This is a genomic window from Sporolactobacillus vineae DSM 21990 = SL153 (assembly GCF_000377985.1).
Lineage (GTDB): Bacteria > Bacillota > Bacilli > Bacillales > Sporolactobacillaceae > Sporolactobacillus > Sporolactobacillus vineae.
Window position 1 is genome coordinate 1 of record NZ_KB899055.1, and the last position, 51,101, is coordinate 51,101.

General features: G+C 41.6%; 46 protein-coding genes. 14 read left to right on the forward strand and 32 right to left on the reverse strand.

All coding sequences use genetic code 11. From position 1 onward, the window contains the following. Nucleotides 1-268 precede the first annotated feature (268 nt). From D889_RS0112210 to D889_RS0112225, 4 genes are all read right to left on the reverse strand, one after another. Nucleotides 269-850: a PTS system mannose/fructose/sorbose family transporter subunit IID gene (locus D889_RS0112210; protein ID WP_010632436.1), complete on the reverse strand. Its 582-nt coding sequence runs from the start codon at nt 848-850 to the stop codon at nt 269-271. After that, nucleotides 831-1,628 carry a PTS mannose/fructose/sorbose/N-acetylgalactosamine transporter subunit IIC gene (locus tag D889_RS0112215; RefSeq protein WP_010632437.1) on the reverse strand — a complete coding sequence of 266 codons (798 nt, stop codon included), beginning with the start codon at nt 1,626-1,628 and terminating at the stop codon, nt 831-833. The genes D889_RS0112210 and D889_RS0112215 overlap by 20 nt, the downstream gene beginning before the upstream one ends. Before the next feature lie 68 nt (nt 1,629-1,696). After that, nucleotides 1,697-2,197 carry a PTS sugar transporter subunit IIB gene (locus D889_RS0112220; protein ID WP_010632438.1) on the reverse strand — a complete coding sequence of 167 codons (501 nt, stop codon included), beginning with the start codon at nt 2,195-2,197 and terminating at the stop codon, nt 1,697-1,699. A gap of 15 nt (nt 2,198-2,212) precedes the next feature. Beyond that, on the reverse strand, nt 2,213-2,623 hold the full coding sequence (locus D889_RS0112225) for a PTS sugar transporter subunit IIA (RefSeq protein WP_010632439.1): 411 nt from the start codon (nt 2,621-2,623) through the stop codon (nt 2,213-2,215). 375 nt (nt 2,624-2,998) lie between these two features. Here D889_RS0112225 and D889_RS0112230 point away from each other — a divergent pair, with 375 nt between their 5' ends. Then, nucleotides 2,999-3,916 carry a carbon-nitrogen hydrolase family protein gene (locus D889_RS0112230; protein ID WP_010632440.1) on the forward strand — a complete coding sequence of 306 codons (918 nt, stop codon included), beginning with the start codon at nt 2,999-3,001 and terminating at the stop codon, nt 3,914-3,916. A gap of 147 nt (nt 3,917-4,063) precedes the next feature. Here D889_RS0112230 and D889_RS0112235 read toward each other — a convergent pair whose 3' ends face one another. From D889_RS0112235 to D889_RS0112290, 12 genes are all read right to left on the reverse strand, one after another. Then, the gene (locus D889_RS0112235) at nt 4,064-4,666 is read right to left on the reverse strand and encodes a pyroglutamyl-peptidase I (RefSeq protein WP_010632441.1); all 603 of its coding nucleotides are present in this window, start codon (nt 4,664-4,666) and stop codon (nt 4,064-4,066) included. Between the two features lie 44 nt (nt 4,667-4,710). Continuing rightward, nucleotides 4,711-7,755, reverse strand: a complete 3,045-nt coding sequence (locus D889_RS0112240) for a M14 family metallopeptidase (RefSeq protein ID WP_010632442.1) — start codon at nt 7,753-7,755, stop codon at nt 4,711-4,713. A 23-nt stretch (nt 7,756-7,778) separates the two neighbouring features. Further along, a complete protein-coding gene (locus D889_RS0112245) occupies nt 7,779-8,687 on the reverse strand; it encodes an ABC transporter permease (RefSeq protein ID WP_010632443.1) in 909 nt (302 codons plus the stop codon). After that, nucleotides 8,684-9,616: a nickel ABC transporter permease gene (gene nikB, locus D889_RS0112250; protein ID WP_010632444.1), complete on the reverse strand. Its 933-nt coding sequence runs from the start codon at nt 9,614-9,616 to the stop codon at nt 8,684-8,686. The genes D889_RS0112245 and nikB overlap by 4 nt, the downstream gene beginning before the upstream one ends. 98 nt (nt 9,617-9,714) lie before the next feature. Beyond that, on the reverse strand, nt 9,715-11,289 hold the full coding sequence (locus tag D889_RS0112255) for an ABC transporter substrate-binding protein (RefSeq protein WP_010632445.1): 1,575 nt from the start codon (nt 11,287-11,289) through the stop codon (nt 9,715-9,717). Nucleotides 11,290-11,346: 57 nt separating this feature from the next. Beyond that, nucleotides 11,347-12,327: an ABC transporter ATP-binding protein gene (locus tag D889_RS0112260; RefSeq protein ID WP_010632446.1), complete on the reverse strand. Its 981-nt coding sequence runs from the start codon at nt 12,325-12,327 to the stop codon at nt 11,347-11,349. A 6-nt stretch (nt 12,328-12,333) separates the two neighbouring features. After that, nucleotides 12,334-13,314: an ABC transporter ATP-binding protein gene (locus tag D889_RS0112265; RefSeq protein ID WP_010632447.1), complete on the reverse strand. Its 981-nt coding sequence runs from the start codon at nt 13,312-13,314 to the stop codon at nt 12,334-12,336. Between the two features lie 138 nt (nt 13,315-13,452). Next, a complete protein-coding gene (locus D889_RS0112270; RefSeq protein WP_010632448.1) occupies nt 13,453-14,889 on the reverse strand; it encodes an NCS1 family nucleobase:cation symporter-1 in 1,437 nt (478 codons plus the stop codon). A 408-nt stretch (nt 14,890-15,297) separates the two neighbouring features. Next, the gene (locus D889_RS0112275; protein ID WP_010632449.1) at nt 15,298-16,026 is read right to left on the reverse strand and encodes a FadR/GntR family transcriptional regulator; all 729 of its coding nucleotides are present in this window, start codon (nt 16,024-16,026) and stop codon (nt 15,298-15,300) included. Nucleotides 16,027-16,062: 36 nt separating this feature from the next. Then, a complete protein-coding gene (locus D889_RS0112280) occupies nt 16,063-17,250 on the reverse strand; it encodes an amidase (protein WP_010632450.1) in 1,188 nt (395 codons plus the stop codon). Between the two features lie 55 nt (nt 17,251-17,305). After that, nucleotides 17,306-18,046: an SDR family NAD(P)-dependent oxidoreductase gene (locus tag D889_RS0112285; RefSeq protein ID WP_010632451.1), complete on the reverse strand. Its 741-nt coding sequence runs from the start codon at nt 18,044-18,046 to the stop codon at nt 17,306-17,308. A gap of 17 nt (nt 18,047-18,063) precedes the next feature. After that, entirely contained in the window at nt 18,064-19,266 is a 1,203-nt protein-coding gene (locus D889_RS0112290) for an amidohydrolase family protein (RefSeq protein WP_010632452.1), read from the reverse strand. Nucleotides 19,267-19,960: 694 nt separating this feature from the next. Between D889_RS0112290 and msrA the strand changes: the two genes are divergently transcribed. The 4 genes from msrA to D889_RS0112320 all read left to right on the forward strand — a co-directional run bounded on the left by msrA (nt 19,961) and on the right by D889_RS0112320 (nt 24,225). Next, entirely contained in the window at nt 19,961-20,908 is a 948-nt protein-coding gene (msrA, locus tag D889_RS0112305; RefSeq protein WP_010632453.1) for a peptide-methionine (S)-S-oxide reductase MsrA, read from the forward strand. A gap of 303 nt (nt 20,909-21,211) precedes the next feature. Continuing rightward, nucleotides 21,212-21,856, forward strand: coding sequence for a WxL domain-containing protein (locus D889_RS0112310; protein WP_010632454.1), 645 nt, complete (start codon nt 21,212-21,214; stop codon nt 21,854-21,856). Nucleotides 21,857-21,902: 46 nt separating this feature from the next. After that, nucleotides 21,903-22,898, forward strand: a complete 996-nt coding sequence (locus D889_RS0112315; protein WP_010632455.1) for a WxLIP family cell surface protein — start codon at nt 21,903-21,905, stop codon at nt 22,896-22,898. Nucleotides 22,899-22,926: 28 nt separating this feature from the next. Beyond that, a complete protein-coding gene (locus D889_RS0112320; protein WP_010632456.1) occupies nt 22,927-24,225 on the forward strand; it encodes a WxL domain-containing protein in 1,299 nt (432 codons plus the stop codon). Nucleotides 24,226-24,742: 517 nt separating this feature from the next. Here D889_RS0112320 and D889_RS0112325 read toward each other — a convergent pair. From D889_RS0112325 to D889_RS0112340, 4 genes are all read right to left on the reverse strand, one after another. Next, a complete protein-coding gene (locus D889_RS0112325; RefSeq protein ID WP_010632457.1) occupies nt 24,743-25,018 on the reverse strand; it encodes a helix-turn-helix domain-containing protein in 276 nt (91 codons plus the stop codon). Nucleotides 25,019-25,023: 5 nt separating this feature from the next. Beyond that, the gene (locus tag D889_RS0112330) at nt 25,024-25,521 is read right to left on the reverse strand and encodes a hypothetical protein (protein ID WP_010632458.1); all 498 of its coding nucleotides are present in this window, start codon (nt 25,519-25,521) and stop codon (nt 25,024-25,026) included. Nucleotides 25,522-26,387: 866 nt separating this feature from the next. Beyond that, complete coding sequence (locus D889_RS0112335) at nt 26,388-26,585, reverse strand: hypothetical protein (protein WP_010632460.1); 198 nt, start codon at nt 26,583-26,585, stop codon at nt 26,388-26,390. 120 nt (nt 26,586-26,705) lie between these two features. Then, nucleotides 26,706-27,482 (reverse strand): 3-hydroxybutyrate dehydrogenase, encoded by a 777-nt coding sequence (locus D889_RS0112340; protein WP_010632461.1) that lies wholly within the window; start codon nt 27,480-27,482, stop codon nt 26,706-26,708. 369 nt (nt 27,483-27,851) lie between these two features. On the opposite strand from D889_RS0112340, the gene D889_RS15000 reads away from it, so the two are divergent. Together D889_RS15000 and D889_RS0112350 are read left to right on the forward strand one after the other, a co-directional pair. After that, nucleotides 27,852-29,729 carry a beta-glucoside-specific PTS transporter subunit IIABC gene (locus D889_RS15000; protein ID WP_010632462.1) on the forward strand — a complete coding sequence of 626 codons (1,878 nt, stop codon included), beginning with the start codon at nt 27,852-27,854 and terminating at the stop codon, nt 29,727-29,729. 13 nt (nt 29,730-29,742) lie between these two features. Continuing rightward, entirely contained in the window at nt 29,743-30,810 is a 1,068-nt protein-coding gene (locus D889_RS0112350) for an alpha/beta hydrolase (RefSeq protein ID WP_010632463.1), read from the forward strand. 210 nt (nt 30,811-31,020) lie between these two features. Here D889_RS0112350 and D889_RS0112355 read toward each other — a convergent pair whose 3' ends face one another. Then, nucleotides 31,021-31,539 carry a hypothetical protein gene (locus D889_RS0112355; RefSeq protein ID WP_010632464.1) on the reverse strand — a complete coding sequence of 173 codons (519 nt, stop codon included), beginning with the start codon at nt 31,537-31,539 and terminating at the stop codon, nt 31,021-31,023. Nucleotides 31,540-31,919: 380 nt separating this feature from the next. On the opposite strand from D889_RS0112355, the gene D889_RS0112360 reads away from it, so the two are divergent. Next, nucleotides 31,920-33,104 (forward strand): hypothetical protein, encoded by a 1,185-nt coding sequence (locus D889_RS0112360; protein ID WP_010632465.1) that lies wholly within the window; start codon nt 31,920-31,922, stop codon nt 33,102-33,104. A 374-nt stretch (nt 33,105-33,478) separates the two neighbouring features. Here D889_RS0112360 and D889_RS0112365 read toward each other — a convergent pair whose 3' ends face one another. The 5 genes from D889_RS0112365 to D889_RS0112390 all read right to left on the reverse strand — a co-directional run bounded on the left by D889_RS0112365 (nt 33,479) and on the right by D889_RS0112390 (nt 40,952). Then, complete coding sequence (locus D889_RS0112365) at nt 33,479-33,847, reverse strand: NAD(P)-dependent oxidoreductase (protein ID WP_141629380.1); 369 nt, start codon at nt 33,845-33,847, stop codon at nt 33,479-33,481. Continuing rightward, the gene (locus tag D889_RS0112370; protein ID WP_010632467.1) at nt 33,784-34,200 is read right to left on the reverse strand and encodes an aminotransferase class III-fold pyridoxal phosphate-dependent enzyme; all 417 of its coding nucleotides are present in this window, start codon (nt 34,198-34,200) and stop codon (nt 33,784-33,786) included. Before D889_RS0112370 ends, D889_RS0112365 begins: the two co-directional genes overlap by 64 nt. A gap of 134 nt (nt 34,201-34,334) precedes the next feature. After that, entirely contained in the window at nt 34,335-36,245 is a 1,911-nt protein-coding gene (locus D889_RS0112375) for an RNA-binding domain-containing protein (protein ID WP_010632468.1), read from the reverse strand. A 192-nt stretch (nt 36,246-36,437) separates the two neighbouring features. Beyond that, a complete protein-coding gene (locus D889_RS0112385; RefSeq protein ID WP_010632469.1) occupies nt 36,438-39,764 on the reverse strand; it encodes a DEAD/DEAH box helicase in 3,327 nt (1,108 codons plus the stop codon). A 6-nt stretch (nt 39,765-39,770) separates the two neighbouring features. Then, the gene (locus D889_RS0112390) at nt 39,771-40,952 is read right to left on the reverse strand and encodes a sigma-70 family RNA polymerase sigma factor (protein WP_010632470.1); all 1,182 of its coding nucleotides are present in this window, start codon (nt 40,950-40,952) and stop codon (nt 39,771-39,773) included. A gap of 249 nt (nt 40,953-41,201) precedes the next feature. Here D889_RS0112390 and D889_RS0112395 point away from each other — a divergent pair, with 249 nt between their 5' ends. The 3 genes from D889_RS0112395 to D889_RS0112405 are packed head-to-tail and all read left to right on the forward strand — an operon-like array spanning nt 41,202 to nt 42,786. Continuing rightward, nucleotides 41,202-41,621, forward strand: a complete 420-nt coding sequence (locus D889_RS0112395; RefSeq protein WP_010632471.1) for a hypothetical protein — start codon at nt 41,202-41,204, stop codon at nt 41,619-41,621. After that, nucleotides 41,527-41,877, forward strand: a complete 351-nt coding sequence (locus tag D889_RS15985; protein WP_081498661.1) for a UvrD-helicase domain-containing protein — start codon at nt 41,527-41,529, stop codon at nt 41,875-41,877. Before D889_RS0112395 ends, D889_RS15985 begins: the two co-directional genes overlap by 95 nt. A gap of 51 nt (nt 41,878-41,928) precedes the next feature. After that, complete coding sequence (locus D889_RS0112405; protein ID WP_026039118.1) at nt 41,929-42,786, forward strand: 3'-5' exonuclease; 858 nt, start codon at nt 41,929-41,931, stop codon at nt 42,784-42,786. A gap of 494 nt (nt 42,787-43,280) precedes the next feature. Here D889_RS0112405 and D889_RS0112410 read toward each other — a convergent pair whose 3' ends face one another. The 4 genes from D889_RS0112410 to D889_RS0112425 form a co-directional block, all read right to left on the reverse strand. Further along, nucleotides 43,281-43,592: a transposase gene (locus D889_RS0112410; protein ID WP_010632472.1), complete on the reverse strand. Its 312-nt coding sequence runs from the start codon at nt 43,590-43,592 to the stop codon at nt 43,281-43,283. A 50-nt stretch (nt 43,593-43,642) separates the two neighbouring features. Beyond that, the gene (locus D889_RS0112415; protein WP_010632473.1) at nt 43,643-44,920 is read right to left on the reverse strand and encodes a TRAP transporter large permease; all 1,278 of its coding nucleotides are present in this window, start codon (nt 44,918-44,920) and stop codon (nt 43,643-43,645) included. Continuing rightward, a complete protein-coding gene (locus D889_RS0112420) occupies nt 44,917-45,402 on the reverse strand; it encodes a TRAP transporter small permease (RefSeq protein ID WP_018962374.1) in 486 nt (161 codons plus the stop codon). The genes D889_RS0112415 and D889_RS0112420 overlap by 4 nt, the downstream gene beginning before the upstream one ends. A 99-nt stretch (nt 45,403-45,501) precedes the next feature. Further along, nucleotides 45,502-46,521, reverse strand: coding sequence for a TRAP transporter substrate-binding protein (locus tag D889_RS0112425; protein ID WP_010632917.1), 1,020 nt, complete (start codon nt 46,519-46,521; stop codon nt 45,502-45,504). Between the two features lie 629 nt (nt 46,522-47,150). Here D889_RS0112425 and D889_RS0112430 point away from each other — a divergent pair. The 3 genes from D889_RS0112430 to D889_RS15990 all read left to right on the forward strand — a co-directional run bounded on the left by D889_RS0112430 (nt 47,151) and on the right by D889_RS15990 (nt 48,956). Further along, nucleotides 47,151-47,939, forward strand: a complete 789-nt coding sequence (locus D889_RS0112430; protein ID WP_010632918.1) for a carbon-nitrogen family hydrolase — start codon at nt 47,151-47,153, stop codon at nt 47,937-47,939. Nucleotides 47,940-47,945: 6 nt separating this feature from the next. Then, entirely contained in the window at nt 47,946-48,623 is a 678-nt protein-coding gene (locus D889_RS0112435; protein WP_010632919.1) for a DUF2848 family protein, read from the forward strand. A gap of 63 nt (nt 48,624-48,686) precedes the next feature. After that, complete coding sequence (locus D889_RS15990) at nt 48,687-48,956, forward strand: aldo/keto reductase (RefSeq protein WP_369369355.1); 270 nt, start codon at nt 48,687-48,689, stop codon at nt 48,954-48,956. A 627-nt stretch (nt 48,957-49,583) separates the two neighbouring features. Here the strand turns inward: D889_RS15990 and D889_RS15005 are convergent. Together D889_RS15005 and tnpC are read right to left on the reverse strand one after the other, a co-directional pair. Then, nucleotides 49,584-50,405, reverse strand: a complete 822-nt coding sequence (locus tag D889_RS15005) for a four-carbon acid sugar kinase family protein (protein WP_018962375.1) — start codon at nt 50,403-50,405, stop codon at nt 49,584-49,586. Nucleotides 50,406-50,465: 60 nt separating this feature from the next. Next, on the reverse strand, nt 50,466-51,101 hold a 636-nt coding region (tnpC, locus tag D889_RS0112450), incomplete at its 5' end, for an IS66 family transposase (RefSeq protein ID WP_018962376.1).

Sequence of the window (51,101 nt, forward strand, 5' to 3'; positions counted from 1 at the left end):
CCGATAGAGCAGCAGTCCTGAGTCGGAGGAAAGAGCCCCACCTGAAAAATCGATCTTGATTTTTTTATTGAACTGAAGCGACGTTTCTTTTACACTGATCATATGAGGAGTCCCCTTACCTTGTATGTTTGGTTCTCACAAATTAATCATACCAAGGAGGGGCTCCTTTTTCATTCACTTTTTTCACTTAATGGGTGAAAATAAGAAATCCAGGTTAATCTTGTTTTCTCAACGTTTATCACCTCTAAGGTTTAGTGCTATGAATAATTCAGGTTAATTGTTTGATCATCCCTGATTTCAAAATCTGGGTTGCAGAACTTGCACCAGTCTTATAGCCCAGCCGATCCAGCGAAAGTCCTTCGAAAATCGTAATCAGCGCGAAGATCAGGAATGGAGCTACACCGGCAATCCAGCTCCCGCTTTTGGCCAGAGGAATGAACAGCCCGATCATAATAGGCAACCATGTTGCCCAGTCAATCGTATCGCCAATACCTGCGAAGGGTCCCATCAATCCGGTCTTAATACTTGTTACTGTCTCTCCAGGAAGCTTTGCGCCCTTAGCTTTTTGTTCCTCAAGGGCAATCGTAATTCCGTGAACGATACTTCCCCAAATGGCATTTGTATTGTAAAACTGTAAGTGTCTTTTTAATGCTTCCTGAAAGTCCTCTTTTTTCTTATACAATTTTTTGAGAATTGGAATCATCGAAATACAGAAGGACAGACCCATCAATCGTTCAAAAGAATCATTTACTTCTGCAAAGAGCCACCACAGCCACCAGGATTTCCGCAAGTCTTTTTTAGTGAGCAAGCTTTCATTTTCTTCAGTATGCTTAACTGTTGGTGCTGACATTTGAGGATCCCCCTTCCCCGTTCTTATTCTTCGTAAACAGAACATGCAGGTAAGCAATTATCGCCCCGAATATGGCTAATGGAAGAATAGCAATGTTGCTATACGCGACAAGGAAAAAGCCCAGCGCAAAGTACGGCAGCAGATATTTCCGGCCAATTACAGAAACAACAATCGCAAAGCCCAGTGCAGGAAGCATCTGTCCGACAACGGTAAGTCCATTCATTAATGGTGCTGGAATAGCTTTAACAATTCCTGCAAGATATCCAGTTCCGAAGTACAGGGCGGTTGCTACAGGAATAATATAGAAAGGTATTTTAAACAATATTGGATAAAGGATGCCTGCTCGATAAATTCCTCCTGTATTTCCCTTTTCTGCATATTTATCTGCCATATGAACCCACAGTGAATTGATAATTCGTTCCAGATTCAACAATTGGGCACCTAGTAATCCCACAGGTACGGCCAGTGCAATCGCAGCACCTGACGGTATATGCAGGACTACCGCCGCGGTACACGAAATCAGAGCAGCAAGGCCAGAATCCTGCGGCAGATTTCCGCCAGGAGCAATAATTCCTAAATACATTAATTGCAAGGCTGCGCCAACTGACATCGCTACTGGAATATTCCCCAGAACAATGCCTACCCATAAGGCAGCAGGGAGTGGCGTAAAAATTGTCGTTACCCCTACCGTGTAGCCAACACGGCATCCTTTGAACCAATAATAGGCGCCAATTAAAATCGCTTGTATCAGTGTAATTTGAGCTACTTGGCTTGCCAAGATAATCACCATCCTTTATCTAATAGGGCTTCAACTAAAATATTTGAAAGATAACAAATTCACATGGATTAAGATAGCTTTTTGTAATGCTTGTTCATCACTGATTGAAGTTCAAGTTTTCTATCCTCCGGGAGTGATTGAAAATACACTTTAACTCCCTGATTGCCTATCGATATCAATAAGTCAGCGTCATTTTTTGACAGACTGACAGTTTTATAGACTAATTTTTTCCCGGGAGATGAGCCCATATTCCCGACTTGAAGCTCATCCATTTTAAATCCGGCTTTTATGGCATCGCTTACATTTTCCGGATCCTTAAACAAAACTAAAACATTTCCCTCGCCAAATTGATCTTTTTTCCATTCACTGCCTGCCTGTTCCGTAGATTTTATCTGCACGTTAATGCCTGGAGGGGCAGCCATCAGAAATACGTCTCTTAAAAAGTCATCACTTACTAATTTATTGTCAATAATAATCACGCGGCTGCTGTCGGACTCCTGGATCCATTTTGTAACAACCTGTCCGTGTAATAGTCTTCCATCAATTCTTACCAATCCAATTGAAGCCATAATAATCCCCCCTTACTATTTGCTTTTCAATAAAATCTGATTAATATCTTTAATCCCGTCAACACCTGATTTCATCACCTTACTCGAGAGTTGATCCAGATCGTCTGTCCCATTTCTAAGAATTAATGCTTCCAGGAGCATCGGCAAGTTCACTCCGGACAGACATTTAAAACCCATACTTTTCAAGTTAGCCGCAGTAACATTTGACGGACTGCCCCCAAATAAATCGGTTAATACGAGCAGCTTGTTACGATGTGAGAGAAGCGATGCTATTTTTTGACGAACCACATCACCAAACTCTTGGATACTGTCTTCCTTGTTAAGTGAAATGGTCTCAACATCCTCCTGCTGGCCAGCAATGAGTTCAGCACTCTTTAATAATTCAGCGCCAAAATGACCGTGAGTCACTAGTAAAATAGCAATCAATAGAATCAATCCTCCTTCATGATGTAATGATCATGTTGATGATCTCGTCAGTATCTTCTCTTTTTATCCTGACACAATTAATCAAGCAATTCCCATGCCAATTATTTTGACACTAAAAATAATGAGACTTCCAGCAGAAACTAGCGGGCAGCCTTTTCTTACTGTCAAAACCATTGATATTTTTGACACTATTTCCTTTCATCTTTTCGAAATCTAATCATCGGCACCAGAAGCCAGAGAAGGGAAGACTCGGCAGTCTCTAGCGATAAAGAAGGTACTTACATATGTCAGATTATATAACACATGATTTGACATTTCTGAATTTAGTGATATTTTGAACTTATATCGAAAATCCATACAGAAAGAAGAGGTCAAATGTTCAAAGATGTCATGAACTTGTCCGTCGTCACGTTTAATGCGGTCTGGGGTGACAAAGAAAAGAATCTGAATCGTATTAAAGGGTACATTGAAAGTGCAGCCAAAAAGGGCAGTGACTTTATTGTATTTCCTGAGATGTCGCTTACCGGGTACGATGACGAAGCTGAAAAACCTCTTGAAGAAAAAATGCAGTTTAAGCTTTCTGAAACGATACCAGGTGAAGCAACTGACGAAGTCGCTGAGCTTACCAAAAAATTCGGCATGTATGCCGTGTTCGGCATGCCCGAAAAAGATCCGGATGATGCCTCCAAATTATATAATTCATTGGCCGTCTTTTCTCCAGAAGGTCTTGTTGGTTCCTATCGGAAAATGCATCTGCCTGCACCGGAACCAAACTGGGCCGTCCGCGGCGACAAACCTTTTATTCTAGACACTCCATGGGGTCCTGTTGGATGTGCCATCTGTTATGACACCTATTGTTTCCCAGAGTTGATGCGCTACTATGCAGCCAAGGGATGCCGGCTATATATTAACAGCACTGCACTTGCAAAATGCCATGGGAAAGGGCTTGGCACAACGACACTGGAAGCCGGTGTTATTCGGGAAGGTATTTATATTGCTTCAGCCAACCTTGGCGGTGTGGATCTGTATAATGATTTCTGGGGCGGCAGCAGCATTATCGGCCCGAGCAGAAAGACGTGGGAGCCCTATTACTTTGCCGGACACAAATTTACTGATGACGTTGCCGGCGAATCGGAAATGTTCTCAGCAACCATTGACCTGTCGCTCGCCTCACGGTTCCTGTTTAAATATAACAAATCCGTTGAAGGCACTGACTGGAGACCGGACAAATATATTAAGATGTACGAGGATGCCCTTGAAGATATGAAAAGCAAGACATTAGTGAAAAAATAAATATCTTTCAAATCGAATAGGCAGATCCTGCTGTCCAGCCCGATGGTAAATTCGAATAAACCATCCCCCGTATTATCGAATCGATCATCCCGGCAATTTGTTCCACTTTGAGGTCCATATTGGGCCTCATTTCTTCTATTCTTATCATCACAACACGCTGATTAATTTTCTGATTCCGCGAACCAGATCTTCAGTCGACCAGCTCGGAACGTTCTCATCAAGAAGTACAGAAAGTTCATGTGATGCCGGCACATGTACAAATCCCGCCGGAATACCCTGCTTTGTTTTATAGAGATAATTAAGCATACTGTACATAACGTTATTACAGAGATAGGTTCCCGCCGTATTTGATATTGATGAAGGCAGATTTTCTTCATGAAGTGCCTCAACAAAATGATGTATCGGCAGTTTAGAAAAATAGCCATCTAATCCGGATGGATCAATTTTCTGATCCCCCGTCACCATACCTGTATTATCTTTTGGCCCTCCGTTGCAGTTGATGGCAATGCGTTCGGGAGTGATATATGATCTCCCTTTTGCCAGTCCAAGCATCAGCACCGCATCAGGATTAAGTTCCTCAAATTTAGAGATAAGAACCTTCGAACTTCTACTGTAGTCTACCGGTAAAACATGACTATAGACTCGATAATTTCCGATTGTTTCTGAATTCAACTTTTGAGCAATCGTTTGTGTCGGATTAATCGGGTTATTTAAAAACGGCTCAAAGCCGGTCAATAATAGATGCTTCATAGAAGTTCACCTTTCCTTTTTGTAACCATGGTCTGTTTCGTTTTTCACAGTTTTAAGGGTCGATCCCGATAATACGAAATATAACCATCATTATTTTTAAATTTCCTGCTTGTGTGAGTATTACATACAGTCTCTATGACTCCCATGTCGAAAAGCCGATGCGCCCTTTTACATAGTTCAAGTGCTTCAGAATCTACCGTTTCATCTGCAGTTTCTGAAATCAGTTCAGCACTGCACCACTTCGGAAATCGGGCAATTACCTGATGCGAATGATCACTTACATCGGTATTCCAATGATAAAAGATCATATCCTCCGTTTCCTGTAATGGAAAAACTTCAGATAACCAATTAGATCCATACCTTTTGTAAGTCTCCTTAATTGAAGAATTAAGGCGATCAATTTCATGATCAAGTTTCATTTTCTTCGCAATTTGATTGACTACAGCTCGTTCAAATTGGTGATGCAGTACGTATTCTTTTCCTGCTGGATCTTTGGTGATTCCATAGATTAAAGAAATAGGGATCCAGTAAGAAACAGGAAAACTAGGAGGGCTATTATATCCCGCAAAGGGTTGTACCCATTCGTGTGACGGAATACCATGGTCGTCAACGCTAACATCCGGAAGCCATCTTTTAAAAACCCGGGGGACAACATTTGCTTCATCGAAAAAGGTTTCCTTAAACCGTTGATAATAGTATTCCAGGCCAACAGCGTTAAATCTCGCGGCATGTAATTTCCAGTTCTTATTCTCAGAAGACATTCTGCGATGAAGTGCTCTTCCATCAGGATTGGCACAATAAATAACAGAAAGATTTACCTTTTTTAAAAATGACCGATCCATTCCGTTGATCAGTTCGATAACCGCAGGCATGCTTGAAACTTCGTTTGGATGATGTCCGGTCTCGATCATAATGGTTGGTTTATAAAGTGATAATTTATGCGTTGAAGTATACTTTGCTTGTCCAGGTAAGAATACGTCAATAGCAAGAATATCTCTTCCTTCAAATGATTCTCCAGCCTTCCACACCTTAGCAAATTTGCCTGACAACCCTGGTATCTCCCTTGCCACACGGTTACCTTCACAGATTTCTACACAGTCCATTTCCTGACCATGAACAATTGAGGCCCTAACTGGGATAAAATGACTGGTATCAAACGACAAAGAACGAGTAATATATTTTTCGTTATTCGCAGAATTCCACCCTAAAACCTTTATTTCAGCTCTTGGATCAGCTCCGGTCTCAACATGAACAAAGGGTCTTACACCCCCAGGACATGTAATAGGTGTGTCAGAAATTTGTTTACCGACGTTTGAAAAGAAGTTTAATGTATCAAAATAAATATCTTCATGTAAGGATTCCAGTGGCGAAATCCGTTCCTCGCCAATTCCCAGTTTACGCTCTTCCTCACTCATCGTTACATCAACTGTCAAATAGCTGAACAAGGGGATCTCACGTCCACGATTGTGATCATCGACGGGTAACAGCGGCGGTAGTTTATTCAGTATTTCTTTCATGAAAAAGTTCCAGAATTTTTCTCGGTCTGTTGCTATATGTTCTGATTCAAGGATCTTGCCATTTGAACTAATGAGCAGCTGCCCTGTCGTTGGATATACTTTCTTCTCACTGTTTATGTAGTTCATTTCTGTTACCGGAACAGTCAACGTATCCTTGAAAATAACCCTTCCATTTTTAGATAATGCCAAAAACTTGTACGTTTCATCCTGCTTGTCTTCAAGTTCAAAGTGAATATTTTTCAACGGAGTATGCATTTTATCATTTAAATAGCGATCAATCGGATAGATTTCCTGAATCCAGCGAATCGGTAATTCAATACCCTCTGCATGATTCTCCTTCTTGCACTTGATGACAATCTTTTCAATACTTTTGCCGAAATTAGCGATCTCTGGCAGAATGATCTCTTCGATCCAATGATACGCCGGCTTATAGGAAGAAAAAACGTGTACTGAAAGATCATGAACATAACTAAATCTCTCTTCTATGATTTCCTTTAAATGAGATCTGATGCTGAGTGGTTCGGAGATAAAGGCTTTGATGTCGAGCGTGTGTTCTTTAGTAAATGAGCCGGAAAATTTATCAATTCTATGCAGGAGATCATCCTTTTCACTTTGTGCAGTCCATTTTTTCTCCATCAGAACCGGCAAATTATCTTTATTAAGCTTTGCCGATTTCCCTTCCCAACTGCCAAAACTCCCCCCTTCTTCAAAGGGCTGAGCCCGTGCCAGATAACCCAAGGCATTCGCGGAAGCAATATCGTTCCCCTCGATTTTAATCACTATGGCGCCCTTTTCTTTGATGCCCCATGACACAGTCGACTTCTTTGATTTCTTGCCATCAATAATAAAATCGATCTCAGAATACTGATTTCTTCCAGTCAAAGGGTATTTAATTCCTGTTGAATAAAGGCCGATTTTCGCAGCAAGCAAACATGTCTGTTGGAATAGCCTAATTACAGGACGGCTTCTGAAACTAAAGGTGACATCAGTCTGTTCATTTAAACCCACCCTGTCACTCTGATAGAAACCGCTTGTCGTCCATAAATCAGTCAAGCTTTCAAATGAAGGATGAAACATACTACATTGAGTTTGTTCTTTGGGTTCAATTGGAAACCATTGGCTTAAATTTTCGGAACAGGAACCCACTCTGACACGTGATCCATCAAAATCTACAATCTGAATATTTTCATCTGCTGATTTGAGGTACTTTGCTGGATTGCACATTGGCCAGGAATTAGAAAACCAGCGGAGAAATTCACTTACTTTTTCTTCAGTTGATGCACTTATTCTGATCACTTTATTTTCAGGGAATAACCGGCAACGTGAAAAGTGGTCCGTTCCCTTTTCCAGACTCATTACCCATCTCTCTCTAATTCCTGATAGATCCTCAAAAAAGTCTAGACTGGTTCCCGTGGTTTCCAGTCCAACTCGAGCAATAAAGTCGATCAAACCGATCGGAAGAAAATCTTCGGTCAGACCCTTAATGAAAAGTGATGTTTCATCTGGAACCGCATCATCATTTGTATCTATAAGAAGTCCACTAGTTGACCATATATCTCTTAAATCATTCAAAGAAACCGCCTCTTCGTATGTGGTTAAATCTGAATATTAGGATCAAGCTCATCCCGAAGCCAGTCTCCTAATAAGTTAAATCCCATGACTGTCAACATAATCGCAATACCGGGAAAGGTTGCGGTCCACCAGGCCGTAGAGAGATAATTTCTACTGTCAGCCAACATTCCGCCCCAACTCGGTATCGTTGGATCCGATCCGAGTCCAAGGAATGTTAGGGCTGCTTCAAGCAGAATAAATTCTGCAATATACAAAGTCGACAGTACCAATATGGATGAGAAAACATTGGGTAACACGTGCTTCATAATAATTTTAAAATTATTGCTTCCAACGACATAGGCAGCTTGTATATACTCGGTCTCTTTGAGTGACATCGTCTGTCCTCTGACAATTCTTGCGAAGCCAACCCAGTAGGTTAATCCTAAAATGATAATAATTTTCCATATCCCGCTGCCGAGGATAGACATCACAACGATGGCAAATAGTATAAAGGGGAAGGCAAGCTGAATATCAGCGATCCGCATGATCAATTCATCAAGCCAGCCTCTGAAGAACCCTGCGATCAATCCAAGAATCACGCCGAAAATCGAAGACAAGACAACCCCTGATATGCCAACCAGTAAGGATACTCGTGCCCCATAGATGATTCGGCTGAGAAGATCCCTTCCGATTGGATCCCCGCCTAACAAATAGGGCGAATTCGGATCAACCCAGGAAGGCGGAGCAAGTCTTTCGATCAGATTTATTTTCTCAGGGTTATATGGCGCTATAAATGGGGCAAACAATGCACATCCTATAGCGGTCAGAACAAGAAGAGAACCAATTAATGCGCTTGGATTTCTAATTAATTTTATAAAAAAGATCAGCACTTTATTTTTCTTGCTTTTTATCTTAGCCGGCCGATCATTTTTTTGAATTGCAGCCTCACTCATGCTTTTCTTCCCTCCACCTTAATTCTAGGATCGATAAATTGGTAGCTTAGGTCTACCAGTAAATTCACGAATACCATCAGAAGGGCCAGAATAATAACGCCGCCCTGTACTACTGGGTAATCCCGTTCAGAGATCGCATTGATAATTAATTGACCCACTCCCGGCCATGCGAAGACCTGTTCTATAATAACGGTACCGCCCAGCAGTGAACCAAACTGAATACCTAAGAAAGTAACTACGGGAATTAACGCATTTCGAAACCCATGGCGCAGTACAACAAGCCATTCAGAAGTACCTTTTGATTTTGCAACCGTAATATATTGTTTATTCAAAACTTCGAGCATTGAAGATCGCACTAATCTTGCGAGTACACCAGCAAGGATTAATCCCAGAGTAAGAGACGGAAGAATAATTGAAACTGGTCCGTCGTATCCAGATGCTGGAAGCCAGTCGAGATAAACAGCAAAGAACATGATGAGCATAATGCCAAGCCAGAAATTCGGGAATGATAATCCAAGCAAAGAAAAAATTCTACCCAAAAAATCCCATGCTGTACCCCGTTTTACTGCAGAAATGATTCCGACAGGTATGGCAATGATTAAGGCGACAATGACACCTGCGAAGGCAAGTACAACAGTTGCCCCCATTCTACTGAAAATCATACCTGAGACGGGTTGTCCTGTTCGGAACGATGTACCAAGATTCAATGTAAAAATGCCCTTTAAAAAAATTAAATATTGCATAATAAGTGGTTTATCGAGTCCAAGAGAAGCCCTCAGATGCTCGATCGCGGACTTGGTTGGTTCACCCGCACCAAACATTACTGCTACAGGATCACCAGTCAGTCGCAGTGCGATGAATACGATCAGAGAAATCGCAAGGATGACATAGATACTATGAAGTAATCTTTTGAGAACATAAAGTAGCATTATTTTCTCCCTTCCTGGGCAAGTAAATGAAAGAGATAGTATATAGAAGTGCCACTGTTTATGTGTACCTCAATATATACTATCCCCTATTAGGAATGTTACTTTTTCAATGAAGACTGTGCTAAATTGATACGATCATCATGAGGTGGTGCAAAACCAACGACTCTATTATTGACAGCATAAAGAGCGACTGTCTGAAATAGATTGACTTCAGGAACATCATTATACAGTTTTTGTGTCAATTGCATAAAAATTTTCTGTCGCTTAGTCTGATCAACAGTGGACCGCTCAGCAGCCAATAATTTTTCGACTTGCGGATCATAGAAATCTGGATTCCAGAATTGACCTTTACTGTAGAGGAGATAGGCTGTGTTATCAAAGTCAAGTGTCCAGCCTCCCCAACCCATTTGATAAAATTGTCCTGCCTTACCTGTTGGTGTCAGCTTTGATGTGAGTGTAGATCCATCCACTGTATGAATGTTAACCTTCAAGCCTACTTGCTGGAGATACGCCGAAACAGTTTGGGCTACTTCCTTAAAAGTAGCATCGCTTCCTGAAATAAACATATCAAGAGAAGTGCCGTTTTTAACACCTGCTGAGGCAAGTAATTTCTTCGCTTTGGCAGGATCATAAGGGTACGGTTTCAAATTAGGATTGTTCCCAAAAGAAAGTGTACTTTGGTATGTGCTGATTTCTTTACCGTAACCGTTTAGAACCTTGTCAATAATTGCTTTCTTATCAATGGCATAATTAATTGCTTGACGTACTTTCACATGATTAACCGGACTCTTTTTTACATTGAACCGAAGCGAATAAACCGTAGGCGTTGAGGCTTGCATCAGCGTCGCATATTTCAATTTTTTGACGGTTGCTGCCTGACTCACTTGGACGGTCTTCATAATATCAATAGCGCCCGTTTGAAAATCAGCCAATCGTGTACTTGGATCCGGAATAATTCGGAAAACGACCTTTCCGATTTTTGGTTCTCCTGACTTCCAATAATATTTATTCTTTTCCAGAACTACCTGGTTATCCTTCTTATAAGAAGTCATTTTGTAAGGTCCTGTGCCAATCGGATGATTCGCAAAATATTGAGCACCATGTTGTTTTATATATTTAGGTGGAACGATCACTGCACCATATCCTGCAAGCTTCGTAATCAATACTGGATCAGGCTGTTTCAGAATAAAGTTAACTGTATTATTGTCTATGATCTGGACATGATCAATTGAAGTATAATTTGCCTGCTGTGGTCCTTTTTTCCCTTCCGGTCCAAGTAAACGATCAAAAGTGAATTTGACTGCAGCAGCATTGAAAGGCTCACCGTCTTGGAATTTGACACCTTTTCTCAACTTGAATTGCAACGTGTTTTTGTTAATATATTTCCAAGAAGTTGCAAGAGCAGGGTGGATTTTCAAGTTATTGTCTCTGTTAACTAATCCTTCAAAGACTGAATTGGCTACATTGCTCCATGCAAGGAGAAAAGTAGCAATCGGGTCCCAACTATGGGGATCTCCATCCACACCTACCACTAATTCATTACTCCGCCCACTAACAGGGTTTTTTGAAACCCCGGAAGAAGAACTCGAACCTTTACTGCTGGAGCAGCCGGACAGAGCTGTTACGACTACCAATAAAGCGACCATCAGCAGCATGGCAAATCTTTTTTTCATCAGATAACCCTCCGTTCACTATTTAATAATATGATTTGTAAATAATTAAAGCCGAAATTATGTAGCTATGTGGCACGCAACAAAATGCTCATTGCCCTTATTAATAAACTCGGGCAGAGACTTAGAGCATATTTCCATAGCAACTGGACATCTTGTATGAAACGGACAGCCCTCCGGCGGATTTGAAGGGTCTGGCACCTCTCCTTGTAAAATAATTCTTTTCTTATCTGTATTTGGTCTAGGAATTGGAATCGCCGAGATTAATGATTGAGTATATGGATGTCGCGGATGTTTGAACAATTGTTCAGCCTCAGACAACTCAACGATTCTCCCGAGATACATAACTGCAATACGGTCACAAAAATGTTTGACAACACTAAGATCATGGGAGATAAATAAATAGGTTAAATCTAATTTCTTTTGCAGCCCTTTCATCAAATTAAGAACTTGTGATTGAACTGAAACATCTAATGCGGACACCGGTTCATCTGCAATGAGCAGTTTCGGGTGGGACGCCAAAGCTCTGGCAATACCAATTCTTTGCCTCTGCCCGCCGCTGAATTCATTGGGATATCGGTCCGCATATGCGGAGGACAGGCCTACCTCTTTCAGTAAATCTGCCACTCTCTGTTTTCTTTGCTTGCGGTTGTATAAATTGAAATTTTTCATCGGTTCTTCCAGAATTGCGCTGATTTTCATCCTTGGATCAAGTGATTCGAAGGGATCCTGAAAAACCATTTGTATGTCTTTTCGGATTTTTCTCATCTCATGTCTTGATTTCTCAAGCAAATTTTCCCCTTCAAAGTTAATTTCACCTGATGTCGGTTCCAATAGTCTGATAATCATCCGGGCCGTAGTCGACTTCCCACATCCAGATTCACCAACTATTCCTAATGTCTCGCCTCTATGTATATTGAATGAAATATCTTCGACAGAATGAATGTTTGTGCTAACCCTTCTGCCAATTTGTCCTGTTTTTATTGTGAAATATTTTTTCAGATGATGAACAGTCAATATCGGATCAGAATCAACATTCAAATAAGATCATCCTTTTCTGTTACTTTTCTCATAAAGCCAACATCTTACTTTATATTGATTATTAATAGAGATTAAATCAGGTTCTTGGTCAAAACACTGATCAAATGCAAGAGGACAGCGATCAGCAAATCTACAGCCCTTGGGCATAGAACGCGGGCTGGGTACACTGCCCTCTATATAAGGCAAAGATTCTTGTCTCTCATCAATACGAGGAATTGACTTGAGTAACGCCTGTGTATAGGGATGCTTTGGATCATTAAATATCTGTTCTACTGTTGCTTCTTCTACAATCTCACCTGCATACATCACAATGACACGCTGACAGAATTCTGCCACAATCCCCATATCATGTGTAATTAGTATTACAGATGTCTGGTTCTCATTTTTCAGGTCCCCCATCAAATCCATAATTTGTGCCTGTATTGTAACGTCCAATGCCGTTGTCGGTTCATCTGCAATTAATATCTCCGGTTTACAGGACATGGCCATTGCGATCATGATTCTCTGACTCATTCCACCGGATAGCTGAAAAGGAAACTCATTCAGAATCTCTTTGGCTCTTGGTATTCCGACTTTCTCAAGCAAATCTATGGAATAATTTTTTATCTCTGACCTTGTTAACTTAAGATGGTTTTTTATCATCTCAGCTAATTGTTCACTGATTGTATATACGGGATCCAAAGATGCCATTGGCTCCTGGAAAATCATAGCAATCTCTTTCCCCTGAATTTTGCGCATGTCACGTTTCTTTAAAGAACTTATTTCCCTATTATTCAGAATAATATCTCCGCCTGAAAGCCAGGCGTTTGAAGGCAACAATCCGATTATTGACTTTGCCGTTATTGATTTCCCGCATCCGGATTCCCCTACTATTCCGAGAGTCTCTCCTTTACCAACGTGAAAGGAAACATCTTTCACCACCTCAAACTTTTCATTCCCAACCTTGGCAGAAACACTGACATGATGTAATTGAAGGATTGAATCCATTGTTAATCTAATCATCTCAATTCGAGTTAAATTCCTTAGTAAACGGCACCGTTCGCTTTTTGCAGAAAAATTTCACTTCTTGTACTGCCCATCTTTAGTAGTAAAAGGAGCGATTCAATTTATAAAGAATCGGCAAAGTTATTGCACGGCAGCCACTTCCTGTTTGGCATTCTTAGTTGTTGTTCGTCTCATAAGCATCGCATAGATTAAGAATCCCGATCCGACGCCCAGGAACCAGGAATACGAATACAGCGGTTTGAGAATCGGCACAAACAAGCCAATAAGAGAGATAAGGGTACCAACCGCCATAGCAATCACGGCGCTGTAATTCCACCCATTGTTATATGTGTAATTACTTTTCGCCATATAGAAGCTGTCAATATCATAATGACGATGATGAACCACGTAGTAGTCAGCAAACATTATTCCGGCAACAGGGCCGAGCGCACCGCCGACAGCACCCATTACAGCAAGAATGACACTTGCATTATTGAACCAGAGCCACGGAACAAAGAACAGGGAAAGAACGATTGATATATTTCCCGCCTTGACAAAATTCAGTTTGCGTGGAAACAGATTGACCAGATCATAACCGGGAGATACAACATTTCCGGCAATATTTACAGACAGCGTAATAATAATCAGTGCAATCGCTCCAAAGAATAGGAGAAATGGATTTCCAAACTTCTGCAGTAAAGTGACAGGATTCCAAATTGCATGACCAAAAGCAATAACAGTTCCGGAAGTCGTGATGATACTCATTAGTGCAAAAGCAATTGCTGTCCCCGGAAGTCCAATGAGTTGGCCAACTGTTTGATCTTTCTGGCTGCGTGTGAACCGAGTGAAATCCGAAATATTCAGAACAAGTGTGGCCCAGACGCCCACTAAGCCCGTTACAGATACCGGGAATACGGTCCAGAATTCTGCTGGAGACAGCTTGCTTGGCTGTTCAAACAGTGGGCCCAGTCCATGGGACACACTAATCGACCAGATTACCAGAACCAGTCCCAGGACAATGACGAGAGGCCCTGCCCAAAGTTCAAATAGTTTAATTCGATGCATTCCTTTCGAGACGATCCACATATGCAACAGCCAGAAGAGAACAACAGCAATGGCACTATTCAAGCCCATGCCAAGTACATTAATTCTCGAAAGGACGTTCCATCCGGGGATCAGGGCTCCAAAGATCGCATTTACTGCAGCACTGCCGGCATAAGCCTGGACTGCGAACCAGAATATCGCAACAAACGCCCGGAGAACGACGGGAATATGCGCCGCCTTATGGCCAAAAGCCGCCCGTATAATTACCGGGAAAGGAATGCCATACTTTCCACCAACAACACTGTTCAGCCACATCGCACTAATCAGAACCAAGTTGGCAATGATTACAGCTGAAATAGCCTGACCGACGCTCATTCCGATCATAATCAGACTGCCGGCTGTTTCCCAGGCGACAATATTATGGATCATACCCATCCAGATCGTCGTAAAATTAAGCCAAGTCCATGTTCTGTGTTTCTTATTCGTCGGTGCTAAATCGTAATTATACAGGCTTGAATCATATTTTGCTTCCACCTTGGGATCACCTCTGAAATGATCTTGAGTAATTTTTATTCACAGAATCTAAGATTCAATCATCTACCGCAAACGCTGCATCCAAGAAACGAACCTTTTATTTTGAGCCATCATACATAGAATATTATAAAAATTAAATATATTTTTTCTTCAATCCTCCTCGTATATTTATATCACCATCTGGCCTCACCGGTATGACCAGTTCATGAATTTATTATATCATCATGAAATTTATTTTTTAATGATTTGTTATATTATCTCACATTGTTTTTTACTATTTATCACATTAACTGGAAAGTTATAGGCCATAGATCGATGACTAAAAGTATTTCTAAAAAATTTTTGAGTATATTAAAAGAGACGCCTTATAATTTCATAAGACGTCCCTTTTAATGCCCATTGACCGTTTTATAATGATTTGCGCTGCCGTAATTCATTGGTCTGATCGACTGCGATCTGCCGGTTAATCTCAGACAACATTTTCTTATAATGCAGCCGCACATCTTCTATATGATCGCGCATCAGCATGCTGCTCTTGCTCGCATCTCTGACCTTTATGGCTTTTAGTATTTCCGTATGAAAGTAAACAGCATTCTCCACGTCATCATTGATCGCCATCTCAATCCGAACCTTTTTGAAATACTCAATAAGCGAATCGTAGACCTGTATCATGACCCTATTTTGTGTGGAATGAGCCACCGTATTATGAAAAGTAAGATCCGGAACAATTATCGACTCACCCTTTTTCACACATTCTTTAAGGTCGACAATCGATTTCTTTAAAATATCTATTGATGGGCTTGTCATTCTCTGCGCTGCAAGATAGGCATTCTCAGTCTCAATACCTCTCCGGAATTCCAGAAAATCGAGTGATGATTCGATATTAAATGTCGGCAAAAGACGCTGGACGACTGTCGTCATTCGCCCATCGATTTTTTGTTTCAGATAATTTCCTTTGCCGGGCCGTTTCTCGATGATTCCGGAATCGCACATGGACTGCAGGGCCTCACGTACTGAGGAGCGGCCAACCTGGAGCATTTTGGCAATTTCACGCTCCGAAGGCAGCTTGTCTCCTATTTTCACACGAGTTCTTATGTAGTCCAGCAGAAACTTCTGTACCGTTTCACTGACAATCATTAAACTATTTAACCTCGTTTCCTGTGCATTGTGCTTCTAATGATCACTGAACAGATCACCAATTTCAGTGACGAAACTGAGCAACTGTCTGTCTGTATTATAGCCTGAAATGAATGAAAGTCCCAGCGGCTTTTTTGACTGCCTGAACGGGGCCGTGATCTGAGGGACACCCGACAGTCCGGCAAGGCAGGTAAGTTTCATTGTTTTTGATCTGAGCTGTTCGGCTGTCACAAAGTCACCCCCTCTTTCCGGCGCCGTTCCTGGTGTCGTCGGGATGAGTACCATTGAATCTGTGCCTAATAGCTTTCTCATTTCGGCGGTAAATTCTCTTTTCAAACTTAACATCTGAGAATAAGCTTCATCTTCCTTAATTTTGGAAGCCGATTCGAATCGTTCGGCTATATCTTTTCCAAAGTCGGGATGACAGGCCTGAATCCATTTTCCATGAGACAGCCACGCTTCCCTGCCCTGCAGGATTCGAAAACATTCTGTAAGCTCTTCAAAAGAATGGTCTTGCATTAAGTCAACAGACTGGAGTTTATATCTTTCCTTAATTAACCTTAATAATCGCGTAAAGTCAGTAAAATCATCTGGATCCTGAACCAATTCAAAGGCTTTATTAAAGATAAAAAGATGCCTGTAGGTGTGGACCGGCTGATTCGGGAGCAAACTCAGCCCGACTTTGGACAAGGTGTCCGCGCTGCCTGACATCCAGCTGACAGTATCAAAGCTGGGTGCAAGCGGAATAACTCCCTTCATAGAAATCCGTCCATGTGACGGACGCATACCAAAAATGCCGCAATAGGATGAAGGAACGCGAACGGATCCTCCAGTATCTGTGCCCATTGCAAAATCAGTCTGGTGCGAAGCAACGGCAACCGCCGAACCGCTGGACGAGCCTCCGGTATAGCAGTTCTGCGCTTTCGGATTTATAGTAGGGGGAAAGTGCTTATTATCTCCTTTAAGACTGTACATCAGCTCATCAGTGACCGTCGTACCGACAAGTGCTGCGCCTTCGGTAAGTAATCGGTCCACAGCATCGGCATTCTCAGAAGCTCTTTTCGCATGCTCCAGCCAAGTTGGATTTCCTGCCGTATTTTTATATCCTTTTACCGAAAATACATCCTTCACTGCGAAATGAAGTCCCCCGAGAGGGCCACTGTTTCCAGAGGAAATATGTAAACTGTGATCAATGAAAGCTCCGTAATCGCCAAAGTTTACCATCCTTCAGTCTCCTTTTTTTGCTGTTCGGATGAACGGCACAATATCGTTTTAAAAATCACCGACTCGTATAGCCGCCATCAACAACCAGAGCACTTCCAGTCATGAAAGAAGCGTCATCACTGCAGAGGAACAGAATGGGGCGGGCAATTTCCTCAGGTTTTCCGAGACGCCCAATCGGATGCATTCTGATCAAATCATCAATTGTCCCCTGAGGCCCTGTCTTGCCGTTTTCAAATTGTCTGTTCAGCAATGGTGTATCAACGGCACCGGGACAAACTGAATTTACACGAATACCATCTTTCGCCATCTCTATGGCCAGACTGCGCGTGAAATTCAGTATTGCAGCTTTGGATGCGGTGTAAGCTGTGAATAAGGCAGAGCCTACATAGGCAAGCTGAGAGGCTGTATTGACAATGACGCCGTGGGTCTCCTTCAGAAAAGGCAGTACTGCACGTGTAACAAGAAATACACCCTTTAAATTCGTATCCAGTACACGATCCCACGCGTCCTCCGTTGTCTGTTCCAGCGAAGCGACCAGTTCAATTCCTGCGGTATTTACAAGAATATCAATCTGTTTCTTTTTCTTAATAACCTTTGTGACTGCTTCTTCGACCTGATCCGCCTTCCGGATGTCTGCCTGATACGTATCACAGTCAAGATGTCTCAGTGCCTCACTCACTTTATAATCCAGGACAGATACGGCAGCCCCTTCGGAAATAAAAAGTTTTGCTGTAGCAAGTCCGATACCGGACCCTCCACCCGTAATAAGAACACTTTTATTAACAAAACGATTCATCGTTATCGCTCCATTTCTTAGTAGATTTTATTTCCCTTTTTATACAAAGTAAGTACCTTCGGCTGATCAAGCAGTGCATTGCGCAAACTTTTCGTATCGAGTAAAATCAGATCCGCATGACATCCTTCCTTAACGCCATACTGATTTAGTCCAAGTGCTTTCGCGGATCGGTAAGTAAGCATATCCAGAATAGTTTCAGCGTCCTGCGCTGTGCCCATCTGTGTCACTTCAGCGAACAAATAGGCCACGTCAAGAATGTTTCCTGTACCGAATGGTGTAAACGGATTCTGAATATTGTTGGTAGCGAAAATCACATTCACCCGCTGGCTCAGCAGAGTGTTTACCGGCGTTATCCCTCTTCTCACTTTTTCTTTGTCATGACGTCCGTTAATGTAAAGGTCCGTTGCAGGAAGTGCCACAACATTGATACGGGCATCGGCAATTTGTTCAGCGATATCACGAGCCATGTTATGTTCGACTGAACCTAGTGACGTCATATGCGCTACTGTGATTTTGTTTTCAAAGTGATGCTCTTTAGTCCGCTTGATGATCTCCAGTATGGAAAGGTCCTCAGGATTATCCGAATCATCAATGTGCAGATCCAGCGGCTTTCCATACTTTTCAGCCAGACGGAACACAAAATCAAGATGTTCATCCTGATCCCGGTCATTATAAGGAATACCGCCCACCACATCAGCACCCATCTTCAATGATTCTTCCATAAGTTCCTGAACATGCTTTTGGATGAAGATGCCTTCCTGCGGGAACACTACGATTTGCAGCGTAATCTGGTCTTTGTATTTCTCTTTCAATGCCATAATGGTTTCCATGGCCCTTAAATTGAGAATATCGTCAACCTCTACGTGAGCACGTATGGTGGTCACACCGCTTTGAATGCTCTTTTCAATCACCTTTGAAGCACGTCTGGCCATATCCTCTTTGGTGAACGACATTTTGAGTGCCGCAGTCATCTGGATCGCTTCCTGCAGAGAATGCGCATCTTTTTCCATCTTATTTAAAAGGTAAGCTTTTTCCAGGTGAATATGAGACTCATTGAATCCCGGAAGTACAACACGCCCATTCGCTTCAATAATCCGTTTTGCAGCAGGCATCTCACTTCCAGTATCCCGTATGTACCGAATAATGCCCTCTTCGACTCCAATGTCGATATTATTTTGAAAGTGAAGGCTCTTTGCATTATGAAACAACAGATCCAGCATTTTGATTCCTCCATTAATTATATTTATTTGTGTCTACTTAAAAAGCGAAGCATGCAGGTATTCCATTTATCATTCAGCCTCTTGGCCATGCTGCAGCTTCCCTTCACCCAGTTTGAAACTGATCCAAAAGGTCATAAGTAAATCTGGCAATACCGGTCTGACCAGTTATTGATTAATAGTTTATCATCAACTTTTTTATAATTCCATCATATGTAAGATAATCTTACACGAAAAATCAAACCGCATCGAAAAAAAAGCTGCTGAGTTCAAAATGAACGGACCCACTAAAGTTGACTTACCTTTGTCAAACTTTAGGGGGCTGTTCAAGTCGTCCATATCATAAGATTTCCTTTTTAAAAGTTATTCCTCAGCTATCTTTTATATCTCAATATCTGTCTTCCAGTGAACAATGAATAGTCCTTAGGCGGGATTGTATTACTGATATCAACGTACACAAGATTGTTTTTGAGCTGGAATTTTACTGCTCCACCTTTATTAAAAATATCTATTTTAACTTTATTATTGCTTAGCTAGATTGCAACAATAAACAGAATAACAGCAGTTATCAGTGTCAACTGTTAATATTTGATAGGAAGCGAGGGACCGGGGGTATGCTAAAGACAGGCTTTTCCAGAGGGAAGCATTCGCACACCCGGACGGGAAGGTGTACATTAAGCATACAGAGGTGATGGACATGATTGAAAAAGCGACGTTTGCAGGCGGCTGTTTCTGGTGTATGGTTCATCCGTTTGATCAGGAACCAGGGATCTTGAAAGTCATTTCAGGTTATACAGGCGGATCAACGGTCAATCCAACTTATGAAGAGGTCTGTTCAGGAACAACCGGACACCGGGAAGCAGTTGAGATCACTTTTGATTCCGATATTTATCCGTACCGGAAACTTCTGGCACTTTACTGGCAGCAGATTGATCCGACAGATCCGGGCGGACAGTTCCACGACCGCGGCTCCTCCTATCGAACAGCCATTTTCTATCATTCTGAAGCACAGCGGAAGGCAGCTGAAAGCTCAAAAAAAGAACTTGCGGAGAGCGGACGTTTCAGCAAACCGATTGTCACGGAAATCGTGCCCGCCGGCCCCTTCTATCCGGCTGAGGAAAAACATCAGGATTATTATCGGAAAAGCCCTTTTCATTACCGGCTGTACCGTCAGGGATCGGGACGCGAGGATTTTATCCGGAGCCACTGGAGCCTGAAGAAAGATGAACAGAAACTTCGTGAAAAGCTGAATGAGATCCAATATCACGTGACGCAGGAGAAAGGCACGGAGCCGCCGTTTCAAAACGCGTACTGGAATAATAAACGGCAAGGCATTTATGTAGATATCGTGTCGGGGGAACCCCTGTTCTCCAGCACCGATCAGTATGATGCGGGCTGCGGCTGGCCGAGTTTTACCCGGCCAATCAGTGACAGCCGGCTGACGTCGGAAACAGATACGCGTCACGGGATGGTACGGACAGAGGTACGGAGCCGGTATGGCAACTCCCATCTCGGTCATGTCTTTGATGACGGTCCGGCCCCTGGCGGCCAGCGCTACTGTATCAATTCTGCCGCGCTGCGCTTTATCCCGAAAGAACGTCTCGATGAGGCAGGATACGGGGAATATAAAGGACTGTTTCATTGAACTTCAGGCTTCGGGTGCTGCCCGGGCAACTGCCTGCTGCTTGCGGTAAGTGAAACACATCGCATGGCGCGTAAACAAACCGTCATAACTTTTTGTAAAAAAGGTATAATTATCAGCTGTCATATTGATAAAATAGTCTTAGGTAAAGATAACCAGTCCCTTTCATGAGACGTGTGGTCTTTTCCTAAGCGTGAACCATTAAATGAAAGCGCTCTAATATCCGCATTTCGCAACAATTTGGCCAGTGCGTATTCTTTCCGTGGAGTCATGCGGAGCAAAGGATTTCAAAAGGAGGAACTTAAGATGCGCTATATAAAAGTGATACTCACAGGATTACTATTGGCAGGCCTGTGGGTCGGGATCAGTCCTCAGGCTTTCGCGGCGGAGCCGCAGTCGTCTGCCACACAGGCGACAGTCACCTTCCAACCGGAGGATAACGGGGGTTCGGGAGTCAATACCGGAGCGTTAAGGCTGGACAAGGTGCCGGATATTTTTAACTTCGGGACACAGACCCTCTCCTCACAGCCACAGGATTATAAGCTAAACACGGAAAGCCAACCGACTTTAACCGTAACGGATAACCGGGGAACGGGCGCCGGCTGGGAAGTCACTGTGCAAGCACCTAAATTGCAGACTCCATCCGGAAAAACATTGGACGGGGGGAATATCGTCATTGATCAGTCGCAGAATCTCAACGGGAATGGAAGCGTATCGCAGCCGCCGACAGTTTCCCCGTCTGTTACAGTAGATACCGCGGATACGAGCGGCAATCCTGTTCCTGTCGTTATTGCAGGCGCTCAGGCAGATCAGCATCAGGGAATGGGAACCTGGGCGATCAACTGGGAATACAATCAGGTTCATCTGAAAATCAACCCTGGTGAAGCGTTCAGCGGGGAACCCTATACAACGACGATCACCTGGACTTTGAACAATACTCCGGTTGAGTAATACCGGGGGTATGTTTTTTCGTAAACGAGAATGAGGTGTTCATCAGATGAAAACGATTAAATGGCTGTCGGTTCTTGCCTGTTTTGCCATCTGCCTGGGTACAGGAAATATGGCCCATGCGGCTTCTACACATTTTTCAGTGACCGCCATCATTCCGAACAATCAAATAGATAAACGTCAAACTTATTTTGACTTAAGAATGGTACCGAAGCAGACTCAGACGATTCAGGTGAGAATCGACAATACATCCGACCAGAAAATGACGGTCATTCCATCGATCATCAATGCAACAACGACGCTTTACGGAGATATCAATTATACGGACAAGCACGCAAAAATGGATGAAAGCATGAAATTCCCGCTGACGTTGATCGCGAAGCAGGTGCATCCCGTCACTCTGAACGGCCGCAAGTCCAAACTGCTTCATCTTCGGTTAGTTATGCCAAAAGAAAAGCAAAATGGCGTGATACTGGGAAGCATTCATTTCATTGAAAAAAACCATTCGGCGGTAAGGGCGCAAAAGCACCCAACCGTTTTGGTTCAAAACCAATATGCTTATGTCATTGGTCTGAAACTGAATGAAGGAACGGCAGTTCAGCCCGATCTTCATTTCAAGTCGATCAAAAAGCAAATGCTGAACAATCAGGAAATTATGTCAATTAATATTCAAAACAGCAGACCTGTCATCGTTCATGACCTGTCTGTGAAGACTCAGCTCATGAAGGCAGGGTCTGAAAAGATCTTGCAGTCCAGTACCAGGAAGAATATGCGCATGGCGCCGAACTCAAATTTCGATCTGCCGATCATCCGGAATCCCGCCAGTCTCCACCCCGGAAAATATGTCGTACACCTTTCCGCTGAAGCGAACGGGAAAAGTTGGACAGCTGACAGGACTTTTGTCATTAAAGGAGATGAAACCGCGCCCACGCATCGCCTGTCACCAGATGCACCCTTCTATAAATGGCTAGGAGGCGCAGTTTTTATCGTATGTATTGCAATCATTTTTTACCTGCTTGGCAAGCGGCAGAGAAAGAAAGAGTAGAAGCAGAGAAAAAAGGACGGACGAATAAATGAAGAAATTTCTTTTGCTTTTTCTGCTGACCGTGTTCTCTTTTTTTACGCTGAATATACACAGCAGTGATGCAGCCGCCTCCCCTGTGGCCATGAATCCCCTTTCCCTGACGCACCAGCCAAATGACTTTACGGGAGGGACGGTCGTGCTGCGCTGGGATGGAACAGCCAACGTGGCCGCCATCCTTGATTTATCCAATATAAGTTATACGGTCCGTTTCACCATTCCTGAAGAATTACGCTACCTGATGAAAGATGCGGCCAGGTTCAAGAATAATCTATCTGCGTCCTATCGCTATCCCTTTATTAATCTGCTTGGAATCATAACCGGTTACGGAACGCAAACGGTAAACAGCGATGAGATACAGATCGACGAAAGTACAGGAGATGTTTCCTTTTCCGTGAGCTATGCTCATGTCAGTCTGCTGAACTTAATCGGTACAGTGAATGTTTCGCATTCACTGACCATTCATCTCGATCAAATGGGCGTGACAAAATTGCCTCCGAATCCGGCAAAAGAATTGATGTTTACAGGCACGATCCTTGATCAGACCTCCTCCGCCTCACTGCCGACATGGTATCGCAAGATTGGGATCCATTTAATCGATTCGACCGCAGATGCCAATAATGTACTGGTTCTTCCGGTCGGAAACCACGGGGAACCCTTCGAGCCTTTAAGACAGGTCAGGGTCATTGATGAAGAGACCGGGGATGTCGTTCCGGACGCAATGGTGACCGTAACGGTAGACACGGTGAACAGTGGCGATCACTTGTGGCTGGCCGGCGATTACCTAGTCACCTGCCAGGCGACGGACAGCTACGGTCTCACTGCCACCCGAACCTTTACCGTACGCATCGTTCCCGGAGGATTATCGTTTGTAAACGTCCCCTCTCAGCTTACCTTCGCAACGACTGTGATTTCATCAGAACCGCAGTGGATTGCAAGAGAAACCCCGTCCGACTGGGTCATCGAAATAGAAGATTTACGCGGCGAGTCGGAAGGTCAGTGGTCCATTTGGGTAAGTGCCATCCCGCTCATAAATGCGTCGGGTAAATCCCTGAAGCCCGGGACATTATCTGTTTATGGGAGGGCCGGCGATTCCTCTCAAATGACGGCTCAGTTAGGGGACGGTGAAAGCCATAAAGTCGCCAGCGGGACGACCCATCCGGTCGATCATGGACATAAAACAATGACCTGGAGTAATGACAGCGGGCCGCTGCTGCATGTATCCCCGGGAGACGCCTATACGGGAACCTATCATTCTCTTTTAACCTGGACGTTGATAGATGCCCCCTGATCTCAACAGGCTCTCTTTTTGGCTGTGTTAATGGTTGTTGGTTTTTCCAAAGCAGGAACGATTGTTCTATACTATAAGTGGAAACGAGTGTTCGATGTGATTCTCAATGGTATTCATTCATGAGACATTTGCCGAATTGCAGCATTATTCAGATTTCTGATAAAAAAGGTACGACAAAATGAACTGACCTCCTAAAGTTGGACAATAAAAAATCTAACTTCAGGGGGGTAGTATGATCAAGCCTTGATTTTCAAGGTTTTGGATCACCCTACTCCGCCTGTGGGCGATGAAGCTCATAATGATACACGCTTTTAGTCAGCTTCATCACCCGGCGAATATCACTCAGAGAGTAGTGCCGCCTCAGCTCAGTAACTACTTACGTTTGCTCCGTTCGTGTTGCTCGACGATCTGACGAAAAACTCGGTAGTCAAAGCCCGATTGACCATCGGATTTCGACTACCGAGCAAGCAGCTTATGTCCAACTTTAAGTGTTCAGATCAGTTTAACTAGGATACTATTATGCAAATGTCTTTATTTCTAATTGATTATTTAGTTTTTTAAAAACTTGCTCATAGTCTTTCCAATCAACTGAAGGATCACCAGATTCAATTTTTGATAAAGTTTCCAATGATACATTCGACTGTTTAGATAGCTCAGATCTTGATAATCGTTTATTATTCCTTCTTTTGAAAATTTCTCTTCCCAATCTTGCTTGATCACTGTCTAAGTATTCTCGCACTTCAGGAATTTCTCTTGCTTTTTGCTTCAGTTGTTCAAATTGATTCTTTGCCATTGAAATCACCCCTCTAAATATGGTTTCAAAAGGCTATCTTCATTTTCTAGTATCTTTTCATGAAGCCTTTTAGCTTCAGATTTTTTTAAATCAGTTGGATCATATGCAGGATGCTCAGGCGGATTTTTTATAAATGCAGCAGTAAAAATATAAAATTGATGACCTCCATATTGATATGGAAAAAATATTGAACGAAAATGTACGCCATTGTAATCTACCCTAAATTCACAAACTGGAGCATCATGTAATGGTTTTGCAATTGTTCTTCTAATTTTTTTGATCCGTTTAGGTGTAACGATTACAAATGTATGATCAAATCCCACATCGCCCAACTCTGTTACTGGAAACTCATCAGCGTTTTCTAATGATTCAAATCCTTGCTGGATAAGAGACACAACAGTTTTGTCAAATTCTCCATTTTGAGCCTTATCAAATAATTCGTATATATAATTTAGAGTTTTGCTTTTCTCTGGCGACTCTTCCCAGAAAATCAATTGTGCCATTATTATTCTCTATCGACAATTAGTATATGACTTACTTACAGAAATTATACATCAAAATGGTTAACAACTAAAACTTGAAACATCAAAAACAGCCTTCATGCCTTGTCAGATACGGGGGAATGCAAAAATAAAAGCATGAATACCGAACACTCGGTATAATTGAAGTACCCACTTCCAATTAATCGAGGTCTATTCATGCTATGAAAAGTATATCACGAAATGATGCTTCAGCCGTTGGCATTTTTGCTTTTGTTCAAACCTTTTTTACCCGGTTTCATTTGGCACAAATAGCGCGGGCTTCCCGGGCCACAACGCGACAGCTCATCGATTTATTTCAGGAGGCTTTCGAGAATGACTCGTTCTGTCTGAGAAAATCATGGATCAAATGATTGAAGGGTTTCTAGCAAAACTGCCGGCCAGTTATCAGAATCGTTTGAAAAGAGTGGCAGGTTGAGCTAATTTATTCTATGAAAACATAGAACCAGCAAGAGATTGAGACACTTTTCTATCTTTTAAGTTTTAGTTATTTATCGTTGCTATGTTCTATTTTCACCGTCGTTGCTTCAGTGAATTCATTTTTTCATCTCTGGATACTTATGCTTCGCCGACACTAAGTCACTCAGTCAACTTAGTTTTCGAAATATTCAAATAGGCTCTATAAGCAATAAGTGCCTTCCCTGTGACACCAACAAATGTTTCCCGGAAAGCATTTAGGAAAACGCGTGATGTCAGAAAGCCCATCTGATACTGATGCTTAGCTATTACTTTCTGACAGTGCATAAAGAAGGCTGAGCTTCCCTCAATATAAAAAGGAGATCTCCATCAATCGGAAATCCCCTCACCACATTTGCAGGATCGCTTCACCCTTATTCCGTTTGCACGTCTTCACCAAGGATGCTTTTCAGATGCTCATCGAAATGCTTATGAATCTCCTTGAATTTCTCGCTGAACTCGGCCTCCGTGATGACCCCTTTTTCCACAAGCAAGTAAAAAAGTGCTGTAATCCGCTCATAGTTCAGAACCGCTTCGGATCCCAGTTCCGTAATGATCTCGTCGTTGTTCATTCCCAGTACCTCACCTTCTCATTTTACAGGTACAAGCAAGATGCCCTACAAGGGCGCCTGACATACATGAGAAACATCGGTTGAGACAGGCTTTTTGTGAAAATATGCGAAACTATCCCTTTATTGTGCCGTATAACCACCGTCAAGCACTACCGCTTGTCCGGTAATGCCGCGCGCTTTGTCACTGGCCAGGAATGCAGCGTAATCGGCAATTTCCTTCACATCCAGCAATCTTTTCTGCGGAACGAACGGATATATCACTTGTTCCAGAACCTGATCCAGAGGAACGTGACGTGCCTTCGCTAATCCTTCCAGCTGGCCGCGGACCAGTTTTGTCTCCGTATAGCCCGGGCAGAGCGCATTCACTGTAACCCCGAAAGGCGCACTTTCAAGAGCGGCGACCTTGGTCAACCCGATCACACCATGCTTGGCACTGTTGTATGCCGCTTTATTTGCAAAACCGATCAGCCCATTGATCGATGCGATATTTATGATTCGCCCATATTTTTGTTCCTTCATGAACGGCAGAACATTCTTGATCGCGATAAAAGGCGCAACCAGCATAATGCGGATCATCAGTCTGAACTTGTCTGTCGGGAATTCCTCAATCGGCGCCACATGCTGCAGACCCGCATTATTGACAAATATATCAATATGACCAAACTTCTCTTTGGTGTTTTGAACTAATTGCTGTATTTCATCTTCCTGAGTGACATCCGTCTTCATCGCTGTGACAGTGTAACCTTTATCCCGAAGCAACTGCGCCGATTCATTGGCTGCCGCCTCATTGATATCGGACAAAACGACAGTTGCCCCTTCTTTCGCAAAAGTTTTTCCGATCTCAAATCCAATTCCCCTGGCAGATCCCGTGATAATAGCGACTTTATTCTGAAGCATGAAGGTTACCTCCAATATTCTGTAATCGCTTACAATTAAATATCTAAACAATGCTCAAAAAGGTTCATAACGAACATCGTTGAGCATCATTGTTTGGTCGACTATCATTATACACATAACGTTCACATATTCAATGAATCTGCCTGGCAATCCCCTCGGTTGACGTTATGAATTATCCTTGCCCATAGCCTACGGAGGACATTACAGTAATGATCTTCAATTGAGTTGAAGTGATATTCTCATACCAGCCTGTTCCACTGTCGATCATTTAAAACGCACCATCGAGTAGTAAATTCAAATAAGAGTCTGCATCCAGTTCATGACTATTTTTCAGTACATCAATTGTGGCCTCATTAAAATCCCTGATACATGAAAACGTCTGTTCCAGAGATTCAAAATATTGGTGGATACGGAAATATCCAGTCCATTGATCACTGCGCTACACGTCTTAGAATTTATTTAAGAGATGAGAGCCTCTTCAACATCGAGGCGGTCAAAAAATTGGATGGGGTTTTCGGTGCGCAAAAGGTGAATCGTCAATATCAAATTGTCGTTGGCCAAATTGTACCTGAACTTTGCGCCATAATAAAAAGTGGTGCTGGCATATCCGCTCCCGCATCAGCAATAAAGGAACCAAAAGCTAAGAAAACATCAATCAAATCACTTTTCGGCAGTTTCATGGAAATGATCGCCGGCTGCTTTGCACCAATCATCCCGGCACTCTCTGCGGCTGGTTTTATTAAAGTCATTTTGATCATACTGCCAATGATCGGGTGGATGAATGAGAAGGGCCAGACGTACTATATACTGAACTTAGCATCTGATGCGGTATTTTATTTCATGCCCGTTGTCCTAGCCTATACTTCAGCCAAAAAGTTCAAAGCCGATATCATTTTATCCCTGATCATCGCACTCATGATGCTGCATCCAAATTGGGTATCATTAGTTGCTCAGGGGGGTACCGCCCATTTCTTCGGACTGCCTGTTGCACTCGCTAATTACAATGGATCAGTAATACCTATTATCCTAAGCGTCTGGATTCTTTCAAAATTGGATCCTGTTGTTGAAAAAATCGTGCCTAAACTCGTTTCCAGTTTATTAAAACCGTTTGTTCTATTACTGATCATGACGCCGATTGTCTTTGTCGTAACTGGTCCTCTCGGCTATATTATTGGTGAGGGCCTGGCAAAATTAATTACACTCGCTTCGAGTCAGGCAAATTGGCTGATTGTAATGCTGCTGTGCGGTTTCAGTCCGTTTATTGCAATGACCGGCATGCACTTAGCTTTGATCCCTTTAGCATTAAGTTCAATACATGATAATGGTTATGACACCATCATATTAGTCTGGTTCCTTTGCAACACCATTGCTCAAGGGGCCATGGCTCTCGGTGTACTTCTGAAAACGAAGAACCCCAAATTACGCGAGTTAGCCATTCCTGCAGCAATATCCGGGCTGCTCGGAGGCATTTCAGAACCGGCGATGTACGGAATAGGATTTAAGATGAAGAAACCCCTGTACGCAGCAATGATCGGTGCAGCCGTATCCGGCCTGTTCGCCGGGCTGATGAAATTAAAAGCCTACGCATTCGGTTCCTATACACTCTTGGCTCTGCCATCCTTTGCTGCGCATAACAACATCAGTAATTTATGGGTTGCCGTCATCGCTTCAACGATTTCAATCGTTGTCACGATCGCCGCAGTATGGATCCTTGGATTTGATGATTCTGTTTATGAGATGGATCATGATGTAACCATTAAGGACAAAAAGTCGCAAGGAAAATCAACTACTGAAGATATCGATTCTCCGATTAGTGGCCAAGTCATTGATGCGGCTCAAATAAACGATAAAGTCTTCTCATCCAATTCTATGGGGAAAACCATGGGCATTATTCCGAATGATGAGGTGATTCATGCCCCGTTTGACGGAATCATCACTGCTGAATTTCCAACAAAACATGCCATAGGAATGAAATCGGATAAGGGCGTAGAAATATTAATTCATGTTGGCATTTATTCTGTCGAGCTTAATGGAGAAGGATTCGAATCCTATGTAAACAAAGGAGATAAGGTCAGTCGAGGTCAGAAGCTGTTAAGATTTGATCGTCAGGTTTTTAAAGAACATCACATCGATGACACCGTTGTCATGGTCGTTCTCTCATCCGGAAATAAAACCTATGAGGTGAAACACTATCACACAGATCAGGCTTGCTCAGCTGGCGACCAACTGTTAACAATCACGATTTAAGAGGTTATGAAAAATGATGAAGGAAACAAGCACAATAACGACTGTAAATGAATTAGATGTCTCTTTTGAGAAGACGCTTAAACGGTTTGATGACCATTCAAAGGGCTGCCTTGATCCTGCAGAGACAGATATTCTGCAACAAAAAATGAATAACAGACGACAAACGCTGAACAGTGCTGCCGATTCTCTTATTTGGGAAAGAAACCGCAAAGATAAATACAGTACCGATTTAACGAAGAGTGTCATCGACGAGAAGGCCATACTCCTTGACTTTCCCGACTATAAATTAATCGGCTATTTGTTCCGCCCGCAAAAAGACAAAAGAGCACCTATGATTCTATTTGTGCATGGTGGAGGATTTGTTGCCGGCAAAATCAGTTTCTACCGAAACCAATGCCGACTGCTTGCTGAAGCTTCTCAGCAAAAAGTCCTATTTGTTGAATACCGCCTGGCTCCGGAAAATGTATTCCCGGCACAAATTGAGGATATCGTTAATGCAACGAATTATGTTCTGGCAAATGCGGACGTATTCCATGTATCAAAAAGCAAAGTGGTTTTAGTCGGAGACAGTGCAGGCGGGAACATGATTAACAGCGTGGTATTAAAATTGACAAAGGAAAAAATAGCACTGGTTGTTGAACTGTACTCAGTCACTGACATTGATATCATCGGCAATCACACTTATGCCTGGGATTACTCCATGTACCCGGTTATTGATCAGCAGAAAAAGATGGTCATTGATCGCTTAAATCGATTTAAGAGTGGAACAAACCAGCTAATCTCCTACTATCTTGGCGGGAGAAGTGAATTTACAAAATATCCTCAAGTTTCTATTAATTATGCTGCAGATGAGCAGCTCAGACTGTTCCCAGGAACTTTGCTTATCGAAGCTGAGTATGATTACTATAGAGTAGCTATGGATATTTTTGCAGCAAGACTGTCTATGAATAATGTTGACCTTTCCGTGATTGAATACTGCGGAGTCGATCACGGGTTCATTGATCAATTAGGGCGGCTGCCGCAAGCTGAAGATGCGCTAATCACTATCGGACATGCCATATCTGAGCTGTCACCAGATTAATTAATCAATAAAAAATAGTAAACGGACACTCTAATGTCAGATTATCTACAAGCGCTGACATGAGAGTGTCCTTTTTTTAATTTATGAAATTAGCCTGTGAAGATACAATGATCACTACCAATGTGCCGCACATGCCGGATGTACCTCTAAAAAAATCGGGAAGATTTAAAACCTTCTCGATTTGATTTAAAGAATAATATTAGATCATGATTAGTGCTGATTGCTGGATTGCATTTGGCTGATAATCCTATCCGTACTTTTAGAAACATTACGTGAATCTTGAAAGCTGGCAATTGCCTGCTCCACTTGTTCCGATAGTTCCCGTGCATGATTGGCTTCAAAGAAGGGCAGATTTACTTTTTTCTCGACACCAGAACGCTCATACGAAAACGTAGTGAGAATCCCACTTCCAAAGATCAGGAAGCCGATTAATAATAAAATTAATGCGCCAATGCCCATGCTGCTGAAAGATGCAAGGCCTCCAATAAATATCAAAGCCCCCAGTGCCATCCGTCCCAGTTTATAGGAAGATGAAGTGTAGACGTTTGACAATGCTTGAAGCGGCGAACTGTCTTTCTGTAATCCAGCTGGAATGAGTCCAAAAAGAATCGTATTTGGAATCTTTACCCGTAGAAATTGATCATCAACAAAGATATTGCCTTTGACCCAGAAAGCAGCCAAGCTTACAGAAAAATCTTTATTCTTACTGATTGTGTTACTTTCGACCATGATCAACCTTCTCTCTAAGTTTCTTGAATTTTTATGTATCTAATTTACTGATATTATAGCACTGTTTTACGCCTAATTAAATGTAATTAAGGTAAATTTTGTATAGACTGGATTATATTCAAGAAAGGAGCGCAGCAGCCATGGAGATTCCAAGACTCTTCACCCAGACTCTGCTGTCCTTAATGGGCACAATCATTAGCATTCTGTGTTAAAAAACACAGCGTCATTGATCGATGACATTGGTCGTGATCAGACTCGTATGTGTTAAACTATAATCATTCAATGAAATTAAATTTCACAAGAATCATCAGATCAAACGAAACTTTATAGATCTTTCATTATTTTCAACCACCATCATTTATATAATGAGGCTGTATAACATGGAGCTTGGAATATTAAATAAGCATATACGGATGACTCGAAGAAATCAGATCAGCTATCAAATGGGGCAGATTAGCTTCATCATTTCTCTTTTCTATTTTATTTTACAAGTTTCAGCGATCCCCTTTCAGAGTCAATTACAAGATAGCTATCTCCTGGTTTTTGTTACGGTTGCCGCGGTTACTAAGTTCTTGATTCAAGAGGAACATGATTTCAAGTACACTCTATTTTTGAGCTTATTTCTCTTACTCTCAATTGTCGTATCCATTCAAGCCCATGATTGTATGCCTGTAATTATGGTCATGCTTGCCACGCTTACCCATGATTTAGATTTGAATACAATGGCCAAAGCGGCCTTTCTTACGTTGTCACTTTCGCTGGTGATTCTTTACTTGCTATCCCTTTCAGGATTGATCGTCGACTACCATGCCATGCGTGAAGGAATCATGCGCCATTCATTCGGATTGACACAGCCAACGCTTTTCTCGGATCTGGTTTTCTTCGCAGTAGCTGCATATGTTTATATCAGGAAAAGATTAAGCTTAATTAGTATCTGTTTGATTTTGGCCTTGGCCGCAATCACTTACTACTATGCGAATGCGCGGAACGACACCATGGGTATTCTTCTATTAGCCGTTGCACCATTTCTATTGAAACACCAATACCCAGAAATGATAAAACACATCGGAAAAACATTTGCCCTATGTTCCTATCCATTGTTTGCGATCATTGTGGTCGCTGTCACAAAAATGTATGCATACAACAAAGGAATAATCGGAAACATCCATTTGAATGAGATGCTGACTGGCCGGTTATATTTAGGGAACCTGGCTTTCAAGCGCTACCCAATTCAGCTGTTTGGCCAACACGTGATTGAAAACGCTGGTGGGCGTGTGAATTTTTATAATTTTATCCCATCCTATTTTTACATCGATTCATCCTATTTGCATTTGTTATTCAAATTCGGACTGATTTTTACCTTTCTATTCTTCATTGTTGTCATTTCGAAGATCTATCAGTTTCTCATTCAGAAAGATTATCTTCTTATCGCCATTGTGATCATTGTCGGTATTGAAACGCTCTGGGAAGCCAACTTATTCTCACCATTGAATTTTACTTTATTGATGCTGACAGCTGACGCAAGGTCAACAGTCCAAGGAACACAAAGGCTAATTCATCCATAGCTTATTGTCAGACTATCAACTGATTGATAAACCTTATTCCGGCCGTCACCATACAGCGGCAGTTGTTTTCTGGCAATTGCATTTGCGATCACCACATCTCATAGTTTCAAAGGAAAAACATGATCCCCCTCAGATTGGCTCGTTTAAAACGCACCATCGATTAGTAAATTCAAATAAGAAGCCACATTCAGTTCATGACTATTTTTCAGTACGTCTGTTATTCACTAATCGGATTGAGGGCAGATATAAATCATGATTACGGAAATACATAATAAGCTCTCCGACCGGCAGCAATCTTACAGAACGACTGGAGGGCAACCTGGCAGGCGATTTCTTGGTATGTCTACAGGCATCTTCTAAGTTCATGAGAACATTTATTGCATCACGTTCTGATTGACTAAATGGGATGGCCTTTGATTTTTACTCAAATGCTGAACGAGCTGTTCCAGCGCTATTTTTCTTGCATTGTAAAAGGAATCTTCGGAAACAAAAGCGGCGTGAGGAGTAATCATTGTGTTGTCGAGGGCAAATAGGGGGCTTTCTTCAGTTGTTTCATCTTCAATGACATCAACCGCCGCAGCTTTGATTTCGTGGTTCGTTAATGCCTTCGCCAGTGCTTTTTCGTCAACAACCTTGCCGCGTGCCGTGTTGATCAGAAAGGCACTCTTTTTCATCATCTTTAATTCTCTTTCAGAAATGAGATGCGTCGTCGAATCGGTGAGGGGACAATGCAGCGACAGGATGCTCTGGCCAGCTTCAAAGCCCCGTCCACGGCTTCGGCTCCGCCATTGGAAAAGAACACGGAATTCAGCCTGCCTGGCGTCACTTCAGCAAGTCGTTTGGCGAGCTTAAGCGTGGGCGGATAGTTTACCAAATTAAGTGAGGCATTGATCAATTGTTTTGCCTGTTCTATAATCGCTGCAACAATCTTCGGATGGCAGTGTCCCAGTGCATTGACCGCTATGCCCTGAATAAAATCCAGATACTGGTCGCCATGGTTATCAGTCAGATAGCACCCCTGACCGCTCTCCACAATCAGGTCTGTTGCCTTGGCAAGGGCTGGACTCAAATAGGGCTGATAATCCTCAATTTTCACGCACACGCCCCCATGAGTTACCGTTTTATATAGGGTATTTGGCGTTCGAGGGAGATATGCTCACCACTGCGAAATTGACATCTCAAGCATGTTCCGATCCAAATGATTATATCTCCAATCTGTTGGATCACCCATCAATCTTCTTTCGTCTTATATGCTTGCTTCGGATGATGCAAGTCCGATTTATATAATGGTTCCAGAGTTCCCTCATGAACCATTTTCCTGATATAACCTACTCTCAGGGAATCTGGTGTACGACATAAATACTGACTCATTTCTCTGATGGTAAACTCTTTGTAAGTGCACAGTGTCATAATAAGTCCCTCCATTTGATCACGGGAGAGTCTCTTTCTTTGTCTGGCAATTTCAGTTATTTTCCAAAGTTGATCCAACTCCCCGTCTCTGTTAATTTCGGAGTTTTGAGCGTTAATTTCGGAGCTTTGAGCGTTAATTTCGGAGCTTTGAGCGTTAATTTCGGAGCTTTTCTCATTAGTGTGATTATTAGCCGCAAAAAAACTAATTTGTTTTTGAGTATGTTCAGATGCTCTATTAAAAACACGTTCCGACAGTGTATATTTTGTTCCCCTTCCAAATCCTGTTGATTGTAATAAGCATTTATCCACAACAAGGCGAGTTAACAGACGATTCACTTCCCAGCTATTTTTATCCAGAAGTTGCTGCAGTCGTACATTTGTCACTTCATTTTCTTGGTATGCAGTAGTTAGCGCCATCAATTCGTCTCCATCCAATTTCATATCATCAAATTTGCCTCTTAATGAATTTTTTATGAAATGAATACTTTTTTCCGGTAACAAGGAAATCGCTTTTAATTTTAATATTGTTCGATCATTCTGAAAATCTTCTTCAAGGAATGGTGGTTGCCATTGCTTTCTTTTCCAAATATATCGTATTGTTGGTATACCCGATCCAGCACGTTCTCCAATTCCGATTAAGGCAAATATTTTAAAAAGATATGCATTTCTTGGATCACTTACGCCGCCTCTTAATGCTTGTTCAAGTGGTACTCGTAAAGTTCCCGGGTTACTAAAGACAAATTCATTATGATTATTTTGAACGACAATGCCTTGCGATCCAAAATAATCAGCATGAATTAGTGTATTTGCCAGAGCTTCGCGCATCGCCACTTGAACATCACTCTCATTTTTTCGATAAAGTCCGTTCATTTCAAATGGAACACTTATATTCTGAATCAATCGTTCCAATGATTTAAAGAAAAAATGATATACATTTGCCTGCCATGTACCATCTATTGAGGTAAACCGATCTGCCCAACGTTCCTGGAATTCACGGTTTCCTGCCTCACGATATTCAAGAAAAAAGCCTGGTAAATAGTCAAGTATCGATCTGCTCTTACCAAACATTAATAAACCGGCAACTGTAAGTCCTTCAACATCTTTCTCGCGGTCCCGACCATAAGCATTAATTTCATACAAGAAATCGGCATCATTCAGTTCATTCCATGCATGAGTCTGATTTTGATTCAAGAATCGATGCCGATATGCACGTAATGTTTCTATATCGATGTCATGTAATCCAAAGTTTTCAAGAACCTTGCTGTCTGCAGTGATAGACCGTTGATCAGCCAGCATGCTTTTTACGATTTGTGGATTACAGAGATAATCACCCTCGAAATTTCTCCGAAATGTTCCGCTAAACGGACTTTGACCTTTGTAAATCGGTCTTTGTTCACGATTTGCACGCGGAATATGGATGATTAGTATAACTTTCCCCTCGACTGTATCTTGAACAATATCTTCTTCGCGTAAAATATTTGCGCTTACCTTTTGTCGATTGTTTAAAGAGTCCCAAAGATCTTTGATTAGTGGATGAGGATCAACACCGGAAATCTCAAATTGATGGTCTGATAATTCTTTAACACCCAGAATGACCAAGCCGCCCTCAGTATTGGCAAAGGAGGAGTACGTTTCAAAAAAAGATCGCGGCAATGATCGCCTTGCTTCCTTACATTCAAAATCGATACTTTCTCCTGCTTGAATTAGCTCTTCTATTTCTTGACTTTTCATTGGCGCTCTCTCCGTTCTCGCTGTTCCGTCTCACCTAAGCGAATGTCGCAAAAATATCAGTGCAAACCCGACTTACCTGATACGATAGATATCTCAGAGTTTCTTCAAAAATTGATAACTTTCCTTTACTTTCTTCCGTAAAAGTGAAAGCTCTATCGACAAAATGCTTTCTTTCCCTAGCAGTTCTCTCCTTCATTCTCCCACCCTTTGTTCCTCTGCTAACGCCTCATATTTCACTTTATCCGGCAGTCTCCCGAGAAAATAATCTTCAATGATGTTCCAAAAATCTGTGGTATAGTTCTCGGTCTGCTCTTGCCTGGAACCCTTTTCCGGCCTTTTGGGCAACGTAAACAAGTAGTTGAGCATTGCCATGCTGATTCGATGTTTTTTGTGAACCTCGGCCATAATCAGATTATTGTAGCTTTTCGGCGAGTGAATCGCCCGATCCAGTGAATAAATACTGTTGATGCGTATGTAGATTTGCGGATTGTTGCCGCCCTGAATCTCGTAGTTCAGTAAATCCAGAGACTCGGATAGACCCAGGATAATGAGAAACTCCTCCAATTCCTGATCATCTTTTGTCAGATGCCTGTAAAAGGTATATTGCTTCCCCTCTTCTCTAGCAAAGGACTGCCCGGTATAAAGTTTCTTCACGGCGTTCTCCAGACGGTTAAAGTAATTGATGTAATTGGGGTAGACCTTATACCGTGTTTTCTGATCCTCACGGACAATCATGTATCGCCCATTTGACTGATTTAGATGTACGGTCAGATGTGCCATACCATTCAGAAAAACATGAGCCAGTCCCTCCGCCTTGTAACGATTGGACAACTGCAGCCTCTCATTCAGATAGCCACCCAACTGCTTTTCATCAAAGAACCGCTCCGCATAAGTCTGCCCTCGTAAAAACTCCTCCACAACCTGCAGGAACTGGTTAAATTCTGACATGACAGTTGCTCTATCATTGTTTTTAAGATCAACGGAAATCTGAACAGCAGAATCCATTGTATCAAATAGTTTAAGATCCCTTAACGAAGGATCCTTCTTAAACACAAGATACTTGAATTGGGCGAATGAATGGTGCGCGTACTTCTTTTCCCATAGCGCTTTCATATTGAATTGGTAAACACCGGCATAATAGCTGTCGGTGTCAAACGTCTGAAGCAGTTGAAAAAACGGCCGGTAACTAGCCTTTTCAATCAGCTGCTTGCCCTGTTTACTGAGGAATACAGTCTGGTTAGCGAACAAAGATCTGGGACGGGCCACAATCGGTGAATACCCCATCTTCCGCTCAAAGTCCTTCTCGATGGTCAGAAGTACGATCTTCAGGCGATTATCGGCATTTTTATCCGACAGCGCTCCTTTGTCAAAGATATAAGAAAAGTCATCCGCGCTGACAACCAGATTGCGGCTTTTCTTCGTATAATAGATATCCAAAATCTTCTTCATAACATTGATAACTTCACTTTTTCTTATGGTGGACAGGCCATAGAGCCGCTTCACTTCAGTAAAGTCCTTGTTGAGAAAGTCAAAGTAGGCATGGCCGGTCATGGCAGGATCACGGGCAGCCCGTCCGATTTCCTGAACATAATCAATCACATTTCCAGTCGGTGCATAATGATAGACATTGTTAATGTCTTTAATATCGATGCCCATACCGAATGCTTTCGTCGCCAGCATGATCTTGGCATCACCGCGATGGAATGCTGCAAAATTTCCTTTTTTCTCATCATTGTCTAGCGGTCCGTAATAACGCACTGTCTTTGCTGCTAACTCTTGTTCGAACTGTTTCAGATGACTGTAAAAGTAATTCAACAGTTTAACTGTCGGGAAATAAACCAGGGTTTTTTCCTTTCTTCTCGTAAACGTCTTCAACCGTTTGCTTAATAACCCGAATTTTGCTTTCCGATAATCGTTTGAATATTTCCCGTAATCCTTCTCTGAAGACTGAACATGCATCATCAAATCATCACGCTTCACATAGCCGAAATAAGTAATGGGATTAACCATATTCAGACTATCCCGAGTCTCCGCATACATGTCCTCAGGTCCTCCGTATATTGCCGTGGCGGTAAAGGTCACAATTGGGAACTTTTGCTTTTTTCTCAGCCTGGCTAAATAGGAACCCAGATACCAGTAGTCCGCCCGAAAGGACTTTCCCCATGTGGTGACGATATGCGCTTCGTCAATCACAAACAGCCCAAGTTTCCTTGTTCCGATAAGCATTTCAATATCCGACCGGCTCAGCAGCGTTTCCGTTGATATGTATAAAATGTCGATCTCTCCATTTTGCACGCGTTGAATAATTTCGTTCTTTTCAACCGGGGAAATGCCTGAGTTTAACGTTTTTGCGTTTGAGATATTTTTACGTTCCAATCCTTTTACCTGATCATCCATCAGCCCGATTAACGGAGAAATGACAATCGTCATCAGCCGCTGTGACTTATATTTTTCCGCCAGATAAAGCGCAGGCAGCTGAAACATGATCGATTTCCCTGCACCAGTCGGAGAGGTCACATAGATGTCTCTTGGTGTCGCATCCGGATCGTCCATGGCAATGGAGGCCTGGTCCACGATGTCATCAATGATCTGTGCTTGACTGACTTCAATCGTTTCATTCCCGTTTCCATCGATATTTTTGTACATTTTCAGAGGGCGAAAAGAGTCATAGCCCCAATACTTCTTCAAAATACTCAGATAATCAGGCAAGCGTGTAATTTTCTTTCGTGCCAGCTTTTTACTGGAGAGAAAAAGATGGAGGTGTCCATCATAAAGATGACTGAGAAGAGCCAATCGCTGATCATAGTGATGGGGCAGATTGCTTCGGTCATCAGCAAAGAAGGCACAGGCTTTCTCAATCCCCTTGTCTGATTTCAGCTGGTCAATAAAAGACAGGAAAGAATCCTCACTGTTCGATAATTCGAAGACATAGGTTTCCTGATCAATCACTGGATTCTCCAGATAGTCAACCGGTTCCAGTCCTTCTGTGTCAAAGAAAAGCTCCTGATGCGCAAAATTCCGGTCGGCATCCGCATAGGTGACGTAGTACTTTTGATTCAGTTCGTTGAAATAAATCTTGCCATAATATGTAGAAATCAAATCCAGCTGTTCCTGTTGCCTAGCCGTCAATTCTTCGTCATCATTTTCGTAAAGTTCCTTGTAAACTGAATATACGCTCGTCAGCGTCTGATCGTAAGGATACAAAGCATCATACAGATTGTTTTTCAAACCGACGACTGTATAAAAATTACTGATGAAGTTTTTGACCGTTATGTATTCTTCAAAGGTACACCATGAGAACTGTTCAAGAGGTTGTCTCCTTTTATCAATTGCTTCCACGACCAGGTCATTCTGTCTCGCCATCAAATCATTGATCTTTGCCCCAAGCTCGATCGAAAAAAATTTATTCGGTTCATCACGAAGATCACTTCTCTGAAATCCCTCAAAAACAACAAGGATCGGTTTTTCTTCATTTAACCACGCATGTAGTGCTTGAGCTTTCTTCGCAATCAATGACATATACGTTCACCTTTCAATAAATACTTTAAGTGTTTTGCTTCGGGACGGTTGGCGAAGTTTTCTGAGTGCTTTTGCTTCGATCTGCCTGATGCGCTCACGAGTCAAATGATACAGCTGACCTACTTCCTCAAGAGTCAGCGGTTTACCGCCATCCAGTCCGAATCTTGAGCGGATCACACCCGCTTCACGCGGTTTCAGCTCAGCAAGTGCCCTTTCCAATACACGTCGTGCCTCTTTCCTTTCGAACGCTTCGTCGGGTGTCATCATATAATCAGGAGTCGCGTCACCTTTTCCCAAAGCTTGTTTTGCAGGTAATAAATCCAACAATTCAGTATCCCCATCTTTACCAACAGTTACATCAAGATGTGCCAGCTGATCGAACTGGTAAATGATACGCTGAATCTTCCAGTAATCTTCAAGACTTATTCTCAGATTCTCACACAGCTGCTTCAGGTCAACAGTACCGAACGTATTTTCAAATCTTTGTTCCGTTTTTCTTACTTTTAGAATCTTTTCATGAAGATGAACAGGCAGGCGGATCAGGCGAGATTCATCAGCAATCCCACGAGTGATTGATTGCCTGATCCACCATGTCGCGTAGGTTGAAAATTGATAGCCCATGTCCGGATTGAATCTTGCGATGCTTTTCAGTAGCCCTTGATCACCAAACACGATCAAGTCGTCCTCATCCAGACAGGTTCCTCTAATCATCGCTGTATATCTGCCGGCTACCGTTTCTACCAATCTCTTATTCATGATGACTATCTGGTTAAGTTTCTGAGATTTCTCTGCATCTGTATCCGACATTCTTTGATAGGCCCGGATATTTGAGGTATTAGTTGAGTAGTCATCTGTTGCAGTTTTAGACTCCTTTTTAAATTCATCCGAATTGAGAAAGTCGTCGATATCAAAATCATCTTCCGCATCAACTTCAGAGTTAGCGGGTCCCTTGTTTCTTTCAGAGTGAGCAGCTGTAGCTGCTGCATCTTTTCGTCTGAATCCTAACGAAGCCATATCCTTCCAAAATTGATCTTTATTGTTGTGGTAAGCTTCCATAAAGTGCCGTTTATCGATCATTCTGTTCGCTTGAGATAATTGGTTAAGTATATCATCAATAGAATGCGGCAGTACCTTATCCTTGAAAATATTTGAAAATATTGATCGCAGATCTATTGTCCCCATTGCCATCATATACCGCTCCCGGTTGAAAGAAGTCTGGTACAAATTCTCAATGAATAATATGATAGATTAATCCAATGAACTTAGAACTATATTAATTATTCGACGCAATCCTTCAAATTCCTTTAATAGGCACTAAATTTCCAGCTAAAGTATTGGGAAACTCAATAAATTTGCAAGATCCGGCAGGAAGTCGATTATTGCTATGGAATTATATAGATAGTTATCCATTAATCGGAATGAAGGCGGATATGAATCATGATCGCAGAAATACATAATAAAATTTCTCAGACCAACAGCAATCACTCAGAAAGACTAGAAGACAATCTGACCGGAGATTTCTTTGGAACATTGCGCTATCTTCCCTTTGAAAGGGGTCTGAATTATGTTCTGTCTACAGCACAGTTCAATGAAGAAAATGCCAACATACATTGGCATAAGTTTATTAACTCATTGCACGGTTACCCTTTCAACTTTCAGTTCTGGAAGAGAATCCAGAATGATGAAATAGATTTACTGTTGACTTCTGAACGTGCAGTGATTGGCATTGAAGTAAAACTAGACAGCATGTTGTCCTCTGAAGATGAAGATACCGAGAAACCAACAGACTATATCGAAAGCAAAAACCAGTTGGCACGATACTCTAAGATTGCTCCCAACGGGTACTATCACTTATGACGCCATCATCATTCTTGTTCTGTATCTCTTTAACAAGTATCCGACCGTCCATCACGGCTTTCAGCGTAGTATTAGCGCCATCTGTATCGACGAATTTCAAGATAGCAACATCCTTGGAATGGCACTATTGCATGCCCTGCTCAACGAGAACACCAGATGTGTGGCTTTTGGGGATCAAATGCAGCAAATCTTTAGTTTTCAAGGCGCAATTCCCAATCTGATTGATCGATTACTGGACTGGGCCACTGATGACTAAATTTCATACCTGAGGCTTATGAAGAATTATCGCTTTTCGGGTAATAAGGATATGCTGGATTTGGATCAAGCCCTACGAGATTTCCGTGATAACCCAACGCGGTATACTACTGACAAACCTGTCAAGATAAAATTTCTGCACGGAACAGATATCTTCTCACAAGCACAGGCAATCGCGAACTTGATAAAGTCAATCAGGGTTGATGATCCTGATGCTACTTTTGCCATTCTCTTCAATCAGGCAACAGCCACGACTTCAGCATTGCTGACCGACCTGACCCGGCAAACAAAGTTAATGGATGCGACTTTCAAGACAGAGGACCCTCAGTTCAAATTGTTCCAACAATCAGTGCTTGAACTTTATCAATCTACGTTCGCTACGCGGCCAATTCACAAAAACGAAATTCAAACATTTTGTAAACGGGTTGAGCAATCAATACCAAAATATCGTTTTAACTCATCATTCATAGAACTGCTGAAGGCATTCTTAACTACTAGCATAAAGAAGTTTCCAACAAGCATGCGATCGGAATACATTGTCTCCACGCTCAGTTCTGAATCTCTCCACCAAAGTCTCCCAGATGTCTCGAGTAGAATTGTTGCTACCACTATTCATGGCGCCAAGGGTCTGGAATGGGACTATGTCATCCTTGCAAACTTCCAACAGGAAGAATTCCCCAACTATTATGATTTACTAAGTCTGGGCATTTCGTCCGATGAGACGCACATTCAAGTTACAGACGCAAATGCCCGCGCTCTAAGTAGCATAATCAATAAACTCTACGTCGGTTTCTCTCGAGCCAAAAAGCAGATATATTTCGCGTACTCCGACAAAGGACTCAAACCTTGGGGAGAATTTGACACTAGCATCAGCGTTCTAACATCGTTGCCGTTCTTCTCAATAAGCTAAATACCGTCAAAAAAAACATGGACAACGGGCTTCCCGTCACCCTTGTTATTAAATGCATTCACTAAGATCGACTTGTTTGGCGTAGCTCGGTGCGAATTCAATCTACGGAGCTCGTATTGTACCAAGTTCATTCAATTCATGGTCAATCGTAATACTGATAGATTTGGATCCGTGGCGTCCTGTGCTTGATAACATGTCACCGTCTACGTCCAAAAGCTGTAATATTTCACGTCAAGAATACCGTTATATCGGCGCTTATGGCGTATCGTAGTTGCGATTGGTTACAATTTACAACGAGTTCTGTGCTTATGTGCAAGGCCTTTTGTTACCCACCGTTAATTCCTTCATCCCCCACAAACTATGATTTTATCAAGCCTTTGAATCATAATTTTCTTGAACTTTTCATAGTGTCTCAGTCCTGGGAAAGCCAGTCAAGGATAGCGCTTGACAGACTTTCCCAGGACTGAGGTGGCCTCGTTAGTCCAACAAGGGAATTATTTAGCCTGGGGAGGCTCAACCTTGATGTCCAGCTTATTCACGGTGGCGTAAATCATCGACACGTAGTTTTTTATCGACCTGTACCCTCGCGCCTTGCGCTTGGATGCCTGAATCAGGCTATTGATCCCCTCAAGAAAACCGTTGGTTATTTTGGAGACAAACCACCAGCGCAGAATCCCCTGGGCGTGATCCTTGATCGTCTTGGCAACCTCTTTAATCGGCTGAAGCTGTGAACGAACAGCCCAATCATACCAGGCCTCTAAATAATTATTCCAGCAAACCTGTAAAAAGCAAAGATTACACCTCACTATTCAATGAAGTGTAATCTTTATTATAAAAGAGTCTATTCCAATCTATCTTACTTATTGAACATATGAGGTAAAAAGAGTGAAAAATCTGGCCAGTAAGTTATTAAACCTAACACAAGCAATAAAATAGCAAACTGTGGCAAAAAAGATTTAACTGCTCGTAATAGAGTAGTTTTAGCAATTGCTGCGGTTGTAATGAGGCATATACCAACAGGAGGAGTAATCATCCCTATTGTTAGATTAAAAACAATCATTAGCCCATATTGAATAGGATCCATGCCAATGCTCTGCATTATTGGAAAAAAAAGTGGAGTAAAAATAGTCAGAGCCGGCACCGTTTCAATAAAAGTTCCTGCTATTAATAAAGCAATGTTGATAATTAGCAATATTATCCATTTTTCATGGAAAGTACTCGTTATTGCATCGCTCAATATCTGTGGGATGTCGTTGTAGGTCAAAACCCAGCTGAATACACTTGCTGTCGCAATTAAAAACATGATAGATGAAGTTGTTTTTGTAGACTGTAATAACATTTTGGGAATCATTTTTAGTTTAAGATCTTTGTTAAAAAAAACAGCTACGATAAATCCATACACCACTGCAACAACTCCTGCTTCAGTAGCTGTAAAAATACCTAATCTGAATCCACCAATGATCAGTATAGGTAAAAGTAACGCTAGAAAAGCATCTTTAAATCCAGTAAGAATTTCCTTAATAGAAGCACGTTTCTCTCTCTCTTTGATCTTAAACTTTCTTCCATAGAGATATACATATATCATCAAGAAAACGCCTATCATAACACCGGGGATAACTCCTGATAAAAAAAGATCACCAATTGATGCATTAGTCATAACACCAAAAAGTACAAGCGGAATGGATGGCGGGATCATTGGACCCATCATTGAACCTGATGCTACTATGCTTGCAGAGAAATTTCTGTTATATCCCCTATTTATCATTGAAGGTATTAATATACTTCCTAATGCAACAGCGTCACCAATTGCAGAACCTGATATAGCTGAAAATAACATACATGAAAGAATAACTACTAAACCTAAGCCACCATATAAATGTCCGACCAGAAGATCGGCAAAATTAACTAACTTTTGGGAAATGCCTCCAGCAGCCATTATATCGCCTGCAAAAAGAAAAAGTGGTATAGCTAACATCGAATAATTAACACTTGACACCATTTGCTGGGACATAGTGTCAAGACTTGTTCCAGTCATAATTAATCCAAACAAAGAGGAAATACCTAGGGCAAATGAAATAGGCACACGAATAATAAATAGTGCGAAAAGGATCAAAACCATATAAAGACCAATCAAATTTTTCCACTCTCCTTTTTCCAATTAATTATTTCTATAATCCATCTCCTAATGAAGTAATAGACCATTAGCACGCCTGAAATAGGTAGAACAATATTAGTCCAAGCAAGAGAAATGGAAAGGGATTGACTAATTGTTCCTATGGAATTTATAGTATAGTTCCACGAACTTCCAGTAAAAACTATTACAAAGAGTATAGTTACTACATAGTTTATTGATATTAATACCTTTTGAATCCTTATTGGGAAAATGCCAAGAAAATCAACTGTAAAATGAGAATTATATTTAACACCCAGTGCAGCTCCAAAAAACACAAGATATTCAAATAGCATTTGTACAATTTCATCCATCCAAGGAATGCCAATCTTAAGGACAGACCGAAAAACCACAGATATAAATACACAAATTGAAAGTGCGCCCAGTGTCCCACCACCAATAATTTCAAGCCAATTTTTAAGTGATTTAGTTATGATTTGTTTCACGTTTATCAGCTCCTCTATCTGTATTTAAAATAAAAGGGCTGGATCTCACTCAGCCCTTAAAAAAATTTATCTATTACAATTTCTTATCCATACATCAGGTTACTTCGTGTTTTCAATTTTATTTACCAAACTTTTAGGAACAAATTTTGCAATTGCATTTGCAGAATTTTTCGTTGCCGCTTTAAAAGCTGCAATATCAGGATTAGTTATAATAATACCTTTGGCTTTTAAGTTGTTAAGTGTTTGTTGCTCCGTCTTTGCTAAATAGTCTCTTTGTTCGGCATATGCTTTTTGAACATCGGCCTTAACTAGTTTTTGTTGATCAGGCGACAATTTTTTCCAAGTTGCTGGGCTCATAAGCACGACATTTGCTGTGTAAGAATGTTTCGTTAAACTCAAGTACTTGTTAACTTCATAAAACTTCATGGCATTAATTGTTGCTATAGGATTCTCCTGACCATCAACTACGCCTTGTTGCAGAGAACTATAAAGCTCTGTGAAACTGATTGATGTTGGAACTGCACCTAATTCTTTCATAAATGCATTCCAAACTGGTGCTGGTTGTATTCTGATTTTAAGTCCCTTCATGTCAGCAGGAGTTTTAATGGGATGTTTACTGTTTGTAATGTTTCTGAAACCTACCTCTGAAAAACCAAGGCCAATTAATTGGTGCTTATCCACTTCTTTCAGAAGACTACTACCAATACCACCATCAAGAACATGATAGACTTGGCTTCTAGTGTTCATTAAATAAGGAATTCCAAATACATTCATAACAGGCACTACCTGTGCTAATGAACTATCTGCTGCAACCTCAGTCATATCAATCGACCCAGTTTGAACTCCCTGGATTTCTGCATCTTCAGCTCCCAATTGACCATTTGGATAAATTTTAACTTTTATTTTTCCTTTACTGTCTTTTTCAATCATTTTTTTAAAATCTTCAGCATATATATTATCTTGGTGTATAAGAGATCCAACATGTGCAAATTTTAAAGTTATTGGGGCGCCACTACTTCCTGCTTTACTGGAGCTACTTCCATTAGTGCTGCTGCATCCAGATAAAGCAATAGCTAGTAAAAGACTAAGTGCTATAGTAATTGCTTTTTTAAATTGCATAAGTACACTCCCTCGTTGGTTTTTTTGCTTATCTATTTCTGATATCAAAAGTGAACATATTACCCATAGTTAGTTGTGTTACAAGCTTAAAAAAACAGGCATATATCCATTCTTAAAATCATGTAATGCAATACCCATAATCCCAATTCTTAAAGGATCTCTAACGTGAGCATAATAAATATGTACTGTCTTAAAGTTTACTCAACTTCAGATACCGACTCAGATCTCTGAATAACATGTCATTTGTTAACTATCCTGGAATACCTTGTTGTTTTACTGGAATAATCTGATTAATCATATTATTCCCTCCTTTTCGTATAGTGTTAACATTCTAATACTCAAGTACTAATCCACAATATGAAGGGTTACTTTTATCGCCTCCACAAAAAGTTGTAACAATGTCTATAATAATCAGAAAATATTTAATTTAAATATATTTGTCAGAATATATGACAAAGTTTTTATCTTTTTATTCAGTTATTTTGCATTATTGTGAAATTAATGATTAATTAAATATTGACATTGGATAATCGACAAGTATATATTACACATTGTAAGTCTATAAAATTGCTCACTTTCAACAATTATTTTTTAAAAAATTTAGTTGCCAAGAGGTGTCATTTTAAATCATGAAAATTGCTTCTATTCAGCTAGAGATCATTGATGCTGAATCTTCAGCTAACAGAGCTGAAAGAGTTGATGGCTTTCTAGACGGCTTGAAGGATTGCGATTTGGTTATGCTCCCGGAAATTTGGAAAACCGGATTCAATACTTTCGATAAATACATTGAAGAATCTGAAAGCTTAAATGGTCCTTTTGTTAAACATTTTTCACAAAAGGCACGAAATTTAAAAGTGTATTTATTTTGTGGGAGTTTTGTAGAGAAATATAATGGCAAATACTATAACACTAGCGTTCTTTTTGACCCTAATGGTCATTTGATTGCTACTTATCATAAAATTCATCTATTTTCTACTTATGGCTCCCAAGAAGGAATGATATTAACACGCGGTGAAAAGCCAACCGTTGTTGATACTGAGCTAGGGCCTATTGGGCTATCTACATGTTATGATTTAAGATTCCCAGAGTTATATCGTCGTGAGTTAGACTTAGGGGCAAAACTCTTTATCGTAACTTCTGCTTGGCCTATCCCCCGTATATCTCATTGGGAATTGTTTAATGCTGCACGTGCAGTTGAGAACCAATGCTTCTTAGCGTCCTGTAATTGTGTAGGCTCGAATAGAGGAACTGTATTAGGTGGTCATAGTAGGGTGGTTAATCCTTGGGGAGAGACTATTGCTACTGCTGGGGAGCATGAAGAGGCTTTAAGGGCTGAAATAGATATGAGTAGTGTAGATAAGATTAGGGATGAGTTCCCACAATTAAAACATCGAGTTCCAATTGATAAGGAGATGTGACAATACATGATTTTAAATCTTGATGGTAAAGATTTCGAATGGGTTCCTCATCAGTTAATTGTGGCTGGATACACAGGGAGAAATCAGGATGCAGTAAAAAAGCACGTGGAAGAGCTAAAAAAGATTGGTGTACCCGCTCCACCAAATATTCCAATGATATATCATGTCTCAGAGAACCTTATAACCACTAATAATAAAATATCTGTTGTAAAAAGAGAAAGTAGCGGTGAAGCTGAAATTGTATTAGCTAATGTAAACAAGAAGTGGTATATAGGGTTAGGTAGTGATCATACAGATCGTATTCTTGAATCAACGTCGGTACAAAAATCCAAGCAAATTTGTTGCAAACCGATATCAAGATGTTTTTGGAGCCTTGACTCCGTTGCTTTGAATCTTGATGAATATTATATAAAGAGTTGGGTAATTGATCATGGGAAAAAAATGTTATATCAGGAAGGATATCTTGACAACTTACTAAAACCAGAAACATTAATAAACTTATTGAGTAATCGTGGTTTTTCTTTAAATAACATAATGATTTTTGGCGGAACTCTCCCGATTAAAGGTGGCAAATTTATCTTTGGTGATCGTTTTGTTGCAGTGTTAGAAAATTCTTCGAATGATAAAAAAATTGAATTGGATTATCAAATTAATTTTCTTGCGGATGATGAACCTACAGAATAATAAATAAATCTAACAAGTACTTGGCTTATATTTGATTAAAAAAGAAAAGCAACTAAAATTGTCATTAACAAAGATCTATCTCAAGGAATTCATTTATTTGATACAGCTCAAATGTATAATAATGAATCACTTATCGGAAGGTTACTGAAAACTTGTTCTATTTCCAGAAAAGATTTATTCATTACTACAAAAGTGAATAATCCAATGCAAGGTTACAATAACACACTACGTTCTGTAGAACAATCATTAGAAGATCTTCAGGTGGATAACATAGACCTCTTATTGATACATTGGCCTAGTAAGCAACACTTTTTAATACGTGGAAAGCCTTAGAAAAATTATACGAGGAAAAAGTAGCAGAGCTATTGGAGTCTGTAACTTTGAATCCACCATCTAGAGAAATTGTCTACAAGGAGTAATATTAAACGTGCCGTCAACAAATAGAATGTCATCCCTATTTGTTTCAAAAAGAATTGCGTCGATATCTGTCGGATCATGGTATCGCCGCTGAGCATGGAGCCCATTTGCACGTGGTAGGATTTTTAAAGATTCGACTATTGGGTGTGCGGACAAAATACTGGACTTCGGTAGGAGGTGAGCACAATGGGATTTCTAGATACTTTGTTGGCTCCCAATGCCCTTTTACTGAACAACCATTTTACGACGGATCAGCTAACTCTGGTTTGGTGATGATTCCGACTGTGCCGTCAAAATATTCACCGAGCGTCTGAACTGGATTGATCCCTATTGGAGAAGAACGCGACGCACCAATGGACCCGTAATTTATGCCCTTCGCACGTATCAGACTTTTGATATTTTGGAAAATCGTGAAGCAGAAACAATCAAAAAATGGTTTGAGGATCATTCGGAAGTTTTGCTTGTGAGTCGGGATCGTTACAACGAAAGCATCAAATAACCCTCACTCTTCAAGGTGGGGGTTATTTGACGCTTACTTTATATCTAGTTCTCCAGTACTTGATTAAAATAGTCCTCCGGCCCGAATTGACCGCTTTTTAATGCAATTTCAAGCCCGTCTAAATCAGGACCATCAGAATAGCAGCGGCATAATGGAGCACCGGGAGCCACCCTTGTAATCATTTCCAGTGCGTAAATGCCCAGCTGGCGTGTTGCATAGCTTGAGGTATCATCTCCGGCAAAGACCAATCGCTTAAGCCCGGTATCTTTTATTATCGTTTTTGCGAGATTCCCCAAAAACGAACCAAGGATCTTGCTTGAATCCGAAATCGGATGACCGTTCTTTATAATGTTTTCCTGATTTTTCTTGATACTTGGGTCATCCGGACCCAACGCTGTATAGATGATTAAACTCTTCCCATTATTGATTTGATCAATGGCTCGCGCTAAGATACGTGCTTTGCCTGACTGATCTTGCGATGCCTCCATTATTTCATGTAACGTAAGGGAAAGTCCTTCAAAATTGTGACTAAGCGCCCATTGAATCTGTTTCTCTGTCGCTGGCGAACAGCTGCCCGAAATCACAAGAAGCTGATCCGCACCAGAGGTAGCAGATGCATCCGTGTAGCGTTCACCACTCTGGTACAATGATGCAATAGCATTGCTGACCCCGGATGATCCAATAATAAACCGTTGCTCCCCTTCTAACTTAGAAGAGGCGATCAGCTGGCCGACTTTGCTCACGTGCTCATTGGTTAAGCTGTCGAAAAGCACCATTGAAGGCTGTCTCGTGACCTTACTTTCAAGTATGGTTAATACTTCATCCATCAGTTGATCAAGATCAAGAACACTGATCGTAAGCGTCAAATAATGAACACCTTGAATAAATGAATCTCCATCTGGATGAAGTTCAGATGGAGATTCATGTTAGTTTATAGGAGATTGGCAGCTTGGAGGGAGAACATCAGACCATGGCAGAACTGGGTCGAGCTGTTGCGGATCCTTAATTTCCATGTTTGGGAGCTGTTCAAAGAGATAGGTTAGGTAGTTGAGCGGGTTCAGCCCATTTTCTTTCGCTGTTTCCACAACACTGTAAATAATGGCACTCGAGCGCGCGCCTTTCGGCGTGTTCGCGAACAGCCATGCCTTTCTTCCCATCACAAACGGTTTGATCGAGCGCTCAGCTCGATTGTTGTCCAGTTCCAGACGCCCATCTTTAAGAAAAGCATTCAGCTTATCCCACTGCTCGCGGCAGTAGTGAATGGCTTGGCCCAGGGCGCTTTTCGGCAGAACTCTGGGTGCCTGCTTCTGAAGCCATGCCGAAAAAGCCTGAAGAATGGGTTTACTTTTTTTCAGACGAGTCGTATAGCGTTCATCAGCGGAACGCTGTTCCTTTTTGAGTTCACGTTCAATGGCGTAAAGCTGGTTACAGAACGCCAATCCTTCTTTAGCTGTTCCTTCAGCCGACTGGGCCGAAGGCGGCAGGGCTTTTAAAGCGTCTGTATATTTGCGTCGCGCGTGCGCCCAGCACCCCACCAGGGTGACGTCGGTCAGTTGATTATA

Bases quoted from the DNA above. Each gene is read 5' to 3' on its own strand.
- D889_RS0112235 (WP_010632441.1), bottom strand. From the start codon at position 4,666: ATGAAGCATCTATTATTGACCGGCTTTGAGCCGTTTTTAAATAACCCG.
- D889_RS0112290 (WP_010632452.1), bottom strand. From the start codon at position 19,266: ATGCTGGATCTGTTGTTTCATAATGCAAAGAGCCTTCACTTTCAAAAT.
- D889_RS0112405 (WP_026039118.1), top strand. From the start codon at position 41,929: ATGCTGGATTTGGATCAAGCCCTACGAGATTTCCGTGATAACCCAACG.
- D889_RS0112340 (WP_010632461.1), bottom strand. From the start codon at position 27,482: ATGCTTCAGAATAAAGTCGCTATTATCACGGGATCTGCCAGGGGAATT.
- D889_RS0112210 (WP_010632436.1), bottom strand. From the start codon at position 850: ATGTCAGCACCAACAGTTAAGCATACTGAAGAAAATGAAAGCTTGCTC.
- D889_RS0112335 (WP_010632460.1), bottom strand. From the start codon at position 26,585: ATGAACAACGACGAGATCATTACGGAACTGGGATCCGAAGCGGTTCTG.
- D889_RS0112360 (WP_010632465.1), top strand. From the start codon at position 31,920: ATGGAGCTTGGAATATTAAATAAGCATATACGGATGACTCGAAGAAAT.
- D889_RS0112275 (WP_010632449.1), bottom strand. From the start codon at position 16,026: ATGATTGTCAGTGAAACGGTACAGAAGTTTCTGCTGGACTACATAAGA.
- D889_RS0112230 (WP_010632440.1), top strand. From the start codon at position 2,999: ATGTTCAAAGATGTCATGAACTTGTCCGTCGTCACGTTTAATGCGGTC.
- D889_RS0112315 (WP_010632455.1), top strand. From the start codon at position 21,903: ATGAAAACGATTAAATGGCTGTCGGTTCTTGCCTGTTTTGCCATCTGC.
- D889_RS0112285 (WP_010632451.1), bottom strand. From the start codon at position 18,046: ATGAATCGTTTTGTTAATAAAAGTGTTCTTATTACGGGTGGAGGGTCC.
- D889_RS0112430 (WP_010632918.1), top strand. From the start codon at position 47,151: ATGAAAATTGCTTCTATTCAGCTAGAGATCATTGATGCTGAATCTTCA.
- D889_RS0112355 (WP_010632464.1), bottom strand. From the start codon at position 31,539: ATGGTCGAAAGTAACACAATCAGTAAGAATAAAGATTTTTCTGTAAGC.
- D889_RS0112325 (WP_010632457.1), bottom strand. From the start codon at position 25,018: ATGGCAAAGAATCAATTTGAACAACTGAAGCAAAAAGCAAGAGAAATT.
- D889_RS0112350 (WP_010632463.1), top strand. From the start codon at position 29,743: ATGATGAAGGAAACAAGCACAATAACGACTGTAAATGAATTAGATGTC.
- D889_RS15985 (WP_081498661.1), top strand. From the start codon at position 41,527: ATGAAGATACCGAGAAACCAACAGACTATATCGAAAGCAAAAACCAGT.
- msrA (WP_010632453.1), top strand. From the start codon at position 19,961: ATGATTGAAAAAGCGACGTTTGCAGGCGGCTGTTTCTGGTGTATGGTT.
- D889_RS0112265 (WP_010632447.1), bottom strand. From the start codon at position 13,314: ATGGATTCAATCCTTCAATTACATCATGTCAGTGTTTCTGCCAAGGTT.
- D889_RS0112255 (WP_010632445.1), bottom strand. From the start codon at position 11,289: ATGAAAAAAAGATTTGCCATGCTGCTGATGGTCGCTTTATTGGTAGTC.
- D889_RS0112280 (WP_010632450.1), bottom strand. From the start codon at position 17,250: ATGGTAAACTTTGGCGATTACGGAGCTTTCATTGATCACAGTTTACAT.
- D889_RS0112385 (WP_010632469.1), bottom strand. From the start codon at position 39,764: ATGTCATTGATTGCGAAGAAAGCTCAAGCACTACATGCGTGGTTAAAT.
- D889_RS0112390 (WP_010632470.1), bottom strand. From the start codon at position 40,952: ATGGCAATGGGGACAATAGATCTGCGATCAATATTTTCAAATATTTTC.
- D889_RS0112245 (WP_010632443.1), bottom strand. From the start codon at position 8,687: ATGAGTGAGGCTGCAATTCAAAAAAATGATCGGCCGGCTAAGATAAAA.
- D889_RS0112330 (WP_010632458.1), bottom strand. From the start codon at position 25,521: ATGGCACAATTGATTTTCTGGGAAGAGTCGCCAGAGAAAAGCAAAACT.
- D889_RS0112310 (WP_010632454.1), top strand. From the start codon at position 21,212: ATGCGCTATATAAAAGTGATACTCACAGGATTACTATTGGCAGGCCTG.
- D889_RS0112320 (WP_010632456.1), top strand. From the start codon at position 22,927: ATGAAGAAATTTCTTTTGCTTTTTCTGCTGACCGTGTTCTCTTTTTTT.
- D889_RS0112425 (WP_010632917.1), bottom strand. From the start codon at position 46,521: ATGCAATTTAAAAAAGCAATTACTATAGCACTTAGTCTTTTACTAGCT.
- D889_RS0112395 (WP_010632471.1), top strand. From the start codon at position 41,202: ATGATCGCAGAAATACATAATAAAATTTCTCAGACCAACAGCAATCAC.
- D889_RS15000 (WP_010632462.1), top strand. From the start codon at position 27,852: ATGAAAACGTCTGTTCCAGAGATTCAAAATATTGGTGGATACGGAAAT.
- D889_RS0112435 (WP_010632919.1), top strand. From the start codon at position 47,946: ATGATTTTAAATCTTGATGGTAAAGATTTCGAATGGGTTCCTCATCAG.
- D889_RS0112375 (WP_010632468.1), bottom strand. From the start codon at position 36,245: ATGAAAAGTCAAGAAATAGAAGAGCTAATTCAAGCAGGAGAAAGTATC.
- nikB (WP_010632444.1), bottom strand. From the start codon at position 9,616: ATGCTACTTTATGTTCTCAAAAGATTACTTCATAGTATCTATGTCATC.
- D889_RS0112220 (WP_010632438.1), bottom strand. From the start codon at position 2,197: ATGGCTTCAATTGGATTGGTAAGAATTGATGGAAGACTATTACACGGA.